This is a genomic window from Blautia sp. MSK20_18, assembly GCF_020553125.1.
Lineage (GTDB): Bacteria > Bacillota > Clostridia > Lachnospirales > Lachnospiraceae > Blautia_A > Blautia_A fusiformis.
The window spans coordinates 1-57,671 of sequence record NZ_JAJCGR010000014.1 but is presented as its reverse complement, the minus strand read 5'-3'; the positions used below and the strand labels follow the sequence as shown (position 1 = coordinate 57,671).

The window sequence follows — 57,671 nt, the reverse complement described above, 5'->3', positions numbered from 1 at the left end:
AGTGGACAGACTGATCCATTTCCAGCAGCGCCCGGTCAGTGAACTCCGCCATTCCAAACCCTTTGGTTTTATCGTGACAAATCCGCCATATGGTGAGCGGATCGAAGAAAAATCCAATCTCCCTGCACTGTACCGTGAGATCGGTGAAAGCTATAAGGGGCTGGATCGCTGGTCCATGTATCTGATCACTGCCTATGACAAGGCAGAGAATGACATCGGCCGAAAGGCAGATAAAAACCGTAAGATCTATAACGGAATGATGAAAACCTATTATTACCAGTTTCTTGGACCACGTCCGCCGAAGAAAGGAAGTATTAAAGAATGAAAAAGATCATTTTTGCTACCGGAAATGAGGATAAAATGAAGGAGATCCGAAGGATACTTGCGGATCCTTCTCTGGAGATCCTTTCCCTGAAGGATGCCGGGATCCATGCGGATATTGATGAAAATGGAAAAAGCTTTGAAGAAAATGCCATGATCAAGGCAGAAGCAATCAGTAAAATGACCGGCGAGATCGTTCTGGCAGATGATTCCGGTCTGGAGATCGACTATCTGAACAAAGAGCCGGGAATCTATTCCGCACGCTATATGGGTGAGGATACTTCTTATCATATTAAAAACGCAAACCTGATCCAGCGTCTGGAAGGTATACCCGATGAGAAACGTACTGCACGTTTTGTATGTGCTATTGCGGCAGCTTTCCCGGATGGCAGAAGAAAGACAGTCCGTGCTGCCATGGAAGGCCGCATCGGCTACGAGGAAAAAGGGGAGAATGGCTTTGGCTATGACCCGATCTTTTATCTTCCGGAATATGGATGTACTTCCGCAGAGCTTTCCATGGAAGAAAAGAACAGGATCAGCCATCGTGGAAAAGCTCTTTGCCTTATAAAGGAAGAGCTTGTATGAAGGTGCTGATCGTAAGCGATACTCACGGAAGAGATGAAAACCTGGAGATCGCGATAAATCGGGAGGCTCCTTTTGACAGGCTGGTACATTGTGGAGATGTGGAAGGCAGAGAATTTTATATCGAAGCCCTTGCAGAATGTCCCTGCAGTATTGTGTCCGGAAATAATGATTTTTTCTCGGATCTTCCGAGAGAAGATGTGATCGAGGTCGAGGGAAATAAGATCCTGGTAACTCACGGTCATTACTACGGTGTATCCATGGCCTTTGATCAGCTGGCAGAAGCTGCCCGCTCAAGGGGATGCAATGCGGCTTTTTTCGGACATATCCACGTACCGGTTGTTGAAAAGGAAGCAGGTGTGCTTCTAGTAAATCCCGGAAGTCTGGCTTTTCCCAGACAACGGGGACGCCGTCCAAGCTATGCAGTAATGGAGACAGATGGAAAGGGCGAAATGCACGTAGAGATCCGTTACCTCTGATTCCGGCAGAAAAAACAAATAAACTGTCATAATTGATAAAATTTGTGCCAATATTCAGCATATATTAGTCAAAAACGATTGCGAAAGTCAGCTATGTGCTATATAATGAACAAGTAGCTGTTTTCTAGTAATATAGAGCATTCTTTAGGGTACTGACCATGAATGGGTCTCGTTCCTGAGAATGCAGCAGAGCGGAATGAGAAGGTCCGCTTTACATAAATGAAGGGGGAAAATACGCATGACTGCGGTTATTATAGGAAGTATCGGCTTTTTATGCTGCTTCCTGTATGATCATAACAGTATCCGACTGAAAAAAAGCTTTCTCCACCCGTTTTTTAGCATAGGATGTTTCCTGATCGCAGTGTCAACAGGTCTGGTGATCCGGAACTGCTGGCCGCGGCGGGGAAGTTCTTTTTTTATTTCTGCTGTTTTTCTGGCAGCAGCGCTCCTGTTTCTGGGACTGTTGATCTATACATTGTTTTTTGCGCTGCCCTTTGATGAGACATATGTCAAAGAAAATCATGAAAGGCTGGCTTATACAGAGGGTGTTTATGCACTCTGCCGACATCCTGGCGTTCTGTGGTTCGCCGGATTTTATTTTTGCCTGGCCGGATTTCTGGGATCCGGGAAGGCGCTGGGGGCTTTTGTGGTCCTTATCGTGTGGAACATATTGTACATTTTTTACCAGGACAGGATCGTGTTTCCGGAAACATTCAGTAATTACGGAGCGTATCAGCAGACAACTCCCTTTCTGATCCCAGACCGAAACAGTACAGCTGCCTGCATAAAAACATGGCGAAAAGGGGGGAAAAGGCGGTGAGTCTTGGCGAAAAGCTTCGAAAACAGCAGTATGATGCTATCTGGAAAGAATATTGCGGATTTCTTGATCTGACAATGCAGGATTACATGAAGATCCAGAATCGTCTGATGGAAGAGCAGATCCAGCTCTGGTCAGACTGTGAACTGGGCAAAAGCATTCTGAAGGGCAGGAGACCGTCCGGGATCGACGAGTTCCGTCGGCTGGTACCTCTTACCACTTATGAGGATTATGCGGATATGCTCCTCCAGAAGAGAAGTGAAACTCTTCCGGGGAATCCGATCATCTGGATACAGACGACCTGGGAAGGCGGACGCCATCCGATAAAGGTAGCACCATACACAAGAAGTATGCTGGATACCTACAGGAACAATGTAGTTGCCTGCCTCATATTAGCTACAAGCCGTGAAAAGGGCAAATTTGATGTGGAGGAAACGGACAAGATCCTTTACGGACTGGCACCGTTGCCTTTTGCTACCGGCCTTTTTCCACTGGCGCTGAAAGAAGATATCGACATCCGTTTTCTTCCGGAAGTGGAAGATGCGGTAAATATGAGCTTTGGTGAGCGGAACAAAGAGGGCTTCAAGATGGCCATGAAACAGGACGTGGAATTTTTCTTCGGACTTGGAAGTGTGGCCTATGCAGTAAGCCAGAGCCTCACCGGAAGCGTATCATCAGGAAAAAGCAAAACCTCCTTTTCGGAACTTCTGCAGTATAAACCAAAGATGCTGAAAAGGATCCTGAATGCCAAAAAGATCTGTAAGAAGGAGAAACGGGAGCTTCTTCCGAAAGACCTTTTTCACCTGAAGGGATTTATGGTGGCAGGAACCGACAACCAGTGCTATAAGGATGATCTGGAGGAAATGTGGGGAGTTCGGCCCATGGAGCTTTTTGCAGGAACGGAACCTTCCATTATAGGAACCGAGACCTGGACCAGGAACGGAATGTACTTTTTCCCGGATACCTGCTTTTATGAATTTATCACCGAAAAGGATATGCTCCATAATTATGAGGATCCCACGTTCACTCCTCCGACCTATCTTATGGATGAGGTTGTTCCCGGGGAGAAATATGAGCTTGTGATCACTGTGTTGAAGGGCGGAGCCTTTGCCAGGTACCGTGTGGGAGATATGTATCGATGCGTGGGTCTTACCAACCAGGAGGATCGGACACAGATCCCAAGATTTGAGTACATAGACCGTGTTCCGTGGATCATTGATATCGCAGGCTTTACCAGGATTTCGGAAAATGGTATCAAAAGTGTGATCCAGCTGTCCGGGCAGCCGGTTACGGATTGGATCGCAGTGAAAGAATATAATGAGAAAAAACGCCCATATCTGCATCTTTATATAGAAGTAAAAAAAGAAGCGCTGATGTATCAGGCTATGAGCACGGATATTCTGAAAGAACTTCTGACCACGTATTTCAAATATATCGATCAGGATTACCGGGATCTGAAGAAAATCCTGGGAATGGATCCCCTTGTGGTGACCATCCTGCGCTGTGGTACCTTTCATCTGTATGAGTCCAGAAAAGGACGGAAACCACGGCATATGAGCACTCCTTATTATGAGGTGGCGGAACTTTTGAGACTGCAGGATGAGATCGGATTCGGGAATATGAGGAAGTAACTATGGAAAGCTATATATCATTTTCAATCATTTCAGTTTTTTTCTATACATTTATGATACTGACTCTTCTGGCTGGTAAGCGCAGCCGGATCATCAACAGTTTCATGTGTGTGCTGGGAGGAATGCTCTGCTGGACGTTGGGCTCTTTTCTGATGCGTATGGAGGCAGGACCCTCTTACATCCTGTGGTATTATGTGTCTCTGGCCGGAATCCTGTTTCTGCCATATTTTTACTATGTGTTCATCAGTGAATTCATGGGAGTGCGTATGGGCAGAAAAAGCAAGATCCCATTGCTTTTGATGCTGCTGCTTTTTGCAATCAACATCCCGGGCGGGATCATCCTGCGCTGGCCGGATCTGATCCGTAAAAACGGTGGTGCGCATTTTGTTTATAAGATCACACCCTGGTTCCTTCTGTTCTTTGTGGTGGCAGGAATCACCATTATCCAGATCTTTATCACCATGTACCGCGGATGCCGGAGACATCCCGGATACCGCAAACAGATCGAACCGATCCTTGTGGGGATACTGATCATTTTTGTGGGAAACCTTGCGCTGGCAGTGCCGGTATTTTCCGGATTCCCCATCGATATTGTCAGCGGTCTGATCAATGCTGTCCTGATGCTTTATGCACTGACCAGAAGACGGCTGTTCCAGATGCGCCGTCTTGCGTCAGATGGGGTTTGCTTTGGTGTGGGCGTGGTCCTGACGGTAGTACTGTTTATCAATCTTTCACCGTACCTGATGAGTTATATCCGAATGCTGCTCCCTGCAGCCAGTGAGTATCATGTGCTGATCTTTTCTTTCGTTTTTCTTATATCTGCATGGCTGGTCACAGTGCTGTGGAAATGTCTGATGAACAATGTTTTTATCAAAAAAGAGATCCAGCAGTCTCAGGAGCTGAAAGATTTTAGCCAGTCAGTATCCAGGACACTCCGGGTAGGAGAGATCCTGCGCAATACGGTAAATGTGTTGAAGGAAACTACCAATGCAGGACGGATCTATATTTGTCTGAGAGACAAAAAATCAGGGGAATATCAGGCTGTTTACAGCAACCGTCCGTTGAACGATCTGACCTTTTCACTGAAAGCGGATAATCCGGTGGTCACCTGGCTTACCAGAAATGAGGACTGTGTGGTGATCCGGGATTTTCGTTCTTCCACAGCCTACAAATCCATGTGGGAGTCGGAAAAACATATGTTTTCAGAGCTGGGTATCGAATACTGTGCAGGTCTTCGACAAAATGATGATCTGGCCGGGATCATTGCGATTTCCGGTGACGGACACAGGAATCTGAACCATAATGACCTTGCCATGCTGTCTTCGGTCAGCTCAGTAGCTTCCATTGCCATCAAAAATGCCAGACTTTATGAGGCGGCATGGACTGAGGCAAGGACCGATGAACTGACGGGCCTTCTGAACCGGAAATATTTTTATGAGATCCTGGATGAGGAATACGAAAAAAATAAAGAGGGTTCGCTTGCACTGATCCTGTTCAATATTGATGATTTCAAGCTGTACAATCAGCTGTACGGAAATCAGCAGGGAGATGTTGCACTTCGAAAGGTGGCAGATATCATCCAGGCAAGTGTGGGAGAACAGGGATATGTGGCACGTCACAGTGCCAAGGAATTTGCGGTCCTGATGCCAAATTACGATATTTTTTCCGCCAGAAATCTGGCAGAATCCATACAGAAGCAGATCCTGCATATGCGCAACGATTCTGCAGACTACAAGCTGAAGATCCTTACGGTAAGCGTGGGAATCAGTGCGGCGCCTTATGCGGCACGCTCAGCAAAGGAGCTCCTGGATAATGCGGACCTGGCAGTATATCATGTAAAGCGCAGCGGTAAAAATGGCATCGAGATTTTTGACACCATGCTGAAGGAAAGCCTGGATGAAGAAAATGCGGGTAAGAAATCCGATCATGAACATATTTATCAGTCCTATGAATCCACGATCTATGCGCTGACTGCAGCCATTGATACCAAAGATCATTATACCTTCGGACATTCCAACAATGTGGCTTATTACGCAACAAGTCTTGCGAAGGCGCTGAACTATACAACGGAAATGGTGGAGATCATCCGTCAGGCGGCGCTTCTTCATGATGTTGGAAAGATCGGGATCCCGGAGCATATCCTGAATAAAGAAGGCAAGCTTACGGATGAAGAGTATGAGATCATGAAAGGTCATGTGGAAGCGTCCATCGGGATCATCCGTCACCTTCCGTCGCTGGATTATGTTATCCCTGCGGTTATCGGTCATCACGAACGTTATGACGGAAACGGCTATCCAAGGAGGATCGCGGGAGAAGATATCCCGGCATCTGCAAGGATCCTCTGCATCGCAGATTCCTTTGATGCCATGACATCCAAACGTTGTTATAAAGAACTGATGCCAGTGGAAAAAGCTCTTCGGATCATAAGAGAAGAGGAAGGAAAACAGTTCGATCCGGATATGGCGGAGGTATTTATCCACATATTTCGGGAAGGAAAGATCCATCTGGCAGAACCGGCGGAGCTGAAACGGGAAGAAAAAGCATAAAGAATATTAAGATTACGGGTCTGACAAGCTATGTCAGACCCGTTTTTGTGAAGAATATGAAGAAAGCTTTATTTATCATCTCCAGTAAGGCGAAGTACATCCCGGATCTCATCCACATTCATATCCAGGATCACGGCAAGCTCATCAATGGTGAATTTGGTGGCGTCATCATCGTCTGTGAGTTCTTTAACCGCAGCCTCCAGGTTTTCTACCTTGGATACCAGATAGTCGTCACGGAATTTCTGTTGTGTCTGTTCCTCAATGGCATGAAGGATCCCACTGCGGATACGACCACGCATCCAGGTGTCGTTTTTCTCCTGTGGGGCAGTTTCTTTGAGAGACGCCAGAAGGGCCAGATTTGCCTCCTGAATGAGATCGGCCAGGTGGATTTCCTCACAGTTCAGTTCAGCGGCCATCTGGGCTGCCTGAGCCATGTAGAACTGTGTCAGTGCACCTTCGGCAGCAGTGTCACCCTTTGCAAAGGCATGAAAGAGGGACGCAAGATCATCCGGATCAAGTCCTTCCGGGGAAAAGCTTTCCATATAGTCACTGAGATAAGCCTGTTCTTCGGCAGTAAGAGCAGCACGGGTACCCGGAAGCTCGTCCTTGTCGCTGGATTCGGATGAAACAGCATCTGCTCTGGCAGCGCCGGCAGCTTCATCGGCGCCTTCGATGGTGATCCCCTTTAATTTGAGATACTGCAGGATCTTTACAAGCTGTGAAGTGCTCAGATCCGATTCATCGAAATGATCACGGATCTGCTGCTGGGAGAGCTGCTTATTGTTTTCCTCAGCGATGGCACAGATGTCATTAAGCTTCTGCTGAAATAATTTTATATCCATGTAAAAACATCTCCTTATTATTTGCTTTTTTTCTTGACTTTAATTATGGTTTCATGATACCATAAGCCAGTCGCAAATGACAAGAAAACCTTTAAATAGGCGGAAAAAACGTGAAAAAAAGTTTTTTTAAAAAAATTCAAAAAAGGTGTTGACATTTGTAGATTGCTATAATATAATATCACTTGTCGTCAGGCAGGAAACGAAAACGAAACACAAACGAAGACGACAACAACTTAATAAAAACCATAAGTAAATGGTACATCGGGGTGTGGCTCAGCTTGGCTAGAGCGCCTGGTTTGGGACCAGGAGGCCGCAGGTTCGAATCCTGTCACCCCGACTGCTGTAAACTTATTACCGCAAGCATGCGGGTGTAGTTCAATGGTAGAACACCAGCCTTCCAAGCTGGATACGTGGGTTCGATTCCCATCACCCGCTTCTCTGAGAAGAGAGCATGTGTCTGTAGCTCAGCTGGATAGAGCAACGGCCTTCTAAGCCGTGGGTCGGGGGTTCGAATCCCTTCAGGCACGTTGTGGTGGGTATAGCGCAGTTGGTTAGCGCGCCAGATTGTGGCTCTGGAGGCCCAGGGTTCGAATCCCTGTATCCACCCTTCGCCCATTGGGCTATCGCCAAGCGGTAAGGCACAGCACTTTGACTGCTGCATTCGCTGGTTCGAATCCAGCTAGCCCAGTCCTTTTTATGGGGTATTAGCTCAGTCGGTAGAGCACTTGACTTTTAATCAAGTTGTCCGGGGTTCGAATCCCCGATGCCTCATTAGCGGAAAGCATTTGCTTTCCGTTATTTTTTTATCATCAGACAGGATGAAAATATAATTGAATATGCGGATATGGCGGAATTGGCAGACGCGCTGGTTTTAGGTACCAGTGGGCAACCGTGCAGGTTCAAGTCCTGTTATCCGCAGTGCTTAAGAGGCTTTCTATAAATCTGATTTATGGAAAGTCTTTTAATTTTTAGAATTATATTCACAGAAAAATGCCACATATGCATAATGATATGTGGCATTTTGACTCTATCGAATTTCTTAAATGACGTTACAGTTTCTCCCCTTCATTCACTTCCTCAATAAACACCTTCCCTTCCGCCTGCTGTTCCACAAAATGAAATCGAAGTACAGCCTGAGGCCAGTTGAGTGTGATGATGGCTTTTTTGTCCCGTGTCTTTCCTGCGGCCTGGATCTGATCTACAAGGTCTGCGAGGACTTCACGGGTGAGATATCCGCCTCGCCAGTGGAAGGTGAATTCGCGGCCTTTTTTTGCGGCCTGGAGGGCACGTTTGTATACGTCTTCCAATTTGGTGAAGGATAGCTTTTTCTCACGGTAATAAAAGTGGTTTCCATCCGGGCAGGGAGGTGCCGGAGCGATCAGTGGTTCATGGTCACGGAAGATGTTTTTGTCATCCAGATTAAAATAATCGTAACGGATACTGGTTAAGCCGTCTTCGTTTTTGCCCAGAGTATTATCGAAGGTGGCATCCAGATGATAGTACTGTCCGTTGATCCGGACGATGTTCCAGGTATGACGGTATTTGATCCCTTTTTCCGGATTGTTCCCGCAGATGGCGATAATACACCATACACCAAGGGCATCACAGAGGACCTTTACGGATTTGGCGATTCCCTCGCAGACACCGACACCATGGCCCAGAGGCCCGATGATCTCGTGGGAATATGGCTTTTTCAGCTTGTCGTAGCGGATATTTTCGCAGATGAAGTCATGGACATATTTTTCCTTATCCCACTCGGAAAACTTCATGGCGGTGCGCACAAGCTTGTCTACGCGGGCTCCCAGGGCTTTCTGATGCTCCCGGATTTTATTTTTGTCGAAGATATATTCAGGGATCAGTATCAGATTTGGCGAGTTCTTGTAATAACGGTATTTAAACCCCACAGCCCAGAAAATCTCCGGGTGATCCAGACGAAGCTGGAAAAATACATCATAGAGCCAGTTTCCATCGGTGGTTGGTACCTGCGGGATCAGGAACTCGTCGGAAAGCTCCATAAGCCCGTGAAGCATTGCACGGTACACGTTTTGTTTATCTTTCGGCATTCTGCCGTAGTAATATTCTTCAGTTTGTTTCATATATAAAAATACGGAGACTCCTTTCCGGAAAAATAGATTTCAATCAAAGATTATAGCATAAAAAAACATGCAGGACTATCGTGAAAGATACAACCTGCATGTTTTTGTATTGAATAGTTACTGTTCACTGGTAATGTCCCGCGAGGTGTTTTTTGTGAGCGAAGGTCACAGAAAACCCGAGACATACCGCGCGAATTTATGCGATCAGCATAAATTCTGTGCATCGCGAAGCGTGTTACTGAGAACGGAGTGAACAGTAACATTGAATATTTTAGATTGAAAATAACTGTGAGCCTGGATCAGCCGTTATACAGCTGATAATACCGGCCCTTCTGTGCAAGCAGCTCCTCGTGGGAACCACGCTCGATGATGTGTCCCTGCTCCAGGACCATGATGCAGTCACTGTTGCGTACTGTGGAAAGTCTGTGGGCGATCACAAAGGTCGTCCTGCCTTCCATCAGCTTATCCATACCATCCTGTACAAGCTTTTCGGTACGGGTATCAATGGAGCTGGTGGCCTCGTCCAGGATCAGGACGGGCGGGTCTGCAACGGCTGCACGGGCAATGGAGAGAAGCTGTCGCTGGCCCTGACTTAAGTTTGCACCGTTTCCGCGGAGAAGGGTATTATAACCCTGCGGAAGCCTGCGGATGAAACCGTCGGCGTTAGCAAGCTTTGCTGCTGCGATAACCTCCTCATCTGTGGCATCCAGCTTTCCGTAGCGGATATTTTCCATAACGGTTGCTGTGAACAGGTTGGTATCCTGAAGAACGATGCCCATGGAGCGTCTGAGATCATCTTTTTTGATCTTGGTGATGTTGATGCCGTCATAACGGATCTTACCCTTCTGAATGTCGTAAAAACGGTTCAGAAGATTGGTAATGGTGGTTTTTCCGGCGCCGGTGGAGCCTACAAAAGCGATCTTCTGGCCTGGCTGTGCATACATGTTGATGTCATGGAGAACGATCTTGTTGGAATTATAACCAAAGTCTACATCCTCCAGGACCATATCACCCTTCAGCTCGATATAATCAGTGGTACCCTCAGCTTTGTGGAAATGCTTCCATGCCCAGCGGCCGGTACGTTTGTCGGATTCGGTAAGAACACCGTTTTCCTCTTTTGCATTGACGAGAGTAACGTAGCCTTCATCCACTTCCGGTTTTTCATCCAGAAGATCAAAGATACGTTTTGCACCTGCAAGAGCCATAACAATACTGTTGAACTGCTGGCTGACCTGGTTGATAGGCATGTTGAAGCTCTTATTGAAGGTCAGGAAGCTGGCAAGCCCGCCAAGTGTGAAGCTGCCGATGCCGTTGATAGCAAGGATACCGCCCACCATGGCGCAGATCACATAGCTGCCATTTCCAAGCTGTGCGACCACAGGCATCAGGATGTTGGCAAAACGGTTTGCATTGTCTGCGCTGGTGAAAAGCTGGTCGTTCAGTTCATCGAATTTCCGGATGCTTTCGTCCTCATGGCAGAAGACCTTGACAACCTTCTGACCCTCCATCATCTCTTCGATATAACCATTGACAATACCAAGGTTGGTCTGCTGCTCCAGGAAATATTTTCCGCTTAAGCCCGCAAGCTTCCGGCTGGCAGTCATCATAATGGCAACCATAAGCAGGGTAACTACAGTAAGCGGAACATTCAGGATCAGCATACTTACAAGAACACTGACGATGGTGATCACACTGGAAAGCAGCTGCGGAAAGCTCTGGCTGATCATCTGGCGCAGGGTATCAATGTCGTTGGTGTAGATGGACATGATATCGCCGTGTGCGTGAGTGTCAAAATATTTGATGGGAAGCGTTTCCATCGTTGCAAACATATCGTTTCGGAGGTTACGTAAGGTTCCCTGGGAAACATTGATCATGATACGGTTATAAGTATAGGTGGCAATAACACCAATGGCGTAAAAGCATGCCACACGTGCGATGGCTGCAGCCAGAGGCCCGAAATCCGGTGTATCTGCTGAGAGAAGCGGTGTGATATACTGGTCGATCAGGGTTTTCATGAACATAGTTCCCTGTACATTGGCAAGAACACTGACAAAAATGCAGATCACCACGATCACGATATGGATACTGTAGTTTTTAAAGATATAACGGGCAAGGCGTCCCAGAAGCTTTCCCGGCTGCTCCGGTGTTCCCATACCCCTTGGGCCAGGACCGCCCGGGCCTTTCATGTTCTGTTTTTTCAAGCCGGTTCACCTCCCTCGTCAAAATCACCGGCGCCGCCGGTCTGTGAATGAAATACTTCCTGATAAATGGCGTTAGTCTTAAGAAGCTCCTCGTGGGTACCAAAACCGTTGATCTCACCGTTATCCATAACGATGATCCGGTCCGCGTTCTGGATGCTGGAAACACGCTGTGCGATGATCAGCTTGGTGGTATCCGGGATCTCCTCGGCAAAGGCACGGCGGATCCTTGCGTCTGTGGCAGTATCTACCGCACTGGTGGAGTCATCCAGGATCAGTATCTTCGGCTTCTTCAGAAGAGCGCGGGCAATACAGAGACGTTGCTTCTGGCCTCCGGAAACATTGGAGCCGCCCTGTTCAATGAAGGTATTGTATTTGTCCGGCATTTTTTCGATGAAATCATCGGCACAGGCAAGCTGGCATGCGCGGCAGCATTCCTCCTCAGTGGCATTTTTGTCACCCCATCGGAGGTTTTCCAGAATGGTTCCTGAGAAGAGCACATTCTTCTGAAGAACAACGGAAACCTGATTTCTGAGAGATTCCAGATGGTATTTACGGACATCGATGCCTCCTACGGAAACAGAACCATCCGTTACGTCATAAAGACGGCTGATCAGGTTGACAAGGCTGGATTTTGCACTTCCGGTACCGCCGATGATCCCTATGGTCTCGCCGGAGCGGATCGAGAGATTGATATCCTTCAGAACGGGTTCCTGACTGTCTTTCTTATAGCTGAAATTTACATGATCGAAGACGATACTTCCGTCTGGGACATCTGTTACCGGATCCTCCGGATCTGTGATGTCAGCAGTATCATTGATGACTTCCGTAACACGCTCTGCGCTGGCAATACTCATTGTCACCATAACAAAAACCATGGAAAGCATCATAAGGCTCATGAGAATGTTCATGCAGTAGGTGAGAAGGCTCATAAGCTCACCGGTAGTAAGGGAGCTGCCTACGATCATTTTGGCGCCGAGCCAGCTGATCCCCAGGATACAGGCATAAACGGTAAACTGCATCAGGGGCATGTTCATGACAACGATCTTCTCAGCACTTAAGAACATTTCGTATACTTTGTTGCAGGCTTTCTGGAATTTGCTGATCTCGTAGTCTTCGCGGACATAGGCCTTGACAACGCGTACAGCGCCGATGTTTTCCTGGACACTTGCGTTCAGGTCGTCGTATTTACGGAATACGGCCTGGAAGTATACAGTGGCCTTCTGCATGATAAAGATCAGACAGCCTCCCAGGAAGATAACAGCGACAAGGTAGATGCTTGCAAGCTTTGCGTTGATAAGAAATGCCATGACCATGGCACAGATCAGACTGGCCGGTGCACGGGTACACATACGAAGGATCATCTGATAGGCGTTCTGCAGGTTGGTCACATCTGTGGTAAGACGGGTGATCAGGCCGGCAGTGCTGTATTTGTCGATGTTGGAAAAAGAAAAGGTCTGGATGTTGGTGTACATGGCTTTTCGGAGGTTTCTGGCAAAGCCTGTGGAGGCCAGTGCTCCGTATTTTCCTCCCATGACGCCGGACCAGAGTCCGCACAGGGCAAGAGCTACCATAACTGCACCCATCCGATAGATATGGCCGATATTTCCGGCTTCCACACCCTTATCAATGATGGAAGCCATGGCCAGGGGGATCAGAGTCTCAAAGAGAACTTCCAGGATCATGAAAAAAGGCGTGAGAAACGATGCCTTTTTAAACTCCCTGACCTGGGCCAGAAGGGTTTTGAGCATAAAAAATCTCCTTTCTTTACTGTTCAAAAGACAGCACTACTGGAAAGGATTCCGGGCTGCTATAGAACAGATATATTGTTCAGCTACTATTATCGGGGAAATTATTTTTAATGTCAAGATAAACATGTGCGAAATGCTTGACACAACATCCTTTAAGCGGTATATTAAAAGTTAATATTCGCCTGTAGAACAGGGAAAGAATGGGCTTCAGGTCCCTTTAGAGGGTCTATATAGAGTTAAATTTTTGCAGGGAGGATTTTATATGGAGATCAGACAGTCAGCGGAGGATTATCTTGAATCAATTCTGGTTTTATCCAAAAAAGGAGGAGGAGTTCGTTCCATTGATATTGCGACCAGACTTGGTGTTTCCAAGCCAAGCGTCAGTCACGCAATGAAGCTTCTTCGTGAGGATGGTTATATTGCTATGGACCGTTACGGTACCGTGACACTTCTGGAGAAGGGGGCGGAGATCGCCAATCAGATTTATGAGCGTCACATTGTTCTTGCCAGGATGCTGGAGGGACTTGGGGTTCCGGCAGAGATCGCAATGGAGGATGCCTGCAAGATGGAGCACGACATCAGCCAGGAGAGCTTTGAGAAGATCAAGGCACATTATAATAATTTCATTAAGAAGGAAGAAACAGCAGAATAAGAAACATGCAGACAGGCAGCCGGAAGGTAAAATACCAAACCGGCTGCCTGTTTTTTATTTATTTTCTTTTTCTTTTTCCGGCAGCTGGGCCAGGATGATGGATGCAAACATGATGACACATCCAAGGAGCTCTTTTATGGAAAGCTTCTGATCCAGGAGCACCCAGCCTGCAAGCACGGAGATGCAGGATTCAAGAGAAAGAATCAGAGAAGCAACGGTGGGATTCACATTTTTCTGGCCTACGACCTGCAGGGTGTAGGCAATACCGCAGGACATCACACCAGCATACAGGATCGGCAGCCAGGCAGTGAGAATGGAAGAAATCTGCGGATGTTCCAGAATAAGTGCCGGGATCATGGACAGGATCCCGCAGACAAGAAACTGGATACAGGAAAGCTTTACACCGTCTGCCTTCGGGGAAAAATAGTCAATCACCAGAATGTGCAGGGAAAAGAGAAAAGCACATACCAGCACCAGAATATCTCCGAGGCCAATGGAAAATCCGTCTGTGATGCAGAGAAGATAAAGTCCGACCAGTGCCATGACAACGGCTGCCCATATAAAGGGACTGCATTTCTTTTTCAGGAAAATTCCGATGATCGGGACGATGACAATGTAACAGGCGGTGATGAAGCCGGCTTTTCCTACTGTTGTGTACTGGATACCAAACTGCTGGAAGCTGCTGGCAGCAAAAAGAGCAAATCCGCAGGCAATGCCGCCCAGCCACAGGTCACGGCTGTTATATGGCGTGGGGGATACCGCTTTTTCTGAAGGTGTTGATGAGGATTCCGGTATTGCGGAGTCTGTGGCAGCAGAGGATTTATTTCCGGAACGGTTCAGGATAAAGAGCACCGGAACCAGGACAGCGGCGCCGATCAGGGAACGGACGCCGTTGAAGGTGAAGGGGCCAACATATTCCATGCCCACACTCTGGGCAACAAAGGCGATTCCCCAGATCGTTGCGGCCAGAAGCAGACAGAGAGAATTTTTCAGAGGCATTTTCTGTGAGTTCATGATAAAAAATCCTTTCGTTTATTAGGTATTATGTGATCAAAGCAGTATATAACAAAAGACCCCGGGGAACTTATATAGCTTCCCGGGGCATTCTTATGATCTGTCGGAACAATGTCCAACAAAATTAGTTCTGATTCTGGTTATTCTTAACTTCTGCAAGCTTCATGGCACGAACCTTCAGCGGCAGACCGAACAGAGTGATGAATCCGTCTGCATCATGATGATCATACATATCACCGGTTGTGAAGGAAGCAAGAGACTCATTGTAAAGGCTGTACGGAGAGGTTGTACCATTCTTGATGATGTTTCCTTTGTAAAGCTTGAATTTAACCTCACCGGTAACATATTTCTGAGTGGACTCAACAAATGCCTGGATAGCCTCACGGAGAGGTGTGTACCATTTTCCTTCGTAAACAACCTGTGCAAACTGGCTGCCAAGCTTTTTCTTGGCTTCCATTGTCTCACGGTCAAGGATCAGCTCCTCAAGCTGGTCATGTGCTGCCATCAGGATCGTTCCGCCAGGAGTTTCATAAACGCCACGGGATTTCATACCAACAACACGGTTCTCAACAATATCAACGATACCGATGCCGTTCTCACCGCCAAGCTTGTTCAGCTCTGTGATGATCTCGGAAACCTTCATTGCTTTTCCGTTGAGTGTTTTCGGAACACCCTGCTCGAATGTCATGGTGATCTCGGTTTCTTTATCCGGAGCCTTCTCCGGTGTTACACTTAATACAAGCATGTCATCATAGTTCGGAGCCTGGGATGGATCCTCAAGCTCAAGTCCCTCATGGCTGATGTGCCAGAGGTTTCTGTCACGGCTGTAGCTGTGGCTTGCATCAAATGGAAGAGTGATGCCATGAGCCTTACAGAACTCGATCTCATCTTCACGGGACTGCATGGTCCACAGATCGGTCATACGCCATGGAGCAATGATCTTGATGTCCGGAGCGAGAGCCTTGATGCCAAGCTCGAAACGGATCTGGTCATTTCCTTTACCGGTAGCACCGTGGCAGATAGCAACGGCACCCTCTTTACGTGCGATCTCAACCAGCTTCTTGGCAATGACCGGACGAGCCATGGAAGTTCCGAGAAGATAGGAATGCTCGTATACAGCACCAGCCTCTACACACGGCATGATGAAGTCATCGCAGAACTCATCGACGATATCCTCGATATATAATTTGGAAGCACCGGACATTTTTGCTCTCTCTTCAAGACCGTCCAGCTCGTTTCCCTGTCCGCAGTTTACACAGCAGCAAACAACGTCATAATCAAAGGTTTCTTTCAGCCACGGGATCAGGGCTGTGGTATCAAGACCACCGGAATACGCTAAAACAACTTTTTCTTTCATAATATATGTCCTCCTGGGATTTTTTTGATTTTGTATCGCTCCGGACATTTCCGGGACGGTGAATTTTTTTACGTTATCTGGAAAAAAATTATGCTGTTTTATAACTTTACCAGAGTGAATAAATATTCATGTACAACAAAACAAAATTTTCGGCTGTCCTGTCGACATGGCTTAATATACACCAGATTTTATAAATATGCAAGAGATAATTTGAAAAATATGAAAAAAAATTTGCATAAAAATACATCTAAAAGTAGGCGGTATTATAAGAAAATACAGGAAAAACAGAAAAGACCGTGAAAAATCAAAGAAAATGACTATTGCATAATATGCAGAGAAGATGTATAATCTATCCATTGATAAGATGGACATACGAGCTGGCAGTACAGACTGGTTTAAGATGTCCGTCTGACCTGTGCAGAAGGTTCAGATATCAGAAGACATAAAAAAGAGGCATAAATAAGAATAGCAAGCGCTTCTGCAGTGTGTATTAAGCCGTAGGAAAACGGCAGAGGAGGAATGTGAAAGATGATTAAAGCAGGAATTATCGGTGCGACAGGATACGCAGGAAATGAGATCGTAAGACTTCTTCTTGGACACAAGGACGTTGAGATCAAATGGTTCGGCTCCCGAAGCTACATAGATCAGCAGTATGCAGATATTTATCAGAATTTTTTCAGGCTGGTGGATGCCAAATGTATGGATGACAACATGGCTGCACTTGCAGATGAGGTGGATGTGATCTTTACCGCAACACCACAGGGCCTTTGTGCATCCCTTATTAATGAAGAAATCCTTTCCAAATGTAAGGTGATCGACTTAAGCGCAGATTTCCGTATTAAAGATGTGAAAAAATATGAGAAGTGGTACGGAATCGAGCATAAGGCTCCGCAGTTTATCGAGGAAGCTGTTTATGGCCTCTGCGAGATTAACCGTGAGGATATTAAGAATGCAAGGCTGATCGCCAACCCGGGATGCTATCCGACATGCTCCACACTGTCTATTTATCCGCTGTTAAAGGAAGGCCTCATTGATCCGAATACCATTATCATTGATGCCAAGTCCGGAACCTCCGGAGCAGGAAGAGGAGCCAAGGTTCCGAATCTCTACTGTGAGGTAAACGAGAGCATCAAAGCTTACGGTGTTGCCACACACAGACATACACCGGAAATCGAGGATCAGCTTGGATATGCATGCGGACAGGAAGTGATGATCAACTTTACCCCGCATCTTGTTCCGATGAACCGTGGAATCCTGGTAACAGCATATGCCTCCCTGACCAAGGATGTTACCTATGAGGAAGTAAAAGCAGCCTATGACAAATATTATAAAGACGAGTTCTTTGTACGTGTCCTGAACAAGGATGTATGCCCGCAGACAAGAAATGTAGAAGGCAGCAATTTTGTGGACGTGAACTTCAAGATCGATCCGAGAACAAAGAGAGTCATCATGATGGGCGCTATCGACAACCTGGTAAAGGGTGCAGCAGGACAGGCTGTTCAGAACATGAACCTGATGTTTGGATTTGACGAGAACGAAGGACTGAAACAGATTCCGATGTGTCCGTAAAACAGGCAGATCACAAATAAAATATGGGGGATGCCGAAGGACTTTAAACGAATGAACTGCGATATTCGATCCGGCATCACCATTGAGAGGAGATATATAATATGAAGATCATCGACGGCGGCGTTACAGCCGCAAAAGGTTTTAAGGCAGCGTCAACTGCAGCAGAGATCAAATATAAAGGCCGTACCGATATGGCCATGGTATTCAGTGAGGTTCCCTGTGTGGCTGCAGGAACCTTCACGACCAATGTGGTAAAAGCAGCTCCTGTAAGATGGGATCAGGACATTGTATACAACCACCCGGGTGCAAGAGCTGTGATCTGCAACAGCGGAATCGCCAACGCATGTACCGGCGAGGAAGGATTCGGCTATTGCAGGGAAACAGCCAAGGCAGCATCCGAAAGCCTTGGGATCCCGGAAGACAGCGTACTGGTAGCATCCACAGGTGTCATCGGAATGCAGCTTCCCATCGACCGTATCGCAAACGGAGTAAAAGCCATGGCACCGAAGCTTGAGGGAAGCCGCGAGGCAGGCCTTGAGGCAGCAAAAGCCATCATGACAACAGATACCGAGAAGAAAGAGGCAGCGGTAGAGATCGAGATCGGTGGAAAAACTGTAACGGTAGGCGGTATGTGCAAGGGCTCCGGAATGATCCACCCCAACATGTGCACGATGCTTGGATTTATCACCAGTGATGTGGATATCTCAAAGGAACTTCTTCAGGAAGCACTCAGCGAGGATATCAAGGACACCTACAACATGGTATCCGTTGACGGAGATACCTCCACAAACGACACCGTCCTCCTCCTTGCAAACGGCCAGGCCGGCAATCCGAAGATCACAGAGAAAAACACAGATTATGAAGAGTTCAAAAAGGCTCTTAACTACGTAAACACAACCCTTGCCAAAAAGATCGCAGGTGACGGAGAAGGCGCAACTGCACTCTTCGAGGTCAAGGTCATCGGCGCAGCCACCAAGGCAGAAGCCGTAACCTTAAGTAAATCCGTAGTAACCTCTTCCTTAACAAAGGCAGCCATCTACGGCCACGACGCAAACTGGGGAAGAATCCTCTGCGCCCTCGGCTACTCCGGCGTCCAGTTCGATCCGGAAAAGGTAGATCTCTACTTTGAGAGCAAAGCAGGAAAGATCAAGATCATTGAAAATGGAGTTTCTACAGGCTACAGCGAAGAGGAAGCAACTAAGATCCTCTCAGAAGAGGCAGTGACAGCCATCGCGGATATGAAGATGGGAGATGCATCCGCAACTGCGTGGGGATGCGACCTCACCTATGATTACATAAAGATCAATGCGGATTATCGTTCTTGATGTAAGAGCTTTGTAGAATGTTTTTTATGGTGGATTTTAGTTGTAGTTTTGTTTCAGTTTGTAAGCTGAGAAAACCCTTAGGGGGAGCGAGCTCAAAGTTGCGAAGCCCGCACGCTCCCCCTAAGAACCCCCTCCGTTGGGCACGCTTGGCTGTGGCATGTAGAACTTCAGTCGACGAAAACTGAGTGACGAACGTGAGAATCCGTAGTGCGGGAGCCCGGAAGTTGAGGCGTGTTGAGGTGTAGTCGACGAAGACTGAGTGACGAACGTGAGAACCCGCAGTGCGGGAGCCTGGAAGTTGAGGCGTGTAGAACTTCAGTTGATGAAAACTGAGTGACGAACGTGAGGAACCTCAGAGCGGGAGCCCGGAAGTTATGTCGGGTTAAACGTCAGTCGCCGAAGGCAGACTGACGAGCTATTCGCCTTCGGCGAAAGCGCGTCGGAGGCGGTTGCCTACAGCAGCCTGTCCGCAGCAAGCGCTTTGCCCGCAACGCGGGCAATAGCCCGTTCCCCGTGGCCGGAGGGGAGGAGCGCGAGGAGGGGAAACGGCCTTCGGAACTCCGAGTGCTTCCCCTCCTCGCAAATCCACAGCTGTCAGCTGAGACAAAATTATAATAAAAAAGAAATCCCTCCAACATACAACAACAAAACCTTTTTCAATCCATATCATTTTTCAAAAAAAGGAGACACCCACATGGTAAATCAGAAATATCTTGACAAAGCAGAGGTTCTCATAGAAGCCCTGCCATACATCCAGCGGTTCAACCGCAAGATCGTAGTCATCAAATACGGCGGAAGCGCCATGCTTGATGAAGAATTAAAGCGTAACGTCATCAAGGACGCAGTCCTTCTGAAATTAGTCGGTTTCAAACCGATCATTGTTCACGGCGGCGGCAAGGAAATCAGCCGCTGGGTCGGTAAAGTCGGCATGGAGCCGCATTTTGTAAACGGTCTCCGTGTAACGGACAAAGACACTATGGAGATCGCAGAGATGGTTCTTGCAAAAGTAAACAAGGAGCTTGTTACTCTGGTAGAATCTCTCGGCGTACAGGCTGTAGGTGTCAGCGGTAAGGACGGCGGTCTTCTCCAGTGCAAAAAGAAGCTTTCCAAAGGCGAAGACATCGGCTACGTAGGTGAGGTTACAAAGGTTAATCCGAAGATCCTTCATGACCTTCTGGAAAGAGATTTCCTTCCGATCGTATTCCCGATCGGCTTTGACGAAAATTTTGATTCCTACAATATCAATGCGGACGATGCAGCCTGCGCCATTGCAGAGGCAGTTGAGGCAGAGAAGCTTGCCTTCCTGTCCGATATTGAGGGCGTTTACAGGGATGCAGATGATCCCTCCACTCTGATCTCCGAGCTTCGTGTAGATGAGGCTGAGAATCTGATCTCAGATGGTACTGTGGGCGGCGGTATGATCCCGAAGCTGAAAAACTGTATCGACGCTATCGAGCATGGTGTAAACAGAGTTCATATCCTGGATGGAAGGATCCCGCACAGCTTACTGCTTGAGATCTTTACAAACAAAGGTATTGGTACTGCAATTTTAAAAGATGATGGGGAGAAATATTACAATGAGCATGAATGAACAGATGGAAGAATCTGAAGCCAGTATTCTTCATACATATAACCGTTTTCCGGTAGTTTTTGAAAAAGGCGATGGTTGTTACCTCTATGATTCCGAAGGAAAGGAATATCTGGATTTTGCGGCAGGTATCGCAGTAAATGCCCTGGGCTATCATTATCCGGGCTATGACGAAGCACTGAAATCCCAGATCGACAAGCTGATGCATATTTCCAACATGTACTACAATGAGCCGATCATTGAGGCGGGTGCCAAACTTGTACAGGCAAGCCATATGGAAAAGGCCTTCTTCACAAACAGTGGTACAGAGGCCATTGAGGGTGCTCTGAAGGCTGCCAAGAAATATGCCTACGAAAGAGATGGCCATGCAGACCATGAGATCATTGCCATGAACCATTCCTTCCACGGCCGCAGCATCGGCGCTCTTTCCGTGACAGGCAATGCACATTACAGAGAACCCTTTGAGCCTCTGATGGGTGGGGTGAAATTTGCAGATTTCAATGATCTTGAGAGTGTAAAGGCTCAGATCACAGATAAGACCTGTGCCATCATCACCGAGACCGTACAGGGAGAAGGAGGTATTTATCCGGCTACAAAAGAGTTCCTGGAAGGCTTACGTAAGCTTTGTGATGAGAAGGATATCATTCTGATCCTGGACGAGATCCAGTGCGGTATGGGACGTACCGGACATTATTTTGCATGGCAGGCATATGGAGTACAGCCGGATATCATGACCTGTGCCAAAGCACTTGGCTGTGGAGTTCCGGTAGGTGCTTTTGTGCTGAACAAAAAAGCAGCTGCAGCCTCCCTGAAGCCAGGCGACCACGGAACCACTTACGGTGGAAATCCCTTCGTATGTGCAGCCGTCAGCAAGGTATTTGACATTTTTGAAAAAGATCAGATCCTTTCCCATGTGCAGGGACTTACTCCGTATTTTGAGGAGAAGCTGGACGAACTGGTTGCAAAGCATGACTGTGCAGAAACAAGAAGAGGCAAAGGCTTCATGCAGGGTATCGTGATCAAGGGACGTCCGGTAGGAGACGTGGTGAAAAAAGCTCTTGCAAAGGGTCTTCTGGTGATCTCAGCAGGAAGTGATGTTCTCCGCCTTGTTCCTCCTCTTGTGATCACAAAAGAGGATATCGACAAGATGGCAGAGATCCTTGACGAGTGTATGGAATAATAAAAAAATAACAGATACAAAAGCAGCAGTATTTTCCGGAATGGGCAGTGTGCCGATAGAGAATACGGCTGCTTTTTTGTCAGAGAGACAATGTATATAAATTATATAACAGATATAGAAAACAGTATCCGAAAATCTGGTCGTGTGTTTGAAAACAAACAAAAACTGCTATGATACACCGACAAAATGCACAAAAAAGAGAGAGGGTTCGAGTATAAATTGCACATCTACACAGTTGATTTTAGAACGCCATATGTTATAATTTCACTGGTAAAAAAATTTATGTGAGGGGTGAAAATTTTGAAAAAATTATTAACCGTCATGTGTACTTTTCTGACAGTATTTCTGGCATGTCCTGTGGGTGTATGGGCAGCCGGAAACGGTGGGACAGGATCTGGTGTGCCGGTGTGGCTTTGTATCCCTTTTGCGGGCCTTCTTCTGTGTGTTGCAGTGATGCCGCTGGTAAAGGGTGAGTGGTGGGAGTCACATCAGCCCGTTGTGGTTGCATTCTGGATCGTTCTTATGATCATTCCGTTTGCAGTTGTTTACGGTGCCGGAAAAACTGCGGAAACAGTACTTGAGTGCGTGATCAATGACTATCTTACATTTATCATCCTGTTATTCGGACTGTTCTGTGTATCCGGTAACATTACAGTTGAGGGTGATTTTGCGGGCTCACCAAGAGTAAATGTAGGACTTCTTGCACTGGGAACCCTGCTTTCCAGCTGTATCGGAACTACCGGAGCCAGCATGCTGATGGTCCGTCCGGTGATCAAAATGAATTCCTGGAGAAAGAGAAAGGGTCATATTATGATTTTTTTCATCTTTATGGTATCCAACATGGGTGGCTGCCTGACACCGATCGGTGATCCGCCGCTTCTGATGGGCTTCATGCGAGGAGTTCCGTTTTTCTGGAGCCTGCATCTTTTTCCGGTACTGATCTTTAATATGGTGATCCTTCTGTTTGTGTTCTATCATCTGGATATGCGCTCTTACAAGAAGGATATCTCAGAGGGACGTAAACCGGATATCAGCAAACCGGGTACCGAGTTTAAGATCGAGGGTCTTCATAATATCATCTTTCTTGTGATGATCGTTGTGGGTGTTATCTTAAGCGGAATGCTTCCCGGTATGCCTGCATTCCAGGATGCGGCCGGAAATGTAAAGGGGATTCATATTTTCGGTGAGGTTACTTTAAGCTTCCCGTCGATCATTGAGATCGTCCTGATCCTGGCAGCTGCATTTCTGTCCTTTAAAACAACGGATAAAAGGATCCGTGTGCGGAACCATTTTACCTGGGGTGCGATCAAGGAGGTTGCAGTACTTTTCATCGGTATTTTTATCACCATGCAGCCGGCCCTGATGCTTCTGAAAGCAGTAGGACCGAAGCTCGGTATCACCGAGCCGTACCAGATGTTCTGGGCGACCGGAGCTTTGTCCAGCTTCCTGGATAATACACCGACCTATCTGGTATTTCTGACAACAGCGGGAACTCTCGGATTTACAAACGGAATCGCAACAACGCTGGGAACGGTTCCTGTAAAGCTTCTTTCTGCGATTTCCTGCGGTGCTGTATTTATGGGCGCCAATACATATATCGGCAATGCTCCGAACTTTATGGTCAAGACACTTTCTGACGAAAATGGTATCAACATGCCGTCCTTCTTCGGATATATGGCATGGTCCATTTGTTTCCTGGTACCGGTGTTCATCATCGATATGCTGGTATTCTTTTTATAAGGGAGGAGGATCAATATGCAGGATAATAACATTCGAGAGAAATGCAGAGAGCTTGCCACCAGACTTTATGAACTGGATGGCGAGGTTTATGAAAGCGTAGGATCTTCCCTTGGACGTACCTTCACCGGTGACAGAGAAGGCACTATCCGGAACTTAAGTGCTCTGATGTATACCAAACCGGACGGACATCTTCTTCGAAGCGAGATGGCACTGATCAGCAACATGGCCAGGACCATCAAGGATAAAGAAGAAAAAAGCCGTCTCATGAAGAAATATGATGAGATCTTTCAGGAGATCCTGACGCTGCCGGAGACTTTTGTTGCTACGGATATCATGGATAAGGAACGTGTGGCGCTGAATCATATGATCAAGCGCAGGGAAAAAATCTCTGAGAATGACCATCTGGTCATCTGCATCAGCCGTACACAGGGAAGTGCCGGTAATGATATCGGTTTCGGACTGGCAGACAAGCTTCGGATCAACTATTATGATGTGGAGATCTTTGATCAGGTATTAAGGCGCCTTGAGGCGGAAAAGGGCGCGGTCAACGATGCGGAATATTTTGCGGATTTCAATAAATATGAGAAGAAGCATAAATTTGATCCCAAGGGCTGGTTCCGGGAATTCAACCGTTACCATGGTCTTCCGAAACAGGATGCGGTATTCTTTAACATGAGTGACCTGATCTGCGATCTGGCCTCAAAAGAGGACTGCATCATTATGGGAAGGTGTGCGGATGCGATCCTCAAGAACAACCACATTCCGCATATCAGTCTGTTTATCACAGCTCCTTTTGCTATCCGTGTGCAGCATGTTATGGATGTACGGAAGATGAATATGAAGCAGGCCGTCCGTTTCCTGAAGAAGATGGACAGCCAGCACAGACGGTATTACAATTTTTACGGCGGAGCTCAGTGGGGCAAGCCGGATAACTACGATCTTTGTATCAACAGTGCAAGCTACGGAATCAATGAAACGGAGAATCTGATCCTGAAGCTTTTGAATGATCAGATCCACTAAGAGATAAAAATATGAGCAGCACGGAAGAAAGAAAAAGTTCCGGAAGGGGTTTTTAGCTTAACAGGCTGCAAACAGAAAAAGAATCAGAACAGAGTTCCTGCATTCTGAGGTAACCTTCTGCCAGACAGAAATACCTCAGAATGCAGGAACTTTTTTTATATGTTGTTTATAAAAACTTAATCTTGATTAACTTTTTTCATTTAGGGGATTGACATTCGAAAAAACTTAGTATAAACTAACCTATGAGTTAGGGCTGACTAATTAGACTGAGTTAATTAATAGAAAGAAACGGAGGGATTCCATGCAGCCGATTTTATTTTTACAGTCAGGTGATACTGGCACGATCAAGCGTATTTCCGGAGCGGAGGATACAAGAAGATTTCTTGCAGGCCTTGGTTTTGTTGAGAATGCGGAAGTGACAGTTATTTCTCAGTTTGACGGCAATCTGATCGTAAATGTCAAGGATTCCAGAGTAGCAGTCAATAAGGAAATGGCCAGACACATTATGGTGTGACCGGACTGTGCGGCAGTGACCGGTAGTGGATTTGCCCCAAACTGCGGAAGGCGCAGTTGAGGATAGATTAGGAATTGGAATATGAACAGGGAGGAAAAGAGAAATGACTTTACGTGATGCAGCAGTAGGTTCTACAGTAGTTGTTTCCAAGATCACCGGCGACCCGGCTTACAAGCGCCGTATCATGGATATGGGAATCACAAAAGGCAGCGAGGTTTATATCCGAAAGGTAGCTCCTCTTGGAGATCCGGTTGAGATCACCATCAGAGGTTATGAGCTTTCCCTGCGTAAGCATGACGCAGCATGTGTGGAAGTAAAGTAAATAAGCTTCGAAAAATGACAGAGCGTCAGGCTCTGACCTGAAAAAAGGAGGATGCAAAATGTCTGTAACAATAGCTCTTGCCGGAAACCCGAACTGTGGTAAGACTACAATGTTCAATGCTCTTACAGGCGCAAACCAGTACGTTGGTAACTGGCCAGGTGTTACTGTAGAGAAAAAAGAGGGTAAGCTGAAAAACCAGAAGGATGTAACGGTAACAGACCTTCCGGGTATCTATTCACTTTCCCCGTATACACTTGAGGAGGTTGTCAGCCGTGATTACCTTCTGAAAGAGAAACCGGATGTGATCATCGATCTTGTGGATGCAACAAACATCGAGAGAAACCTGTATCTTGCAACCCAGCTTCTTGAGATCGGTATCCCGGTTGTTATCGCTCTTAATATGGTGGATCTTCTGAAAAAGAACAACATCCATATCAATGTAAAAGGCTTAAGCGCCGCGCTTGGATGCCCGATCGTTGAGACCTCTGCTCTTAAAGGAACAGGCCTTAAAGAGGTTGTTGATGAGGCGATCAAATGTGCGAACCAGCACAGAGTACCATCGAAGCAGATGGAATTTCCGAAAGCAGTAGAAAAAGCTGTAAATGAGATCGAGGGATTTGTTCCTGCAAACATCGCTGAGGAGAACAAGAGATGGTATGCAGTAAAGCTTCTTGAGAGAGACAGCAAGGTAAAAGAAGGTCTGAACCTTCCGGCTTCTGCACAGTCCAGAATCGAGGAGATTGCTTCTGAGCTTGAGAAGGCAGAGGATGATGATACAGAGAGTATCGTAACGGATGGAAGATATCAGTACATCCAGAAGGTTGTTTCTGCAAACGTTAAGAGAAGCGGAAATAAGATGACAGTTTCCGATAAGATCGACCGTATCGTAACAAACCGTATTCTCGGTCTTCCGATCTTTATCCTTACCATGTTTATCGTTTATTATGTATCGGTAACAACAGTTGGTACCATGGTAACAGACTGGACAAACGACAGCTTTGTGGGAACCATCCAGAGTGTTGTATCGGATGGACTCGGCAATGCCGGTGTTGCTGACTGGCTGGTAAGCCTTGTATCAGATGGTATCATCGGTGGTCTTGGTGCAGTGCTTGGATTCGTTCCGCAGATGGCGATCCTGTTCCTGTTCCTTTCCATCCTTGAGGATTGCGGTTACATGGTTCGTATCGCGTTCGTCATGGACCGTGTATTCCGTCATTTCGGACTTTCCGGAAAGAGCTTTATCCCGCTTCTTATCTCCTCCGGCTGTGGAATCCCTGGAATCATGGCTTCCAAAACGATCGAGGCAGATAATGACCGTCGTCTGACGATCATGACAGCAACATTTATCCCATGTGGTGCCAAGCTTCCTGTTATCGCCCTTATGGGTGGTATCATGACCGCTTATGCAACCGGTGACTATGTAGCTGCTGGTTTCATCACACCACTGATGTACTTCATCGGTGTTGTAGCAGTTCTTGTAGCTGCGATCATCCTGAAGAAAACAAAACCTTTCTCCGGTAAACCTGCTCCGTTCGTAATGGAGCTTCCACAGTATCACATTCCGTCTGTAAAGACAGTTCTGCTTCATGTTTGGGAGAGACTGAAAGGCTTCATCATCAAAGCCGGTACCATTCTTTTCCTTGCAACCGTTATCATGTGGATCCTTTCCAGTATCGGAAATACAGGAAGCGGAATCGGATTTGTTGAGGACAGCAATGACAGTATCATGGCTATCCTTGGCGGTATCCTTGCTCCGATCTTTGCTCCTCTTGGATTTGGCAAATGGCAGCCGGTTGCAGCCTCCATCTCCGGATTCTCCGCAAAAGAGTCCATCGTAAGTACAATGGGTGTTCTTGCAAACGTAGCTGGTGATGATGCAGAGGATACCATGATCGTTGGTGCAGCGATCAAAGCATGGTTCCCGACAGCAGTAGCAGCATTTTCTTTCCTGCTGTTCAACCTGCTTGATTCTCCGTGCCTTGCAGCTATTTCTACAATGGCACATGAGATGCAGTCCAGAAAATGGTTCTGGTTTGCAATTTTCTTCCAGAACATTTTTGCTTATGTTGTAACACTTTGTGTATACCAGATCGGTCTTGTTGTCACAGGTGCCGGTTCCTTCGGAATTGGAACGATCGTAGCGCTGATCCTTGTAGCGATCCTGCTCTTCCTTCTGTTCAGACCAGATCCGTACAAGAACCAGAACGACGTTACAAAGAGATCTGTACAGGCAGCAGAGTAATTGAAAACCGGTCATACAGTAACGATCCGGTACATATGATAGCTTTGAAATGATGCTGTAAGAACAGCTGAAATGATAAGAAATGCAGGAGACCGGGGATGTAAATACCTGGTCTTCTGTGCTATAATAAGCCTGAAGAAATATGGAAGTTTTTTTACAAAAGTATTCATCAGAGGCTGGCAGCAGTTCACAGGCTGTACAGCGAAAGAAAGGGTGACAGATATGAGTATGATAGCGGATATTATTGTACTGGCACTGGTGATCGCATATGGCGTATTTGTGGTCAGTTATCTCTATTCAAGAAAGAAACAGGGGCTCAGCTGTGTCGGCTGTGCCGGTAACACACGTACAGGTGGCTGTGGCGGCAGCTGCTCCGGTCATTGTTCCGGCTGCTCCGGCTGCAGTGGAATGCATAAGTAACCAGGAGGGAAAGAAATCATGGCAAATACAATTGTTGTCATCGTTGTTATCATCATTATGCTGTTTGCCGGAAAAGGCGCATATAAACATCTGAAGGGCGAAGGCGCCTGCTGCGGAGGCGGCAGCAAGCCGGAGATCCCGAAGAAGAGGCTGGATGGAACCAAGCTGGGTGAGAAAACCATGAAGATCACAGGCATGCACTGTGAGAACTGTGTGGCCAGCGTCACAAGAGCGATCAACCGCATTGACGGTGCGGCAGCAAAAGTAAGCCTGAAAAAAGGTGAGGCAGTGGTTTCCTACGACAGAGAGATCTCCAACGAAGAGCTTAAGAAGGTAGTGGAAGACAGAGGATATCACGTAGTTTCTATCCAGTAAAGCTTTATCATAAGAATAACTTTGCCGCGGCTTCTGAGCCGGCAGATCAGAGAAGAGACTTCTCGGCGAAATGCTTAAAAATATTTCGCCTTGGGGTCTTTTTTTTGTATAAAAAGTCAGAGTTGCAATTGACTCACTAATGTACACCATTGTATAATAAAAATAGAAAAATTCAGACGGAACGAAATATTTTCTTTCTATCCGGATGAGGCATTAAAACAAAATACAGCAGGAAACAGACTTTGACGGCAAGGAATATCCGAGCAGGAATCGTTGTTCATCCGGCACAGCTTAACCGAATCAGCTGCGAAGCAGTTATTCGGTTATGAACAAGCAGCAAATGCGGATCGCGAATATCCGCTTGACTTTGTTTTGTGAGCGGAATACGGGACTCTTTCACCTTGTACGTGAAAGAGCTTTTTTTATGAAAAATATCTGCGGGAGCGGACAGAATGAATTAGGGAGGATTTTATGCTGAAGGTAGCAGTATACGGAAAGGGCGGTATCGGAAAGTCTACAGTGACGTCCAACCTGGCGGCGGCTTTTGCAGCCATGGGGAAGAGAGTGATCCAGATCGGTTGTGATCCCAAGGCGGATTCCACCATCAATCTTCTTGGGGGAGAACCTCTGCGGCCGGTAATGAATTATATGCGGGAAGAGGATGAGGAGCCGGAAAAGCTGGAGGATATTTCAAAGGAGGGCTTTGGTGGAGTCCTCTGCATTGAGACCGGCGGCCCCACGCCGGGACTTGGCTGTGCAGGCAGAGGTATCATCGCAACCTTTCAGCTTCTGGAGGATCTGAAGCTTTTTGAGACCTGGAAGCCGGATGTAGTGCTTTACGATGTTCTTGGAGATGTAGTATGCGGCGGTTTTGCGGCACCGATCCGGGAGGGCTATGCGGAAAAAGTACTCATTGTCACATCCGGAGAGAAAATGGCACTCTATGCAGCCAATAATATTTCCAGTGCTGTGCGGAATTTTGAGGATCGAAGCTATGCGAGAATCTTCGGAATCGTGCTGAATCACAGGAATGTGGAGAATGAAACGGAAAAAGTAAATGCTTTTGCAAAAAAAAATAATATCCCGGTCGTGGGTGAGATCCCGAGAAGTGACGAGATCATCCGATGGGAGGATCAGGGCAAAACGGTGATCGAGGGAGATGAGAATTCTGAGATCAGTGAGAAATTTTTTGCACTGGCGAGGAAGCTATTGGAAAGTGAAGAAGCGGAGAAGGAGGATATATGAAAAAGGAAGCATATTTTGCAACTGCAGAAGAACTGGCCCGGGGCGGGCTGGAAGCGATCCCTCCGCAGATGATCTCCGGGAAGCATCTGATCTACAGCTCTCCGGCAACTCTGGCATTTAACTCTCCGGGAGCGGAGGGCTTTGGCGTAAAGCGGGCCGGGCTTGCAGTGCCGGATTCCATTATGCTGATCGTGGCACCGGGATGCTGCGGAAGAAATACTTCTCTTATCAGCTCCATGCCGGAGTACAATGATCGATTTTTTTATCTGATGATGGACGAGACGGATATTGTTACAGGCCGTCACCTGAAAAAGATCCCGAAAGCGGTAAAAGAGATCTGCGACTGCTGTGAGAAGAAGCCGTCTGTGGTGATGATCTGTATCACCTGTGTGGATGCACTTCTGGGAACGGATATGGAACGTGTCTGCCGGAAGGCAGAGGAAAAGGTGGATATTCCGGTGCGCCCCTGTTACATGTACGCACTGACACGTGAGGGCAGAAAGCCGCCTATGGTCCATGTGCGCCAGTCCTTATACTCCCTCCTTGAGCCACAGAAGAAAAAGGGAAATGTGGTCAATCTTCTGGGCTTTTTTTCGCCGCTGGTTGATGACTGCGAGATGTATGAGCTGCTGCAGCAGGCAGGCGTAAAGACCATCCATGAAATCTCAAGATGTAAGGATTATGAAGAATATCAGACCATGTCACAGGCCAATTTTAATCTGGTGCTTCATCCGGAAGCAAGGTTTGCAGCGGAGGATTTTCATGCCCGGCTGAAGATTCCTTTTATTGAGCTTCGGAGGCTCTACCAGACAGATAAGATCGAAAATCAGTATCGTGCCTTGGGACAGGTTCTTGGAGTCTCTTTTGATCAGGAAGTGTATAAAAAAGCAGCAGAAGAGGCAGTGGAGCGATTCCGGGAGGTCTGTCCGGATGCGTCCTTTGCAGTAGGGGAGTGCATGAACGGAGATTCCTTTGAGTTGGCCCTGGCCCTGGTGCGGTATGGTTTCCGGGTGCCGGAGATCTACGGAACTATCACAGCCGAGAATTTTGTATACATACGGCATCTTGCGGAATTGAGTCCGGATACAAAGGTTTTTTCCAATATGGAACCCACCATGCTGTATTACGATCCGTCCGGGAGCGGAGTGAACCTTACTATAGGAAAGGATGCAGGATATTATCACCGGGATCAGCCAAATGCCGTGTGGAATCAGGACCGGCAGCCCTATGGCTATGCAGGGGTACGCAGGCTGTTTGAGACACTGACAGAGAAAGTTTTGCAGAAGGGAGAAAAGGTATGAGAGGACTTCGGAAATATCTGACACCTTTTGCACCGGATCAGTCCGGAGCTGTGTCAGTGCTGTATGAGCTTGGCGGTATCATCGTGATCTGTGATGCAGGAGGATGTGCGGGAAATGTCTGCGGCTTTGATGAACCAAGATGGTTTGAACAGAAAAGCGCGGTATTCAGTGCAGGACTTCGGGATATGGATGCCATCCTGGGACGGGATGACCGCCTGGTTGCCAAGCTTGTGGATGCAGCAGTAAAGGTGGAGGCAGGCTTTGCAGCCATTATCGGAACACCGGTACCTGCTGTGATCGGAACGGATCATCAGGCACTGCGGCGGATGTGCGAGAAGAAAACAGATCTTCCGGTGCTTGCAGTAAATACCAACGGAATGGAGCTTTATGATGCGGGAGAGCGGAAGGCTTATCTGGAGCTTTTTAAAGCCTTTGCCCGGGAAAAGCTGCCTGTGGAGGCTGGTAAGACAGGAGTTCTCGGAATGACACCTCAGGATGTCAGTGACCTGAAAGCAGCAGACAAGATCCGTGAAAAATTCCGTGCCAGAGGACAGAGAGCAGTCTGCTACGGAATGGGAGACGGGCTTGATGAGGTAAAAAAAGCCTCCTCTGTGGAAAAAAATATCGTGGTTTCTCCTGCGGCACTGGAATGTGCCAGATATCTGGAGAAAACCTTCGGAACACCTTATGAGGTGGGATATCCTCTGGCGGAAGAGCTGGTTCCTGATATGGATTATACAGGAAAAAAGATTCTCATCGTGCAGCAGCAGGTGATGGCCGGTTCCATAAGAGAGGAGCTACGGAAACGTGGTGCGGACGGAGAGCTCACCGTGGCAAGCTGGTTTTCCATGGAAAAAGATCTCCTGGAGGAGGGCGATGTGTCATTAAGGGATGAGGAAGATTACATGGAACTGGCAGAGAAGGGCGGATATGACGTGATCTTTGCAGACCCATGTATGAAGCGGATGACAAAGGCTTTTTCAGGAGTGTTTGTGGATACAGTGCATTTTGCGGTATCCGGAAAATGCAGGTAGACCATAAGGGCAGGACATAAAGTTACATGCATGCTGCAGCCGGATCAGTGGAAATAGCTGCAGGGAATGGAGAAACATATGGAGCGGGAAATTACGAAAATGATCCGTGTTTACGGGATCGTACAGGGAGTGGGATTTCGCCCTACGGTGAGCCGTCATGCTATGGCAAGAGGAATCCGTGGCAGTGTGTCCAATAAAGGACCCTATGTGGAGATTTTTGCTCAGGGTAAGCAGCAGGATGTGGATGCCTTTATCGCAGATATCGGGAATAAGCCACCGAAGCGTGCCGCTATCCTGAAGCTTCTTGAAGAACCGGTGGAGGATCCGGAGAAATTTACACAGTTTGATATCATCGAAAGTGAGAAGACAAAGGGGGAAATCTTTGTTTCCCCGGATATCGCGATCTGCGATGAATGTAAGGCGGAGATGTTTGATCCGGAAAACAGGCGGTATCTGCATCCCTTTATCAACTGTACCTGCTGCGGTCCGAGACTGACGATCCTGGATTCGCTTCCTTATGACCGTGAACGGACCAGTATGAAGGAATTTCCCATGTGTCCCTCCTGTGCGGATGAGTACCATAACCCGGATACCAGACGCTATGATGCCCAGCCGGTGTGCTGTAATGACTGTGGCCCTGAGGTATACCTGGCGGGAAGAAAGGAACGGGGACGGGAGGCTATCACTTATACAAGGAAGATCATTGCTTCCGGCGGAATCGTGGCCATCAAAGGGATCGGTGGTTTTCACCTTTGCTGTGATGCTACCAGTGAGGAGGCTGTACAGCGGCTGCGGCAGCGGAAACGGCGTCCGGTGAAGCCTTTTGCAGTGATGGCACAGGATATGGAAGCTGTGAAGAAGATTTGTAAGGTCAGCGGGGAACAGGAGAAGATCCTTACCGGTCATCAAAAGCCGATCCTGCTGTTGGATAAGCTGCCGGGAGAAACGAGGCTTTGTGAGAGCATTGCACCCGGGAATCCCAAGGTGGGTGTCATGCTTCCCTATGCACCGGTTCAGCTGCTTCTTTTTCATTACGATGATGGGATCCGGATGCCCGGGCTTCTGGTAATGACCAGCGGAAATACTTCCGGGGCGCCGATCTGCAGAGATGATGAGGAGGCGGCAGAGGAGCTTTCCCATCTCTGTGACTGCATTCTTTCCCACAACAGGAAGATACGTATCCGGGCCGACGATTCGGTGATGGATTTCTATAAGGGTGAACCCTATATGATCCGCCGTTCCCGCGGGTATGCGCCTCTTCCGTTTATGGTCTCCACACCCTGGAAGGGCCAGGTGATCGCAGCAGGTGGAGAACTTAAGAACACCTTCTGCATTGGTGTGGATAACCGTTTTTATCCTTCCCCTTATGTGGGAGATCTTGAGGATCTTCGAACGGTAAAAGCCCTGAAGGAAACGATCGGGCGGTTGGAAACACTTCTGGAGGTGCAGCCGGAGGTAGTGGTCTGTGATCTTCACCCTAAATATAATTCCACAGTGGTGGCAGAGGAGCTAGGGCTTCCGGTTCTGAGGGTGCAGCATCATTATGCACACATTTTATCCTGCATGGCAGAAAATGACTGCGAAGAAAAGGTGATAGGGGTTTCCTTTGACGGAACAGGCTATGGAACCGATGGAACCATCTGGGGTGGAGAGCTCCTGGTTGCAGACTGTCAAGGATTTACAAGGCTTGGAAGTATAGAACCCTTTGTCCAGGTTGGCGGAGATATTTCCGCAAAAGAAGGCTGGCGGATCGCCGTTTCCCTGATCTGGCAGAATATGGGAAATCTGGAAAAAACCCTGGATACTGTCCGTAAACTGGGACTTTGCACAGATCAGGAAGCAAAGGTACTGGTGACTATGGCACAGCGGAAGATCAATGCCGTGACTTCCACCAGTGCAGGAAGACTTTTTGACGGAGTCAGTGCGATCCTGGGGATCCGGAGAGCGTCCACCTTTGAGGGAGAAGCGTCCACAGCACTGGAATTTGCGGCGGAGGCCTGGAGAAAGCAGCGGGAGATGCAGAAGAAAAATCCGGAAGAAAATCTGAAGATACGGATGTCAGAAAAGGAAGACATTCCGGAAAGTACAGGCATCTCAGAAGCGTCTGAAGATGAACGAAAATTTATTTTAAATACAGGTGAGATCGTTGCATATCTGGTCCGGGCAAGGCTTGCAGGAGAGGATCCCGGGAAGCTGGCTTATGGATTTCACCGGGCACTGGCAGATGAGATCCTTGCAGCCTGTGAGGAAGCAGAGCGGCAGACCGGAATCCGGAAAGTGGCATTAAGTGGCGGTGTCTTTCAGAACCGGCTGCTTCTGGAGCTGGTAGATGACGGCCTTACGGAAATGGGGTTTAAAGTTCTGAAGCACAGCCTGATCCCACCGAATGACGGAGGGATCGCACTGGGACAGGCGGTGTATGGGATGGCTTATGTGCAGCGATACAGATAAATATAGATGAGATCATGCAGATACGGATCAAAAATGTTTTATGATAATGCATGGAGCATACAGCAGAAATGCAGGATGGGAGGCACAGATATGTGTGTAGGATTATCAGCAAAAGTAGTAAAGATCAGTGACGGAACAGCAGTGGTGGATGCAGGCGGCGCAAAGAGAGAGGTTTCTGCCCAGCTCCTGGGAGACCTGGAGCCGGGGGATTATGTGATGGTGCATGCAGGTGTTGCCATTGCAAAGATCACCGATGATGACGAGGAAGAGACAGACCAGCTGATGGAGGAACTGCTGTGATGGAAGAGAGGAAAAAAACAGCAAGAGAAATCATAGAAGGATATCAGGGGCCGCCGGTGCGGATCATGGAGGTCTGCGGAACACATACCCACGAGATCTTCCGTCTGGGGATCCGCAAGCTTCTGCCGCCGCAGGTGGAGCTGATCTCAGGACCGGGATGTCCGGTCTGTGTAACACCGGTAGGGTTTATTGACGAGGCCGTTTATCTTGCTCTGGAAAAACAGGTGACGATCTGCACATTCGGTGATCTTGTCCGCGTACCGGGAACAAAGAAAAGCCTTGCAGATGCCAGGGCAGAAGGAGCCAGGATACGGATCGTCTATTCACCGGCAGATGCAGAAAAATATGCGAAAGAGCATCCAAAAGAGCAGGTGGTATTTCTTTCCGTTGGCTTTGAGACCACCACGCCTGCCGGCTGTCTTTCCGTGAAAAAGGCCGGAGAGGACGGACTTTCCAATTATTCGCTCCTTGTGGCAAACAAGACCATGCCCCAGGCTTATCAGGCATTAAAGGGCAGTGCGGATGTGTTCCTTTATCCGGGACATGTCAATGCGATCACAGGAACTGCGCTCTGTGAGCAGCTGGCAGAGGAAGGTATCAGTGGTGTGGTGGCAGGCTTTACAGCGAAGGAGCTGCTTACGGCACTGGCTGTTGCACTGGTACGTTTTCAGGAAGGAAAACCGTTCTTTGTGAACTGCTATCCCCGTGTGGTAAAAAGTGAGGGAAGCCCGGAGGCACAGAAGCTGATCGATGAACTGATGGAGCCCTGCGATTCTGAATGGCGCGGTCTGGGTGTGATCCCGGGGTCCGGGCTGGTGCTCCGGAAGGAGTGGGAAGCCTTTGATGCCAGAAAAAAATATGCAGTGCCGCCGATCCAGGGCAGGCCAAATCCGGCCTGTCGCTGTGGGGATGTGCTTCAGGGAAAATGCAGGCCATCAGATTGTAAGGTATTCGGAAAGGTCTGTACCCCGCAGCATCCGGTAGGTGCCTGTATGGTATCCAATGAAGGAGCATGTTCCGCATATTTTATGTACGGAAACTGATGTCCGCTTTAATGGACTGCAAAATATGATACATTACATATAGTACAAACGAAGGATCGTATCCGGAAGATCTGACAGGATGAAACCGATATGAAATTCCTTTGACCCAGCATAGAAAGAAGATAATATTATGGAAAATAAAACAGTGACCATGGCACACGGTGCCGGAGGCCGTCAGACCTCAGAACTGATCGATGAAGTATTCAAAGCGCATTTTGCAAACCCGGATCTCACAGCCGATGATGCGGCCGTGCTGGTTCCGCCTGCAGGAAAAATGGCAGTATCCACCGATGGATTTATTGTTTCTCCGGCATTTTTTCCGGGGGGAAATATCGGCAAGCTTTCCATCTGCGGAACCGTTAATGACCTTGCCTGTATGGGAGCAAAACCGATGTATCTTACCTGCGCTTTTGTCATTGAGGAGGGTTTTCCAATGGAGAAGCTGGAGGAGATCGCCGCAGCCATGGAAAAAACAGCAAAAGAAGCCGGAGTGCGTATTGTTTCCGGAGATACTAAGGTGGCAGGAAAAGGTCAGGTTGACGGTGTTTTTATCACAACAACCGGAATGGGTGAGATCCAGGAGGGCGTTCAGGTAGGCGGTGAGCTGGCAAAACCGGGAGATGCCATTATTGTAACCGGTGATGTGGGAAGACATGGATGCACCATTCTTCTGGCAAGAGAGGATTTCGGCATTGACGCAGATGTGACAAGTGATTGCGCACCGCTGTGGGGAGCTGTAAAAGAGGTGCTGGATGCTACCCATAACATTCATGTGATCCGTGATGCCACAAGAGGTGGTGTCGGAACGGTTCTTTACGAGATCGCAGGACAGAGTAACGTAGGGATCCGCCTGGATGCAGCAGCTGTTCCGGTAGCTCCGGAGGTAAAGGGTGTCTGCGGCATGCTTGGCCTGGAGTCGCTTTATCTGGCATGTGAGGGACGAATGGTGATCATGGCACCAAAGGAAGAGGCAGGAAGGATCGTGGAAGCACTGCGTAAATGTCCTTATTCCAGGGACGCAGCCATTATCGGTGAAGTTACGGAAGACCAGCCGGGAAAGGTTGTCATGACTACGGAGATCGGAACGCAGGCACTTCTTCCGCAGCCGGGAGGAGAGCTTCTGCCGAGGATCTGCTGATAATATCGGAAAGGAGAGTCAGATCTTATGGAGACAAGAGTGGCATTGATCTCGATCATTGTGGAAAACAATGACGTGATCGATGATATCAACCGTTTTCTTCATGAAGCGGGAAAATATATTATCGGGAGAATGGGGATCCCTTACCGGGAAAAAGGCATCAATATCATCAGTATTGCCATTGACGCACCACAGGATGTGATCAGCTCCTTATCCGGAAAGATCGGCCACCTCAGTGGAGTTTCCGCCAAAACGGCATATTCCAATGTGATCACAAAAGCGGAGGACAGAAAATGATAAAAGTTGCGGTATACGGAAAGGGCGGCATCGGAAAATCTACTACGGTTTCCAATGTGGCAGTAGCCCTTGCGGAAAAAGGAATGAAGGTGATGCAGATCGGCTGTGATCCCAAGGCAGATTCCACGATCCTTCTCAGGCATGGAAAAAAGGTTCCCACAGTGCTGGAACTGTATAACGAAAAACGCCAGGAGCTGAAGCTTACAGATATGGTGCAGATCGGATATGGGGGTGTAGTCTGTGTGGAAGCCGGCGGTCCTGCACCGGGGCTTGGATGTGCGGGAAGAGGTATCATTACTGCTCTTGAGAAGCTTAAGGAAAATGGAGCCTATGAGACCTATAAACCGGACATTGTTTTTTATGACGTACTGGGAGATGTTGTCTGCGGTGGATTTTCCATGCCCATGCGAAAGGGGTATGCAGATAAGGTATTTATCATCACTTCCGGAGAAAACATGGCCATCCATGCAGGGGCAAATATTGCCATGGCAGTGGATAATTTCAGAAACAGAGGATATGCATCTCTTGGCGGCGTGATCCTGAACCGGCGGAACGTGCCGGGAGAGGAAGAAAAAGTCCGGGAGCTGGCAGAGGATTTTCATACGCGGGTAGTGGGAACGCTTTCCAGAAGTGAACTGGTCCTGGAAGCAGAGAATCGAGGAAAAACTCTTCTGGAAGCTTATCCGGATTGTGAGATGGCAGAGGAGTACCGGACACTGGCCGAGCAGATCCTGAGTGCATGCAGGGAGGAAGGCTCATGTTAAAAAGAGTTGGTAACAGAGAGCTTTCGGGAAAAACAGAAATATTTATAAAGGAAGCCTCTTTTCCGGTTCCCTTTCAGTCGGGGCTGGAATTTAATTCACCAGTCCATGGAAACTGGAATATCGTACATACGGGAATGCTGGTTCCGGAAGCAAGGCAGATCTACGTCTGTGCGGATAACTGCATGCGTGGCGTTGTGCTGACTGCCGCAGAGATGAATGCGGCAGACCGTTTTTCCTTTGTGATCGTGGAGGAAAAGGATCTTCTGGGCGGAAATCTGGAGGATGTGACCATTGAAGGAGTGACGGACATTCTGAACCGGCTGGATGAGAAGCCAAAGGCAGTATTGCTTTTTACCGTGTGTCTTCATCATTTTCTGGGAAGTGATCTGGACCGCATCTACGGCGAACTGGAAGAAAGATTTCCGGAGATCTTTTTTATGCGATGCTTTATGGATCCTGTCATGCAGAAAACAGGTCCGACTCCGGATCAGAAGCTGCGCCGTGCCATGTATGATGCAGTACCGGAGAGGAAAGCAGATCCGGAATGTGTCACAGTCCTGGGCAGTGATTTTGTGCTGGATGAGAGTGCAGATATCTGCCGGATCCTGAAAAAGAACGGAATCCGTCTCCGGGAAGCACCGGCCTGTAAGACCTGGGAGGATTATCAGAGTCTGGGAGAGGGAAGCCTGATCCTTAACTGTTATCCGGCAGGAAAATTCGGAGTACAGCAGCAGGCGGAGAGACTTGGAAGGCCGTTTTTATACCTGCCCGGAAGCTTTGACTATGAGGAGATAGAGACGCAGGAAAAGTATTTGCTGGAGCTGCTGGAGCAGCAAAGTGGCGGTAAAAATGGCCTGGATATCGAAACGGAGATCCGAAAATGCGAGGAAGCTCTTTTCCATGCACACCAGATCATCGGTGACACTCCCGTAGCTGTGGATTATCTTTTTCATCCAAGACCTCTGGGACTTGCAAAGCTTCTCCTTACCCATGGATTTCAGGTACAGTCCGTTTTTCTGGACAGTATCAGCCCGGAAGAAAAAGAAGTATTTTTCTGGCTGAAGGAGAATTATCCGGAACTCAGGCTGATTTCGACTGTTCGCCCGGAGATGAGAGTGCGGCCACGGCAGCATTCCGGAAAACTCCTTGCCGTCGGACAAAAAGCAGCCTGGTTTACCGGAAGCCGGAATTTTGTCAATATGGTACAGGGCGGCGGGCTCTGGGGCTTTGACGGGATCAGACGTACTGCACAGCTGATGCTGGAGGCATTTAATGAGGAAAAAGCTCCGGAGGATCTGATCGTTCGAAAGGGATGGGGGTGCGAAAGCTGCATATGAGACAGGCATATCGGATCATACCGATCTACACGGCAGATGTGTCCGGCGTCTGCTCCGCATTGTATGAGCTTGGAGGAATGACAGTGATGCATGATCCCTCCGGCTGTAATTCTACCTATAATACCCATGATGAGATCCGGTGGTACGATCAGGACAGTCTGATCTTTATCTCAGGTCTTACGGATATCGATGCTATTATGGGAAATGATGAGAAATTTCTTCAAGATATCGAAGAGGCGGCAAAGGAGCTGAAACCGAAATTTATTGCACTTGCAAGCTCTCCGATCCCTTTTATGAATGGAACGGATTTTCCGGGACTGGCCCGTGCACTTACAGCAAGAACCGGAATCCCGGCATTTTCGGTTCCGACCAGCGGCATGCATGACTATGTATACGGAGCAGGGCTGGCGCTGGCGGAAATCGCAGGACATTTCACAGGAGCAGCAGAGAAAACAGGAAGGTGTTTAGAAGTACCGACGGGATCTGCGGAAAAATCTACAGAGAAGAGAAGCAGGAAATTAAATCTTCTTGGAGCAACACCCCTTGATCTTGGCCCGCAGTCTGTTGTAGATGCCATGAAAAAACGTCTGAAAAACTATGGCTGGGAGATACTTTCCACCTGGGCTATGGGGGATACGCTGGAAGCTTTGTCCCGTGCCGGCGAAGCAGCGGTAAACCTTGTGGTATCCTCTGTGGGGATCCCGGCGGCCAATGTGCTGAAAGAAAAATTCGGTACGCCATTTCTCGTGGGGACTCCTGTGGAAGGCTATGAGGGACAGATTTCAGATGCACTTGAGCGGATCGCGGATAGATCCTGTGGAGAGTGGGTAAATAAAAAGGATGACTCCGCAGAGGAAAGCGGAGGGCAGATCTTAGGGAAACAGGAGGAACTGTGGAAAGTAACTCCGGAGCAGGTAATCTATTTTCAGGGAAGGAACAGTCTGTCAGCAGTATCTGACCCTTCAGGAGAAAGCAGGGAAATGCCCGACAAAGATGAGGTATTTTTTTCCGTACCGGACATTACCATCATCGGAGAACCGGTTACCATGGGCTCCCTGGCAGCAGTCATAGAGCAGAAATACGGAAAAAAGGTTCAGCTGCTCTGTCCGCTGGAGATCACAGAGGGACTTTTGCGCAAGGGAGATGAAGCCATCTGTGGCGAGGAAGCCATGGAAGAAAAGCTGAAAACAGCCAGGATCATTGTGGCAGACCCACTCTATCGTCCGATCTGTCCGAAAACAGCCATTTTTTATGAGATGCCGCATATTGCGTTTTCCGGAAGGATATATCTCAGAAAATATTTTCCGGAATAAAGAGCGTTTCGTGATCATGTATATAAATATTATGCGGATGAGAAAACAGGGCAGCAGTGTGTATAATTGCAGGAAAATCACATAAACTAAATTATAAGAAACCGTAAAGGCGTTGCAGAAATATGCAGCGCCTTTTTCCGGCAGTAATACCGGAAATGGAGTATATATGGAGGGATTTTTATGTGGGGATTTTTGTCAGCACTGATCTCAGGTGCACTGATGAGTATTCAAGGGGTATTTAACACAAATGTAACAAAACAGACCAGTCTGTGGGTTTCAACCGGCTGGGTACAGTTTTCTGCATTTCTGGTCTGTGTGGCAGCATGGTTTTTTACAGGCAGAGAAAGTATCGGCATGCTGTGGCAGGTAGAGGCTAAATATAATTTACTCGGAGGAGTGATCGGTGCATTTATCACTATCACAGTGATCCGGAGTATGGGAAGTCTGGGGCCTGCGCGGGCGGTTATGCTTATTGTCATTTCTCAGCTTGCGGTGGCTTATCTTATAGAATTGTTGGGGATTTTCGGTGTGGAAAGAGCAGATTTTCAGTGGAGAAAGCTGTTGGGAATGCTGATCTGTATTGCAGGTGTGGTTATTTTCAAATGGAAATAGAAATAAAAGTATTGTAATATTTGTAATACTTCGTTAAAATAAGGTATGGTTTTGCATGAGTAACGGGGCACCTGCCGCCACATCGGCGGAAAGGAGTGAACCGCCTACCTATGAAAATAAGATCACATATCAGAAGTGTTCGGTTTGTTTTTTCCATATTTTTGTTACAGATCCTGGCAGGGCTGACAGGCTGTAAGGATGACGGAACAGAATTTCTGGAGAAAGAACTGGTGCAGGAAGAAAGTACGGAAGCATCCGAAATGGATGCAGAGCAGGAAGAACCGAAGGATACGGAAAGTGAAGTATCCGGGAAGGCATCCGCAGGGGCTGCGGCAGATATATCACAGAAGAAACAGAATGAGTCTGCGGAGGAACCGGTTTCGGAGGTTGAAAAACAGCTGCCGGAGATCTCAGACACCCCTCAGACCATTTATGTAGATATATGTGGAGCAGTGACCAGCCCGGGAGTCTATGAGCTTCCATATGGCAGCCGTGTTTTTCAGGCTATCGAGCAGGCCGGAGGATATCTTCCGGAAGCTGCGGCAAGCTATCTCAACCGTGCTAAGGGACTTTCCGATGGACAGCAGGTTTATGTGCCTACCCAGGCGGAGGTGGACAGCCAGCGGATCGCAGCTACCCAAGATGGATCGGAAGTCACAGCAGAAAACAGTACCGAAACGGCGAGCGGACAGAAATCCGCCGGAGAGGATTCCGGTGAAGCTGAGACTGCATCTTCCACAGAGCAGAAGATCGATCTGAACACCGCTGATGTATCCCAGCTTACTACTCTCACAGGTGTAGGGGAGTCCAAGGCCCTGGCGATCATCGCTTACAGGGAAGAGAACGGTCCCTTTACTTCAGCAGAGGATATCATGAATGTACCAGGCATCAAAGAAGGAACCTATGAGAAGATAAAGGATAAAATAGCAATAAAGTAAGGAGCGCTAAATGAGCAGGAAAGTATTGGTAGTAGATGATGAGAAACTGATTGTCAAGGGACTTCGCTTCAGTCTGGAGCAGGACGGAATGGAAGTGGACTGTGCCTATGACGGAGAGGAAGCACTGGAAAAAGCAAAAGCAGGAGAGTACGATATCATCCTTCTTGACCTGATGCTTCCAAAAATGGACGGTCTTGAGGTATGCCAGCAGATCCGTGAATTTTCCAATGTTCCGATCATCATGCTTACAGCAAAAGGAGAAGATATGGATAAGATCCTGGGTCTGGAATACGGAGCTGATGATTATGTCACCAAGCCTTTCAACATCCTGGAAGTCAAAGCCCGCATCAAGGCGATCATCCGCCGTGCAGGCAGCAAACAGGACAAGCAGGAGAAGGCCAAGACTGTGGAAGTCGGAGAACTGAAGCTGGACTGCGAAGGACGCCGCGTATTTATCTCCGGAAAAGAGATCAACCTCACAGCCAAGGAATTTGATGTGCTGGAACTGCTGGTATTCAATCCGAACAAGGTATACAGCAGAGAAAATCTTCTGAATATCGTATGGGGCTATGAATATCCGGGAGATGTCCGTACCGTAGATGTACATATCCGCCGCCTGAGAGAAAAGATCGAGGCCAATCCCAGTGAGCCGAAATATGTACACACCAAATGGGGTGTGGGCTACTATTTCCAGGCATAACCTGTGAAGTTCAAAAAGAACGGCAAATTTTTCAAAAGTCTCCGCTTTCGTATTCTGATCATCCTGATCATACTGGGAATCGTACCGAGTGTCATCGTAACGGAAATGGTCATTGCCAACTATGAAGATCGTGCCATTGCCAACCGTGTGCAGAGCATGGAGAACATCTGTGACATCATGTGCGACCTGCTGATCAAGGAGAATTATCTGAATGACACCAGCTCTCAGACGGTGAACAGCAAGCTGGAATTACTGTCCAACAGCTATGGTGGCAGGATTCTCATTGTAGACAGGGATTTCAGGATCATCAAGGATACCTATGGCGTGGATGAGGGCAGGACTCTGGTTTCCCAGAAAGTATTGAACTGTTTTAAAGGAGAAGATGCCTACCAATATGATTCTGACAGCCAGAAGCTGATCCTGGCAGTTCCGGTAAAAAGTCCGGATGTAAAACAGGTGCAGGGTGCCATGATGATCATGGCATCTTCCAGTGAGGTGACAGCAACCATCCATGAACTGGAGCAGAAAGGGATTCTGATCATCGGTATCATTGTAGTGCTGGCCATTTTTCTGGGTTATATTCTTTCCACGATCCTGGTGAAGCCATTTGCTAGGGTAACGAAAGCAATCGAGGACCTTACAGACGGATATCAGAATGAGGAGATCTCGGTACCGGATTATACAGAGACAGCTTTGATCACAGATGCATTTAACAAGATGCTTTCTAGAATGAAGACGTTGGATGAATCCAGACAGGAGTTTGTATCCAATGTGTCTCATGAGTTGAAGACACCTATGACTTCAATGAAGGTTCTGGCGGATTCGCTGGTAGGACAGCAGGGGGTTCCGGAGGAACTGTATCAGGAATTTCTTTCTGATATCACAGAAGAGATTGACAGAGAGAACAAGATCATCACCGATCTGCTCTCCCTGGTAAAAATGGACAAAAAAGCAGCAGATATGAATATCAGTAATATGAATATCAATGAGCTGCTGGAGAATATTCTAAAGCGTCTCCGTCCTATTGCAGATCAGAGAAGGATTGACCTGATCCTGGATTCGTTCCGACCGGTAACCGCAGATGTGGATGAGGTGAAATTTACCCTTGCCATCAGTAACCTGGTCGAAAATGGTATCAAATACAATGTAGATGAGGGATGGGTCCGCGTAACACTGGATGCGGATCATAAGGATTTCTATGTGACAGTTGCAGATTCCGGCCTGGGAATACCGGAAGATTCCATTGAACGGATCTTTGAGCGTTTTTATCGTGTGGATAAATCCCATTCCAGAGAGATCGGCGGAACCGGTCTTGGACTTGCTATTACAAGAAGTTCTATAGCCATGCATCATGGGATCATCAAGGTATCCAGCAAAGAGGGCGAGGGAACCACATTTACCGTGAAGATCCCGCTGTCCTATATCCCGTCCTAGGAGGTACAGCATGAAAAAAACGATTTTGATCATCTGTGTGGCCGCTGCCTGCATCCTTTTTGGTCTGGTTGCTTTCATAGGATTGTCGGGAAGAAATAAAAACGAAGAGCAACAGTATAGATTTTATTATATCAACAGCGATGAAACGAGACTGAAAGAAGAAAAATATACTCCGGAGAAGGAAACAACAGAAGTGATGCTGCGCAATTTTTCCGAGAGTCTGAATAACCGTGAGACCCGGGAAGACGGAATCTCACTTTTTCCGGATGGGGTAAAGATTTCTTCTTATTCCATACAGGATGGAGTCCTGAACGTAGAATTCAATGAGGCCTATGATAAAATGTCACGTACCAGGGAACTTCTGGTGCGGGCAGGTATAGTGAAGATCTTTTTACAGGTTCCAGGAGTAGATTCTGTGGAAATCTATGTGGGTAAAAAGCCGCTGACAGATACCAGGGGTGAAGAAGTGGGAGCCATGAACAACGACACCTTTGTGGAGTTTTCCGGGTCCGATGGGGATGTGTACAGCTATGACACCTTTACTCTGTATTTCACAAATAAAAACGGAGATAAACTGGTAGCGGAACAGAGAAGTGTCCGCTACAGACGAAATCTTCCGAAGGCTACGGTGGTTTTGGAGCAGCTTGCAAGAGGTCCGCTGGAAAAAGGACATTATCCTACAATACCGGAGAATTCAGAGGTACTTTCCCTGACGAGAGCAAACGGAATCTGCTATGTGGATTATAATTCCGTATTTCAGGATTATGCGCTGGATGTTTCGGAACAGATTGCCGTGTATTCGGTGGTAAATACGCTGATCGCGGCAACGGATGTGGACAAAGTTGAGATTTCCATCGAAGGAAACAAGGAAGTGACCTTTGGCCAGAATATGCAGCTTTATAAGTTCTATGAATGGAACGACAGCTTGCTGGCACACACAAAGGCTAAAAAAGAATAGAAAAAATAAAACATTTCAAAATATCAGAAAACGGGAGAACATTTATGGCGAAAAGGCCGATGTGTCTTTTGTGTTTTCTTATGGTGCTGAGTCTTGGCGTACTGGAGCTTATGGGGATTCCTCTGATCAAGGGGAATCCCCTTCCGTTAAATGTGCAGGAGCAGATCGAAGCGCACCCTGGTTCCATGATCTGCGGGGAGGTGGAACAGTATGAAAACACAGAATTTTCCCAGTCTGTTTATCTGAAAAAAACATATCTTATCCATCAGTCAAAAAAATTTCCAATTGAAAATGTAAGAATATTTCTCAAAAAAGAAGAAGATCTGAAACCGGGAATGCGGATCCTGGTCAAGGGAACGCTGAAAAGAGTGGAAGGTCCTGCGAATCCGGGGGGCTTTGACAGCCAACACTTTTATGCCTGTCGTCATATTTATTATTTTATGAAGAACGCTGTGCTCCAAAAGAAAACAGCAGTGTATTCCGGCTACAGGCAGCTCCTTTTGGAGATAAAAGAAAGCTGCAGACAGATCCTGAAGGAAACTGCAGGAAAAGATGCGCCTGTTTTTTGTGCCATAACGCTTGGAGACAAACAGGAACTGGATCCGGAAACACAGATGCGATATCAGCTGGCCGGAATCATACATATCCTTGCCATCAGCGGACTTCATATCAGTATTCTGGGAATGGGGCTTTACAACCTTCTAAAGAAGATGGGACTGGGAATCTGGCCTGCCGGGATTTTTTCTCTGGGAGTGATGCTGCAGTATGGGATCATGACCGGAGGGAGTGTTTCCACCATGCGTGCAGTAACTATGTTTTTGATCGCCATGGGAGCCAGGATCACCGGACGGATCTATGATATGATGAGTGCTCTTTCCGTAACTGCCATGATGATCCTTGTGGAATCTCCGGCCTATCTCCTGGACAGTGGATTTCTTCTGTCCTTTGGCTGTGTTCTGGGAATGGGGCTCGCTGCGGAAAAGATCTGTGCTCTTGCAGGAGCGGAGAAAAAATGGACAAAGGCACTGGTAAGTCCTATAGCTCTTCAGCTTGTGACTCTGCCGGTGATGCTGAAGTTTTTCGGAGAAGTCTCTATTGCCGGATTTATCCTGAATCTGTTGGTGCTTCCAAGTGTGGGGGTAGTGCTGACTGGAGGAATGGCGGCGCTGCTGCTGGGAATTCTCAGTATTCCTGCGGCAAAACTGGTAATCCTGCCGGCAAGGGTACTGTTGCTTTTTTATGAATATCTCTGCAGTCTGGCAGGAAGATCAGGATGGAGTACCTGGATCGGAGGGGAGCCGGAAATATGGCAGATCCTGGTATATTATGGCTTTTTGATCACAGTTCTATTTATGGGACAGTATATAAAAGAACAGCTCCGGAAGAAAAAAGCAGTCTGTGAGGAAACGGAGCTAGCAGAGGAGCGGGCGGAAGCAGGTTGTTGGAAGCTATATGCTATCCGGATAACAGCCGGTATTTTTCTGGCAGTCGGAATCCTGATACTGGAATATCATCCAACAGGAAGTCTGAAGGTGATCTGCCTGGATGTAGGACAGGGGGACGGTATCCTTGTGGAGACCCCGGAAGATCACCATTTTCTGATCGACGGAGGAAGCAGCAGCCAGTCGGAGCTTGGAAGATACTGCCTTTTGCCGGCATTGAAAAGTCAGGGGATTTCCTGGCTGGATGGGATTTTTATTTCCCATACAGATCAGGATCACATCAACGGTGTGAAGGAGCTTCTGGAATATATGGGAAAAGGTCTTACAACCATCCGGGCCGGATATCTGATACTGCCTGCCTGGGCGGAAAGACCAGATGCGTGGAGGGAGCTTGCAGAGGCAGCAAAAACAGCCGGAGTTAAGGTCATGACAGCAGGAAAAGGGGATGAGCTGCCTTGCGGAAAAGTATCTTTTTCTGTTCTGTGGCCGGAGAAAAATGCCACAGGAAAAGATGTGAATGAGGAAGCTATGGTGATGGAGTTGTCTTTTGGAGATTTTCAGATGCTTTTTACCGGAGATATCGGTGCAGATACGGAGAAAAAGCTTCTGGCAGCCGGGGGGCTTGAGGATGTTGACTGTCTGAAGGTGGGACATCACGGTTCCCGTTATTCTACCACAGAAGCATTTCTTGAGAAAATAAAGCCGGAAGTGGCGATCATTTCCTGTTCGCTCACTAACACCTACGGACATCCGTCACCGGAAACCGTAGAGCGGCTTAAAGCGGCCGGAAGTCAGGTGGAATACACCATGAAAAACGGTGCTATTACCGTGGAAACAGATGGAAAAAAGCTTAAGATCGGAAGGTTCCGAAAAAAACGGTGACTTTTGAACACGTTTGTTGTAAAATAGACAGGGTTTGTGCAAAAACAAAATACTGAAAATGTGCAATACAAGATAAGGAGTTTTTATTTATGAAATATGATGTACTGATCGTAGGAGCAGGTCCCGGTGGAATCTTTGCGGCCTATGAACTGATGAATAATGATCCGGAGAAAAAGATCGCGGTTTTTGAAGCCGGTCATCCTCTGGAAAAAAGAAAATGTCCCATCGACGGAAAGAAAGTAAAATCCTGTATCCACTGCAAAACCTGTGCGATCATGAAGGGCTTTGGCGGTGCAGGCGCTTTCTCTGATGGAAAATATAATATCACCAATCAGTTTGGCGGAACTCTGTACCAGCATATCGGCAAGGATACAGCCACAGAGCTGATGGAATATGTAGATAAACTGAACCTGATGCATGGCGGTGAGGGAACCAAACTTTATTCTACCACAAACAGCGAGATCCGTAAGCTCTGCCTTCAGAACGGCCTGCATCTTTTGGATGCATCAGTCCGTCATCTGGGAACAGATATCAACTATGTGGTGCTTCAGAACCTCTATGAAAAAATGAAAGACCATGTGGACTTCTATTTTGACGCATCTGTTGACAAAGTAGAAAAAACTGAAGACGGTTATGCAGTTTTTGTAGGAGATGAGCGTTACGAGGGAACTTACTGTATCATCTCCGCAGGACGAAGCGGAAGTAAATGGATGGAGACGGTATGTACAGAGCTTAAGATCCCGACTCTTTCCAACCGTGTGGACATCGGAGTCCGTGTGGAGCTTCCGGCAGAGGTTTTCAGCCGTCTGACAGATGAGCTTTATGAGAGCAAGATCGTTTACAGAACTGAGAAGTTTGAGGATATGGTCCGTACCTTCTGCATGAACCCGCGAGGTGTTGTCGTGAATGAAAATACCAACGGTATCATCACAGTAAACGGTCACAGCTACGAAGATCCGGCAAAGCATACCAACAATACAAACTTTGCCCTTCTGGTATCCAAGCATTTCTCAGAGCCGTTCCATGACAGCAACGGATACGGTGAGAGCATTGCAAGACTTTCCAATATGCTTGGCGGTGGTGTTATGGTACAGCGGTTTGGAGATCTGATCCGCGGAAGACGAAGCACAAAAGCCCGTATTGAGGAAAGTTTCGTAACACCTACACTTTCTGCGACACCGGGAGATTTAAGCCTTGTTATGCCGAAACGTATCCTGGATGGCATCATCGAGATGATCTATGCCCTGGACAAGATCGCACCGGGAACCGCAGATGATGATACTTTGCTTTATGGCGTTGAGGTTAAATTCTACAACATGGAGGTCGAGATCGACGAAAATCTGGAAACCTGCCACAAGGGTCTCTTTGTTATCGGAGACTGTAGCGGCGTGACCCATTCTCTGTCCCATGCATCTGCCAGCGGAGTCTACGTAGCCAGATACCTGGAGCAGGAGTATTTTAACAGATAAACTGCAAAGCAGTTTATCTGTTATGAGCAAGTAGCAAAGCGGATTGCGAATATCTGATGTAAGACAGTCCTTTTCTGATATCAGGGTGATGACAGAAAGGGGCTGTTTTTTATGCAGGATATGCATGAATATTGGAGAAAGTATTCTGATAATAACTGACAGATACAGGGAGAAAACCGGTTACTGTTCACTGGTAATATTTCGCGAGGTGTTTTTTGTGAGCGAAGATCACAGAAAACCGTGAATCGTCTGACATCAATCTTGACAAATTTATGAGTTTGTGGTAAAAGTTAGATAACCAGGTAAAAGAAAATATGTGCAAATGTTATAATGATAAGGTTGCATCCAATCGGATGTGCAAAAGAGAATCCGGTGAGAATCCGGAACGATACCGTCACTGTGAAAGGGGAGCTGCTTTTATAACCACTGGGAGACCGGGAAGGGAAAGCAGCGTGGAACCAAGTCAGGAGAACTGCCTTATTGTGAGATTCAGGGATTCGCGGTTTACGAATCGGTATTCTCCATAACAATACAGAACTTCTTTTTATGTATTTGTATTGCGCAGAGAATCATGTGTGAGCAGGCGGCCGCAGAGAGCTGCTGCTTTTTTGTACATATCAGTATTCTGGAAATACATGAAAAGAGGACAATGAGAAATGAAAAGAAAAACAATGTTAGCTCTGATGCTCGCAGTTTCCATGACATGCTCTATGGGTGCGGCTACAACAGCAATGGCAGCAGAGGATTCTGCTACAGAAGAGAACGCTGAGGCAGCTGATACCACAGAGGCTTCTGATGCAGATCAGGAAGCAGCAGATAATGTAGCAGCTCTGATCGACAAGATCTATGTACAGGAAAGAAACGACACAACAGATGAGGACTGCAAGGCAGCCAAAGAAGCATGGGATGCTCTGACAGATGCTCAGAAAGAACTGGTAGAGGGTGAGAATGCAGATCCGGATTATTTCGGACGTGACACAGGAGATGCTTCCAAGGACGATCCGCGTAACCAGGATGAGATCGGTGAGAATGAACTTCTTGTTGTAAGCTTTGGTACTTCCTTCAATGACAGCCGTGCAGAGGATGTCAAGGGAATCGAGGATGCTCTTGCAGAAGCTTATCCGGACTGGTCTGTAAGAAGAGCATTTACAGCACAGATCATCATCAACCATGTAGAGGCAAGAGATGATGAAGTGATCGATAACATGCAGCAGGCTCTTGACCGTGCAGTAGAGAATGGTGTTAAGAATCTGGTTGTACAGCCTACCCATCTGATGCATGGTGCTGAGTACGATGAGATGACAGAAGCGATCAATGGCTATAAAGATAAATTCGAGTCTGTAGCTATCGCAGAGCCAATGCTCGGTGAGGTTGGAGACGATGCAACTGTGATCAATGATGACAAGAAAGCCGTTGCTCAGGCAATCACAGATACGGCTTGCAAAGAGGCCGGATTTGACAGCATGGATGCAGCAGCTGAGGCTGGCACAGCATTCGTATTCATGGGACATGGAACATCTCATACAGCTAACGTTACATACGATCAGATGCAGACACAGATGGAAAACCTTGGATTGAAGAACGCATTCATCGGTACTGTAGAGGGTAAGCCGGAAGATACAGCCTGCGACAAGGTTATCGAGAAGGTAAAAGAAGCAGGATACAAGAACGTTGTTCTTCGTCCGCTGATGGTTGTTGCCGGAGACCATGCAAATAACGATATGGCCGGTGATGAGGAGGATTCCTGGAAGAGCCAGTTTGTAGCATCCGGAAACTTCGATAAGGTTGACTGCCAGATCGAGGGTCTTGGAAGAATCGAAGCAGTTGAGAAGCTTTATGTAGAGCATACAAAGGCAGCCATCGATTCTCTGGGAAGCACTGAGGAGTCCGCAGATTCTGATGCAGCAGCAGATACAGAGGCTGATTCTGCTGAGGAGTCCGCAGAATAATAAATATAAAAATATCTGAGTGAGTTCAGATACCTATAAGAAATCAATGTAACTGCCCGGAAAGATCAGGAAGACTGTTTTCCGGGCAGATTGCTGTATCTATGGAAGGGAGAAGATTATCATGAAAAAACGCTATGTAAACTTAATTCTTGCAATGGCAAGTGCATCAGTCCTGGTGCTGGGCTCTGTGCCTGCGATGGCAAAAACAGATGAAACAAAAACAGAGTCCGGTGAGGAAGCAGAAGCTTCCGAAGAAAAGGATACAGATGCAGCCAAAGCAGATACCCTGGAAGATGGCGTTTATACAGCAGAGTTTGGTACAGACAGCAGCATGTTTCATGTAAATGAGGCCAATGACAAAAAAGGAGAGCTCACGGTCAAAGATGGTAAAATGACCATCCACGTAAGTCTGGTTTCCAAGAAGATCGTTAACCTGTTTGCGGGAACTGCCGAGGATGCCCAGAAGGACGGAGCAGAGATCATTGAGCCGACCACAGATACAGTGAAGTACAGCGATGGTTATACAGAGGAGGTTTACGGATTTGATATCCCGGTACCGGCCATTGGTGAGGAATTTAACGTGGCGATCCTGGGAGAAAAAGGCAAATGGTACGACCATAAAGTCAGCGTAAAGAATCCTGTAAAAACCTCTGACGACAAAAAATCCGAAGGGAAAAAACCGGAAGAGCTGAAGCTGGAGGACGGAACCTATGAGACGGATGTAACCCTTACAGGCGGAACAGGAAGAGCATCTGTAGAATCTCCAGCTAAAGTAGAGATCAAGGACAAAGAAGCTACGGCAACCATTATCTGGAGCAGTCCGAATTATGATTACATGATCGTGGACGGCGAAAAATATGAGCCGGTGAACAAAGACGGAAACTCCACATTTGAGATCCCGGTCACAGTCTTTGACGCAGAAATGGAAGTGACTGCAGATACTGTAGCCATGAGTACTCCTCACGAGATTGAGTATACCCTGAATTTTGATTCTTCGAGCATGAAAAAGGAAGAAAAATGAAAAAAATAATTTCATACATATTTCTGACGCTGACCCTGATCCTGGGGTGTGCTTTTGCAGTGCAGGCAGCAGAGACAGAACATAAGCCTGCGGATATTCCAGGCCTTACCTTTGACCACAGTATGGATCTTTCCTACGCAAAGGAATTTAATGTGGATTACTACAACGATGGCTATGCGCTGCTCACCATTGATCAGGAAGGACAGTTTCTTGTAGTTCCCGAAGGCAAGAAAGCACCGGAGGGGCTGGATCCTGACATTGCGGTTCTGCAGCAGCCCATAAACAATATCTATCTGGTAGCAACCTCGGCCATGGATCTTTTCCGCGCTATCGACGGGATTGACAGCATCAAGCTTTCCGGAACCAAGGAAGACGGATGGTATATCCAGGAAGCAAAGGACGCCATGGAACAGAAAAAGATGATCTATGCCGGCAAGTACAGTGCTCCGGATTACGAGCTGATCCTGAACGAGGGCTGTGACCTTGCCATTGAATCTACCATGATCCATCACAATCCGGAGGTACAGGAGAAACTGGAGCAGTTCGGGATTCCTGTAATGGTAGAGCGTTCCAGCTATGAGAGTCACCCTCTTGGAAGGACCGAATGGATGAAGCTTTACGCAGTTCTTCTGGGAAAAGAAGATGTGGCAGAAAAGGTTTTCAAAGAGCAGACGGACAAGCTGGATAAGGTTCTCACAGCAGATAAAACAGATAAGACCGTGGCGTTCTTTTATATCAACTCCGTAGGTGCGGTAAATATAAGAAAAAGCGGCGACTATGTTTCAGAAATGATCTCTCTCGCAGGAGGAAATTATGTTCCGGAGGATACGGGAGTAAATGACAATGCTCTTTCCACCATGAATATGCAGATGGAAGAGTTTTATGCCAAGGCGAAGGATGCAGACTATATCATCTATAACAGTACGATTGACGGGGAACTTAAGACCATTGATGAGCTTCTTTCCAAAAGTAAGCTTCTTGCAGATTTCAAGGCAGTGAAGAACGGAAATGTCTGGTGCACAGGCAAAAATCTCTTCCAGGAAACTACCGGACTTGGAACCATGATCGAGGATATCCACACCATGCTGACTACAGACGATGATTCTCTGGATGAGCTGACCTATATGCATAAACTGAAATAAATTCCAGTGTTCGCTTTAACTCCTTTGTCGGTTTCCACCTGTGAGCAGGAAACGAAAGGACAGGATAACAAAACAGAAGAGGAGTGTACCAGAAAAAATGAATGACAGAAAACGCGCAGTCCGATACGGGATCTCTTTTGTGATCCTTGCGGTACTTTTAATCTTTTTATTTATATGGAATGTAAATTCCGGAAGTATCCACCTCTCTGTGAAGGAGATCCTGAATATCATATTCCGGCATCAGGGAGATGAAACTTCTTATAATATCGTCTGGGAGATCCGTCTTCCCAGGATACTGGCAGTTATCATCCTTGGCGGAGCACTTTCTGTTTCCGGATTTTTGCTGCAGACCTTTTTTAACAATCCTATCGCGGGACCCTTTGTACTGGGAATCTCTTCCGGTGCCAAGCTGATCGTGGCGCTTCTGATGATCTTTTTTTTAAGCAGATCGGTGTCCATCGGTTCCGGTGCCATGATCCTGGCTGCTTTTGCAGGCTCAATGATTTCCATGGGCTTTGTGCTCCTTGTGGCAAAAAAAGTCCACAACATGTCCATGCTGGTCATCAGTGGTGTTATGATCGGCTATATCTGTTCGGCCATCACAGACTTTGTGGTGACCTTTGCAGATGATTCCAACATAGTCAATCTTCACAACTGGTCACTGGGAAGCTTTTCCGGTATGACCTGGGGGAATGTGCAGACTATGGCTGCTGTGGTACTTCTTACCATGGTGATCGTATTTTTTATGTCAAAACCGATCAGCGCCTATCAGCTGGGGGAGACTTACGCGCAGAATATGGGAGTTAATATCAAGGCTTTCCGGATACTTCTGATCCTGCTTTCCAGTATTCTTTCTGCCTGTGTGACCGCTTTTGCAGGGCCGATCTCCTTCGTGGGGATCGCTGTGCCTCATATTGCAAAAAGTCTCCTGAAGACTGCAAAACCCCTGCTTGTGATCCCGGCCTGTTTTCTGGGCGGTGCAGTGTTCTGCCTGTTCTGTGACCTGATCGCAAGAACTGTATTTGCACCGACGGAGCTGAGCATCAGTTCTGTGACAGCAGTTTTCGGAGCACCGGTAGTTATCTATATCATGATTCGCAGACAGCAGAGGATATAAACGATGAAATCATATTTTTTTTATACAGATCAGCTGACCGTAGGCTATGATGGAAAACCGCTGATCAAAGAGATCAATATTCAGCTGAATAAAGGAGAGATCCTGACACTGATCGGTCCCAACGGTGCCGGAAAATCTACTATTTTGAAGAGTATCACAAGACAGCTTTCCCTGATCAGCGGAACGGTATATCTGGAACAGGAACAGATGAGCCGGATGACCAACAGGGAAGTGTCAAAAAAACTGGCTGTAGTACTTACCGAGCGCATGCGACCGGAGCTTATGACCTGTGAGGATGTGGTATCCACCGGACGATATCCCTATACCGGAACTCTCGGGATCCTTTCCGCAGAGGACAAGGAAAAAGTTAAAAGTGCCATGGAGATGGTTCACGCCTGGGATCTGAAGGACCGGGATTTTACAGCTATCAGTGACGGACAGAGACAGCGTATCCTTCTGGCACGCGCCATCTGCCAGGAACCGGAGATCATTATCCTGGATGAACCGACCTCCTTCCTGGATATCCGGCATAAGCTGGAGCTTCTTGCCATTTTGAAGAAGATGGTATTGGAAAAACAGATGACGGTGATCATGTCCCTTCATGAGCTGGATCTTGCCCAGAAGATTTCTGACCAGGTGATCTGTGTTCATGGAGATCACATTGAGAAATATGGTGCACCGGAGGAAATCTTTACTTCCGATTATATTCGGAAGCTTTATGGCATCACCCGTGGAAGCTATAATGCAGAATTCGGCTGCGTGGAAATGGAACCTCCGGCCGGAAAACCGGAGGTGTTTGTGATCGGAGGAAATGGAAGTGGGATTCCGGTATATCGGAAGCTGCAGCGACAGGGGATTCCTTTTGTGACCGGAGTTCTCCATACCAATGATGCAGATTATCAGGTGGCAAAAGAACTGGCTGCAAAAGTGATCACGGAGAAGCCTTTTGAATGCATTTCGGAGTCTGCCTTTGAAGAAGCACTGGAGTTCATGGGAAAATGTGAAAAAGTGTACTGTCCGCTGAAGGATTTTGGTATCATGAATGAAAAAAACCGGGAATTGTTGAAAAAAGCAAAAGAAACCGGAAAATTAAACCAGATCAGATAAGTTCTTTGGGAAAATAAGAAAAGCAATAAAACGCTGTCAGAAATGAGTGATATAATTTCCGGCAGCGTTTTTTATATAATATAAATTACAAATATCTCAGCAGCTGTGTTATAATATGACAAGAACGACAGATCGTGAAGCGCTCGCATTCGTGGAGATGTAAGTAACGAAGAGGAATGTCCGCTTTACACCGCAAAAGTTAAGCAGATACAATCGATCCGAAAAAATATATGGAGGGAAGATCAATGAAAAAAAGAAACATGATCGCAGCTCTGCTCTGCAGTGCATGCCTTGTGGCAGGAAGTGTAAATCCCGTATTTGCAGATGCATCGAAGGTAGTAACACTTGGAGCAGATCTTACGGATGCTCAGAAGCAGACAATGATGAAATATTTTAATGTAAGTTCCGATCAGGTGCAGGTGATGACCATTACAAATGAGGATGAGCATAAACACCTGGATAATATCGCACCACAGTCCCAGATCGGTTCCAGAACTTTGAGCTGTGCCTATGTGAAGCCTACACAGTCCGGCGGGATCAAGGTCCGCACAGCAAATCTGAATTGGGTGACAGGTAATATGATCGCAACGACACTTTCCACATCCGGTGTGAAGAACTGTGAAGTAGTTGCTGCCTGCCCGATGGAAGTATCCGGAACAGGCGCACTTACCGGCATCCAGATGGCATATGAGAAGGCCAGTGGAGAGAAACTGGATGAGACCAAGACGAAGCTTGCCAACCAGGAGATCGTAACCACCGGTGAGCTTGCAGATAAGGTTGGTAAAAATGAGGCGACAACAGTTGTAAACCAGTCCAAGATGGATGTGATCCAGAACGGAGTACAGAATGCAGATGAGATTCAGAATATTGTAATCAATGTGGCTGAGCAGAACAATATTTCCGTAAGCCAGGACGATATTGACAGGATCGTGTCTCTTCTGAAGCAGATATCACAGCAGGATTACAATTATGATGATGTGAAGGAAACACTGGAGCAGGTAGATGCCAATACCACAGGCCAGACCTCTTCCTCTGATGATACTCTGGATGGCGAGAGCAGTGATGAAACCGTAGATGTGGATGCAGATTCTTCTGATGATATCGTCAACAATGTAAATGACAGCATTCTTGGTGACGATGTGATCCAGAGCTCCACAGAGGATCCGGGTCTTGAGGAAGAAACAGGAGCAGATTCTCAGGATACAAGCAATGAGACCGGAATCCCGGATGCTACCGACGACGGAACCTATAGCAATGAGGAAAGCTCGGATGAAAGCAGCACAGACGAAAGTACCTCTGATGAGAGCAGTACAGAGGATAGTGCATCCGACGAGAGCAGTACAGACGAAAGTGCTTCTGACGAGAACAGCACAGAGGATAGTGCATCTGACGAGAGCAGCACAGATGAAAGCGCTTCTGATGAGGCTGCATCCGATGAGACCGGAATCCCGGAGGCAACAGAAGATACAGAATCTTCAGAAAGTACAGAGGGCTCAGACCAGGCAGACAGTGCAGAAAACGATACTTCTGTGCTCAGTGAAGAAGCAAAGAACAATTATGACAAATTTGTCCTCTTTGTAAAAGGCGAGTATGAGGGAGATGCAGATTCCCTTCTCGCTGCAACGGAGGATACAGAGGCAGTGGCAACGGTAACACTGGATGAGCAGACAGCGAAGAGTGTGGCAGAAACTGTTGAGAAGGATTATTATGATATCCTGAAGGATGGTACAGAATCCTATGAGGCAGATGGTACAGAAAAATATCAGAGTACAGAGCTGAATATGATGGATCAGAAGCTGAAGAAGCTGTTCAGTATTGACAGTTCCCAGGAGGACACAGAGGCCACAGACGTGACAGCAGCTATTCTTGCAGATGTTCCCCAGGAAGATAAGCAGACACTTTATAAAGAAACCATGAAATATCTGGCAGGTCTTTACGGCGAGAACACGGACTCTTCTGAGGAATCCGCAGCAGAATAAAAGATTTACAGAAAAAGAGATAAAAAATACCGCAGCAGAGAAAACAACCTCTGCTGCGGTATTTTTTGTGTGCGCCCGGCGGCGCACGTTTCTAACGGGGGCAAGTCCCGAATCCGC

At 47.4% G+C, this 57,671-nt stretch carries 48 protein-coding genes, 7 tRNA genes and 1 riboswitch (1 of these 56 running past the window's edge); of the genes, 49 read left to right on the top strand and 6 right to left on the bottom strand.

What is annotated here, in order from left to right; all coding sequences use genetic code 11:
* The 6 genes from LI091_RS09660 to LI091_RS09635 form a co-directional block, all read left to right on the top strand.
* Positions 1-325, top strand: the end of a protein-coding gene (locus tag LI091_RS09660; protein WP_021650290.1) for a THUMP domain-containing class I SAM-dependent RNA methyltransferase. The gene continues 833 nt to the left of window position 1, outside the view; 325 of the gene's 1,158 nt are visible here — the last part of the coding sequence; its start codon lies beyond the left edge, outside the window; the stop codon is at positions 323-325.
* Entirely contained in the window at positions 322-906 is a 585-nt protein-coding gene (locus LI091_RS09655) for an XTP/dITP diphosphatase (protein ID WP_173734453.1), read from the top strand. The genes LI091_RS09660 and LI091_RS09655 overlap by 4 nt, the downstream gene beginning before the upstream one ends.
* Positions 903-1,382 carry a metallophosphoesterase family protein gene (locus LI091_RS09650; protein WP_173734452.1) on the top strand — a complete coding sequence of 160 codons (480 nt, stop codon included), beginning with the start codon at positions 903-905 and terminating at the stop codon, positions 1,380-1,382. Before LI091_RS09655 ends, LI091_RS09650 begins: the two co-directional genes overlap by 4 nt.
* A 238-nt stretch (positions 1,383-1,620) precedes the next feature.
* Positions 1,621-2,202: a hypothetical protein gene (locus LI091_RS09645; protein WP_092070197.1), complete on the top strand. Its 582-nt coding sequence runs from the start codon at positions 1,621-1,623 to the stop codon at positions 2,200-2,202.
* On the top strand, positions 2,199-3,830 hold the full coding sequence (locus LI091_RS09640) for a GH3 family domain-containing protein (RefSeq protein ID WP_114002198.1): 1,632 nt from the start codon (positions 2,199-2,201) through the stop codon (positions 3,828-3,830). Before LI091_RS09645 ends, LI091_RS09640 begins: the two co-directional genes overlap by 4 nt.
* Before the next feature lie 2 nt (positions 3,831-3,832).
* Positions 3,833-6,376 carry a histidine kinase N-terminal 7TM domain-containing diguanylate cyclase/phosphohydrolase gene (locus LI091_RS09635; RefSeq protein ID WP_114002197.1) on the top strand — a complete coding sequence of 848 codons (2,544 nt, stop codon included), beginning with the start codon at positions 3,833-3,835 and terminating at the stop codon, positions 6,374-6,376.
* A 68-nt stretch (positions 6,377-6,444) separates the two neighbouring features.
* Here the strand turns inward: LI091_RS09635 and LI091_RS09630 are convergent, their stop codons facing one another.
* On the bottom strand, positions 6,445-7,218 hold the full coding sequence (locus LI091_RS09630) for a hypothetical protein (protein ID WP_015526012.1): 774 nt from the start codon (positions 7,216-7,218) through the stop codon (positions 6,445-6,447).
* Positions 7,219-7,480: 262 nt separating this feature from the next.
* Here LI091_RS09630 and LI091_RS09625 point away from each other — a divergent pair.
* The 7 genes from LI091_RS09625 to LI091_RS09595 all read left to right on the top strand — a co-directional run bounded on the left by LI091_RS09625 (position 7,481) and on the right by LI091_RS09595 (position 8,136).
* A tRNA-Pro gene (locus tag LI091_RS09625) sits at positions 7,481-7,555 on the top strand.
* Positions 7,556-7,582: 27 nt separating this feature from the next.
* A tRNA-Gly gene (locus tag LI091_RS09620) sits at positions 7,583-7,653 on the top strand.
* 18 nt (positions 7,654-7,671) lie between these two features.
* A tRNA-Arg gene (locus LI091_RS09615) sits at positions 7,672-7,745 on the top strand.
* A gap of 5 nt (positions 7,746-7,750) precedes the next feature.
* A tRNA-His gene (locus LI091_RS09610) sits at positions 7,751-7,824 on the top strand.
* Positions 7,825-7,834: 10 nt separating this feature from the next.
* Positions 7,835-7,906, top strand: a tRNA-Gln gene (locus LI091_RS09605).
* Positions 7,907-7,916: 10 nt separating this feature from the next.
* Positions 7,917-7,989 (top strand) — tRNA-Lys (locus tag LI091_RS09600).
* Positions 7,990-8,056: 67 nt separating this feature from the next.
* Positions 8,057-8,136: transfer RNA gene (locus tag LI091_RS09595), tRNA-Leu, on the top strand.
* 131 nt (positions 8,137-8,267) lie between these two features.
* On the opposite strand, the gene LI091_RS09590 is transcribed toward LI091_RS09595, so the two are convergent.
* From LI091_RS09590 to LI091_RS09580, 3 genes are all read right to left on the bottom strand, one after another.
* Positions 8,268-9,314 (bottom strand): transglutaminase domain-containing protein, encoded by a 1,047-nt coding sequence (locus tag LI091_RS09590; protein WP_265191117.1) that lies wholly within the window; start codon positions 9,312-9,314, stop codon positions 8,268-8,270.
* A 299-nt stretch (positions 9,315-9,613) separates the two neighbouring features.
* Entirely contained in the window at positions 9,614-11,500 is a 1,887-nt protein-coding gene (locus LI091_RS09585) for an ABC transporter ATP-binding protein (protein ID WP_265191121.1), read from the bottom strand.
* 11 nt (positions 11,501-11,511) lie between these two features.
* Positions 11,512-13,263: an ABC transporter ATP-binding protein gene (locus LI091_RS09580; protein WP_265191116.1), complete on the bottom strand. Its 1,752-nt coding sequence runs from the start codon at positions 13,261-13,263 to the stop codon at positions 11,512-11,514.
* Between the two features lie 262 nt (positions 13,264-13,525).
* Here LI091_RS09580 and LI091_RS09575 point away from each other — a divergent pair, with 262 nt between their 5' ends.
* The gene (locus LI091_RS09575) at positions 13,526-13,915 is read left to right on the top strand and encodes a metal-dependent transcriptional regulator (RefSeq protein ID WP_161209400.1); all 390 of its coding nucleotides are present in this window, start codon (positions 13,526-13,528) and stop codon (positions 13,913-13,915) included.
* Between the two features lie 54 nt (positions 13,916-13,969).
* Here the strand turns inward: LI091_RS09575 and LI091_RS09570 are convergent, their stop codons facing one another.
* Together LI091_RS09570 and LI091_RS09565 are read right to left on the bottom strand one after the other, a co-directional pair.
* Complete coding sequence (locus LI091_RS09570; RefSeq protein WP_442860779.1) at positions 13,970-14,914, bottom strand: DMT family transporter; 945 nt, start codon at positions 14,912-14,914, stop codon at positions 13,970-13,972.
* Between the two features lie 139 nt (positions 14,915-15,053).
* Positions 15,054-16,286, bottom strand: a complete 1,233-nt coding sequence (locus LI091_RS09565; protein ID WP_015526007.1) for an argininosuccinate synthase — start codon at positions 16,284-16,286, stop codon at positions 15,054-15,056.
* Positions 16,287-16,814: 528 nt separating this feature from the next.
* Here LI091_RS09565 and argC point away from each other — a divergent pair.
* The 35 genes from argC to LI091_RS09390 all read left to right on the top strand — a co-directional run bounded on the left by argC (position 16,815) and on the right by LI091_RS09390 (position 57,554).
* Positions 16,815-17,855 carry an N-acetyl-gamma-glutamyl-phosphate reductase gene (gene argC, locus LI091_RS09560; RefSeq protein WP_015526006.1) on the top strand — a complete coding sequence of 347 codons (1,041 nt, stop codon included), beginning with the start codon at positions 16,815-16,817 and terminating at the stop codon, positions 17,853-17,855.
* Between the two features lie 101 nt (positions 17,856-17,956).
* The gene (gene argJ, locus LI091_RS09555; RefSeq protein ID WP_059086792.1) at positions 17,957-19,180 is read left to right on the top strand and encodes a bifunctional glutamate N-acetyltransferase/amino-acid acetyltransferase ArgJ; all 1,224 of its coding nucleotides are present in this window, start codon (positions 17,957-17,959) and stop codon (positions 19,178-19,180) included.
* 694 nt (positions 19,181-19,874) lie between these two features.
* Positions 19,875-20,771 carry an acetylglutamate kinase gene (gene argB / locus LI091_RS09550; protein WP_022426393.1) on the top strand — a complete coding sequence of 299 codons (897 nt, stop codon included), beginning with the start codon at positions 19,875-19,877 and terminating at the stop codon, positions 20,769-20,771.
* Complete coding sequence (locus tag LI091_RS09545) at positions 20,758-21,948, top strand: aspartate aminotransferase family protein (protein ID WP_265191114.1); 1,191 nt, start codon at positions 20,758-20,760, stop codon at positions 21,946-21,948. Before argB ends, LI091_RS09545 begins: the two co-directional genes overlap by 14 nt.
* A gap of 300 nt (positions 21,949-22,248) precedes the next feature.
* Positions 22,249-23,688, top strand: a complete 1,440-nt coding sequence (locus LI091_RS09540; protein WP_265191112.1) for a sodium:proton antiporter — start codon at positions 22,249-22,251, stop codon at positions 23,686-23,688.
* A 15-nt stretch (positions 23,689-23,703) separates the two neighbouring features.
* A complete protein-coding gene (locus LI091_RS09535) occupies positions 23,704-24,708 on the top strand; it encodes a cytidylate kinase-like family protein (RefSeq protein ID WP_022426396.1) in 1,005 nt (334 codons plus the stop codon).
* Positions 24,709-25,009: 301 nt separating this feature from the next.
* Complete coding sequence (locus LI091_RS09530; protein ID WP_015525999.1) at positions 25,010-25,222, top strand: FeoA family protein; 213 nt, start codon at positions 25,010-25,012, stop codon at positions 25,220-25,222.
* Positions 25,223-25,325: 103 nt separating this feature from the next.
* Entirely contained in the window at positions 25,326-25,544 is a 219-nt protein-coding gene (locus LI091_RS09525) for a FeoA family protein (protein ID WP_015525998.1), read from the top strand.
* A 58-nt stretch (positions 25,545-25,602) separates the two neighbouring features.
* Entirely contained in the window at positions 25,603-27,786 is a 2,184-nt protein-coding gene (gene feoB / locus LI091_RS09520; RefSeq protein ID WP_265191111.1) for a ferrous iron transport protein B, read from the top strand.
* A gap of 72 nt (positions 27,787-27,858) precedes the next feature.
* Entirely contained in the window at positions 27,859-28,206 is a 348-nt protein-coding gene (locus LI091_RS09515) for a FeoB-associated Cys-rich membrane protein (RefSeq protein ID WP_015525996.1), read from the top strand.
* A gap of 18 nt (positions 28,207-28,224) precedes the next feature.
* Positions 28,225-28,581: a heavy-metal-associated domain-containing protein gene (locus LI091_RS09510; RefSeq protein WP_265191109.1), complete on the top strand. Its 357-nt coding sequence runs from the start codon at positions 28,225-28,227 to the stop codon at positions 28,579-28,581.
* A 471-nt stretch (positions 28,582-29,052) separates the two neighbouring features.
* Positions 29,053-29,826 carry a nitrogenase iron protein NifH gene (locus LI091_RS09505; RefSeq protein WP_265191108.1) on the top strand — a complete coding sequence of 258 codons (774 nt, stop codon included), beginning with the start codon at positions 29,053-29,055 and terminating at the stop codon, positions 29,824-29,826.
* Positions 29,823-31,127 (top strand): nitrogenase component 1, encoded by a 1,305-nt coding sequence (locus LI091_RS09500; RefSeq protein WP_265191107.1) that lies wholly within the window; start codon positions 29,823-29,825, stop codon positions 31,125-31,127. Before LI091_RS09505 ends, LI091_RS09500 begins: the two co-directional genes overlap by 4 nt.
* Positions 31,124-32,161: a nitrogenase component 1 gene (locus LI091_RS09495; RefSeq protein WP_173739778.1), complete on the top strand. Its 1,038-nt coding sequence runs from the start codon at positions 31,124-31,126 to the stop codon at positions 32,159-32,161. The genes LI091_RS09500 and LI091_RS09495 overlap by 4 nt, the downstream gene beginning before the upstream one ends.
* 78 nt (positions 32,162-32,239) lie before the next feature.
* Positions 32,240-34,612 carry a carbamoyltransferase HypF gene (gene hypF, locus LI091_RS09490; protein WP_265191105.1) on the top strand — a complete coding sequence of 791 codons (2,373 nt, stop codon included), beginning with the start codon at positions 32,240-32,242 and terminating at the stop codon, positions 34,610-34,612.
* Between the two features lie 90 nt (positions 34,613-34,702).
* Positions 34,703-34,912 carry a HypC/HybG/HupF family hydrogenase formation chaperone gene (locus LI091_RS09485; RefSeq protein ID WP_022426401.1) on the top strand — a complete coding sequence of 70 codons (210 nt, stop codon included), beginning with the start codon at positions 34,703-34,705 and terminating at the stop codon, positions 34,910-34,912.
* Positions 34,912-35,955, top strand: coding sequence for a hydrogenase formation protein HypD (gene hypD, locus LI091_RS09480; protein WP_138277101.1), 1,044 nt, complete (start codon positions 34,912-34,914; stop codon positions 35,953-35,955). The genes LI091_RS09485 and hypD overlap by 1 nt, the downstream gene beginning before the upstream one ends.
* A 130-nt stretch (positions 35,956-36,085) precedes the next feature.
* Entirely contained in the window at positions 36,086-37,093 is a 1,008-nt protein-coding gene (gene hypE, locus LI091_RS09475; RefSeq protein WP_265191104.1) for a hydrogenase expression/formation protein HypE, read from the top strand.
* 27 nt (positions 37,094-37,120) lie between these two features.
* Positions 37,121-37,390, top strand: a complete 270-nt coding sequence (locus LI091_RS09470; protein WP_021651574.1) for a TM1266 family iron-only hydrogenase system putative regulator — start codon at positions 37,121-37,123, stop codon at positions 37,388-37,390.
* A complete protein-coding gene (locus LI091_RS09465; RefSeq protein WP_059086799.1) occupies positions 37,387-38,154 on the top strand; it encodes a nitrogenase iron protein NifH in 768 nt (255 codons plus the stop codon). The genes LI091_RS09470 and LI091_RS09465 overlap by 4 nt, the downstream gene beginning before the upstream one ends.
* On the top strand, positions 38,148-39,491 hold the full coding sequence (locus LI091_RS09460) for a nitrogenase component 1 (RefSeq protein ID WP_265191103.1): 1,344 nt from the start codon (positions 38,148-38,150) through the stop codon (positions 39,489-39,491). The genes LI091_RS09465 and LI091_RS09460 overlap by 7 nt, the downstream gene beginning before the upstream one ends.
* Positions 39,488-40,804: a nitrogenase component 1 gene (locus tag LI091_RS09455; protein WP_265191102.1), complete on the top strand. Its 1,317-nt coding sequence runs from the start codon at positions 39,488-39,490 to the stop codon at positions 40,802-40,804. The genes LI091_RS09460 and LI091_RS09455 overlap by 4 nt, the downstream gene beginning before the upstream one ends.
* Positions 40,805-40,984: 180 nt before the next feature.
* Entirely contained in the window at positions 40,985-41,416 is a 432-nt protein-coding gene (locus LI091_RS09450; RefSeq protein WP_021651570.1) for a DMT family transporter, read from the top strand.
* Between the two features lie 110 nt (positions 41,417-41,526).
* The gene (locus LI091_RS09445) at positions 41,527-42,354 is read left to right on the top strand and encodes a ComEA family DNA-binding protein (protein ID WP_265191101.1); all 828 of its coding nucleotides are present in this window, start codon (positions 41,527-41,529) and stop codon (positions 42,352-42,354) included.
* Positions 42,355-42,364: 10 nt separating this feature from the next.
* On the top strand, positions 42,365-43,054 hold the full coding sequence (locus tag LI091_RS09440) for a response regulator transcription factor (protein WP_015525979.1): 690 nt from the start codon (positions 42,365-42,367) through the stop codon (positions 43,052-43,054).
* A 3-nt stretch (positions 43,055-43,057) separates the two neighbouring features.
* On the top strand, positions 43,058-44,488 hold the full coding sequence (locus LI091_RS09435) for a sensor histidine kinase (protein ID WP_022426407.1): 1,431 nt from the start codon (positions 43,058-43,060) through the stop codon (positions 44,486-44,488).
* Positions 44,489-44,498: 10 nt separating this feature from the next.
* Positions 44,499-45,446 carry a GerMN domain-containing protein gene (locus LI091_RS09430; protein WP_021651566.1) on the top strand — a complete coding sequence of 316 codons (948 nt, stop codon included), beginning with the start codon at positions 44,499-44,501 and terminating at the stop codon, positions 45,444-45,446.
* Between the two features lie 44 nt (positions 45,447-45,490).
* Positions 45,491-47,770 carry a DNA internalization-related competence protein ComEC/Rec2 gene (locus LI091_RS09425; protein ID WP_265191099.1) on the top strand — a complete coding sequence of 760 codons (2,280 nt, stop codon included), beginning with the start codon at positions 45,491-45,493 and terminating at the stop codon, positions 47,768-47,770.
* A gap of 89 nt (positions 47,771-47,859) precedes the next feature.
* Entirely contained in the window at positions 47,860-49,239 is a 1,380-nt protein-coding gene (locus LI091_RS09420) for an NAD(P)/FAD-dependent oxidoreductase (RefSeq protein ID WP_015525975.1), read from the top strand.
* A 319-nt stretch (positions 49,240-49,558) separates the two neighbouring features.
* Positions 49,559-49,733: riboswitch (cobalamin riboswitch) on the top strand.
* A 162-nt stretch (positions 49,734-49,895) separates the two neighbouring features.
* Positions 49,896-51,188, top strand: a complete 1,293-nt coding sequence (locus tag LI091_RS09415; protein WP_015525974.1) for a sirohydrochlorin cobaltochelatase — start codon at positions 49,896-49,898, stop codon at positions 51,186-51,188.
* A gap of 121 nt (positions 51,189-51,309) precedes the next feature.
* Positions 51,310-52,209 carry a hypothetical protein gene (locus LI091_RS09410; protein WP_092070160.1) on the top strand — a complete coding sequence of 300 codons (900 nt, stop codon included), beginning with the start codon at positions 51,310-51,312 and terminating at the stop codon, positions 52,207-52,209.
* Positions 52,206-53,351, top strand: coding sequence for an ABC transporter substrate-binding protein (locus LI091_RS09405; protein ID WP_114002183.1), 1,146 nt, complete (start codon positions 52,206-52,208; stop codon positions 53,349-53,351). The genes LI091_RS09410 and LI091_RS09405 overlap by 4 nt, the downstream gene beginning before the upstream one ends.
* A 97-nt stretch (positions 53,352-53,448) precedes the next feature.
* Entirely contained in the window at positions 53,449-54,468 is a 1,020-nt protein-coding gene (locus LI091_RS09400) for a FecCD family ABC transporter permease (RefSeq protein WP_044961544.1), read from the top strand.
* 3 nt (positions 54,469-54,471) lie between these two features.
* Positions 54,472-55,575 carry an ABC transporter ATP-binding protein gene (locus LI091_RS09395; protein WP_059086806.1) on the top strand — a complete coding sequence of 368 codons (1,104 nt, stop codon included), beginning with the start codon at positions 54,472-54,474 and terminating at the stop codon, positions 55,573-55,575.
* A gap of 245 nt (positions 55,576-55,820) precedes the next feature.
* Positions 55,821-57,554 (top strand): DUF1002 domain-containing protein, encoded by a 1,734-nt coding sequence (locus tag LI091_RS09390; protein WP_265191097.1) that lies wholly within the window; start codon positions 55,821-55,823, stop codon positions 57,552-57,554.
* Positions 57,555-57,671 lie beyond the last annotated feature (117 nt).

What these genes read in the sequence shown, in the direction of transcription:
- LI091_RS09655 (WP_173734453.1), top strand. Translation starts at nt 322, where the DNA reads ATGAAAAAGATCATTTTTGCTACCGGAAATGAGGATAAAATGAAGGAG.
- LI091_RS09650 (WP_173734452.1), top strand. Translation starts at nt 903, where the DNA reads ATGAAGGTGCTGATCGTAAGCGATACTCACGGAAGAGATGAAAACCTG.
- LI091_RS09645 (WP_092070197.1), top strand. Translation starts at nt 1,621, where the DNA reads ATGACTGCGGTTATTATAGGAAGTATCGGCTTTTTATGCTGCTTCCTG.
- LI091_RS09635 (WP_114002197.1), top strand. Translation starts at nt 3,833, where the DNA reads ATGGAAAGCTATATATCATTTTCAATCATTTCAGTTTTTTTCTATACA.
- LI091_RS09630 (WP_015526012.1), bottom strand. Translation starts at nt 7,218, where the DNA reads ATGGATATAAAATTATTTCAGCAGAAGCTTAATGACATCTGTGCCATC.
- LI091_RS09590 (WP_265191117.1), bottom strand. Translation starts at nt 9,314, where the DNA reads ATGAAACAAACTGAAGAATATTACTACGGCAGAATGCCGAAAGATAAA.
- LI091_RS09585 (WP_265191121.1), bottom strand. Translation starts at nt 11,500, where the DNA reads ATGAAAGGCCCGGGCGGTCCTGGCCCAAGGGGTATGGGAACACCGGAG.
- LI091_RS09580 (WP_265191116.1), bottom strand. Translation starts at nt 13,263, where the DNA reads ATGCTCAAAACCCTTCTGGCCCAGGTCAGGGAGTTTAAAAAGGCATCG.
- LI091_RS09575 (WP_161209400.1), top strand. Translation starts at nt 13,526, where the DNA reads ATGGAGATCAGACAGTCAGCGGAGGATTATCTTGAATCAATTCTGGTT.
- LI091_RS09570 (WP_442860779.1), bottom strand. Translation starts at nt 14,914, where the DNA reads ATGCCTCTGAAAAATTCTCTCTGTCTGCTTCTGGCCGCAACGATCTGG.
- LI091_RS09565 (WP_015526007.1), bottom strand. Translation starts at nt 16,286, where the DNA reads ATGAAAGAAAAAGTTGTTTTAGCGTATTCCGGTGGTCTTGATACCACA.
- argC (WP_015526006.1), top strand. Translation starts at nt 16,815, where the DNA reads ATGATTAAAGCAGGAATTATCGGTGCGACAGGATACGCAGGAAATGAG.
- argJ (WP_059086792.1), top strand. Translation starts at nt 17,957, where the DNA reads ATGAAGATCATCGACGGCGGCGTTACAGCCGCAAAAGGTTTTAAGGCA.
- argB (WP_022426393.1), top strand. Translation starts at nt 19,875, where the DNA reads ATGGTAAATCAGAAATATCTTGACAAAGCAGAGGTTCTCATAGAAGCC.
- LI091_RS09545 (WP_265191114.1), top strand. Translation starts at nt 20,758, where the DNA reads ATGAGCATGAATGAACAGATGGAAGAATCTGAAGCCAGTATTCTTCAT.
- LI091_RS09535 (WP_022426396.1), top strand. Translation starts at nt 23,704, where the DNA reads ATGCAGGATAATAACATTCGAGAGAAATGCAGAGAGCTTGCCACCAGA.
- LI091_RS09530 (WP_015525999.1), top strand. Translation starts at nt 25,010, where the DNA reads ATGCAGCCGATTTTATTTTTACAGTCAGGTGATACTGGCACGATCAAG.
- LI091_RS09525 (WP_015525998.1), top strand. Translation starts at nt 25,326, where the DNA reads ATGACTTTACGTGATGCAGCAGTAGGTTCTACAGTAGTTGTTTCCAAG.
- feoB (WP_265191111.1), top strand. Translation starts at nt 25,603, where the DNA reads ATGTCTGTAACAATAGCTCTTGCCGGAAACCCGAACTGTGGTAAGACT.
- LI091_RS09515 (WP_015525996.1), top strand. Translation starts at nt 27,859, where the DNA reads ATGATAAGAAATGCAGGAGACCGGGGATGTAAATACCTGGTCTTCTGT.
- LI091_RS09510 (WP_265191109.1), top strand. Translation starts at nt 28,225, where the DNA reads ATGGCAAATACAATTGTTGTCATCGTTGTTATCATCATTATGCTGTTT.
- LI091_RS09505 (WP_265191108.1), top strand. Translation starts at nt 29,053, where the DNA reads ATGCTGAAGGTAGCAGTATACGGAAAGGGCGGTATCGGAAAGTCTACA.
- LI091_RS09500 (WP_265191107.1), top strand. Translation starts at nt 29,823, where the DNA reads ATGAAAAAGGAAGCATATTTTGCAACTGCAGAAGAACTGGCCCGGGGC.
- LI091_RS09495 (WP_173739778.1), top strand. Translation starts at nt 31,124, where the DNA reads ATGAGAGGACTTCGGAAATATCTGACACCTTTTGCACCGGATCAGTCC.
- hypF (WP_265191105.1), top strand. Translation starts at nt 32,240, where the DNA reads ATGGAGCGGGAAATTACGAAAATGATCCGTGTTTACGGGATCGTACAG.
- LI091_RS09485 (WP_022426401.1), top strand. Translation starts at nt 34,703, where the DNA reads ATGTGTGTAGGATTATCAGCAAAAGTAGTAAAGATCAGTGACGGAACA.
- hypD (WP_138277101.1), top strand. Translation starts at nt 34,912, where the DNA reads ATGGAAGAGAGGAAAAAAACAGCAAGAGAAATCATAGAAGGATATCAG.
- hypE (WP_265191104.1), top strand. Translation starts at nt 36,086, where the DNA reads ATGGAAAATAAAACAGTGACCATGGCACACGGTGCCGGAGGCCGTCAG.
- LI091_RS09470 (WP_021651574.1), top strand. Translation starts at nt 37,121, where the DNA reads ATGGAGACAAGAGTGGCATTGATCTCGATCATTGTGGAAAACAATGAC.
- LI091_RS09465 (WP_059086799.1), top strand. Translation starts at nt 37,387, where the DNA reads ATGATAAAAGTTGCGGTATACGGAAAGGGCGGCATCGGAAAATCTACT.
- LI091_RS09460 (WP_265191103.1), top strand. Translation starts at nt 38,148, where the DNA reads ATGTTAAAAAGAGTTGGTAACAGAGAGCTTTCGGGAAAAACAGAAATA.
- LI091_RS09455 (WP_265191102.1), top strand. Translation starts at nt 39,488, where the DNA reads ATGAGACAGGCATATCGGATCATACCGATCTACACGGCAGATGTGTCC.
- LI091_RS09450 (WP_021651570.1), top strand. Translation starts at nt 40,985, where the DNA reads ATGTGGGGATTTTTGTCAGCACTGATCTCAGGTGCACTGATGAGTATT.
- LI091_RS09445 (WP_265191101.1), top strand. Translation starts at nt 41,527, where the DNA reads ATGAAAATAAGATCACATATCAGAAGTGTTCGGTTTGTTTTTTCCATA.
- LI091_RS09440 (WP_015525979.1), top strand. Translation starts at nt 42,365, where the DNA reads ATGAGCAGGAAAGTATTGGTAGTAGATGATGAGAAACTGATTGTCAAG.
- LI091_RS09430 (WP_021651566.1), top strand. Translation starts at nt 44,499, where the DNA reads ATGAAAAAAACGATTTTGATCATCTGTGTGGCCGCTGCCTGCATCCTT.
- LI091_RS09425 (WP_265191099.1), top strand. Translation starts at nt 45,491, where the DNA reads ATGGCGAAAAGGCCGATGTGTCTTTTGTGTTTTCTTATGGTGCTGAGT.
- LI091_RS09420 (WP_015525975.1), top strand. Translation starts at nt 47,860, where the DNA reads ATGAAATATGATGTACTGATCGTAGGAGCAGGTCCCGGTGGAATCTTT.
- LI091_RS09415 (WP_015525974.1), top strand. Translation starts at nt 49,896, where the DNA reads ATGAAAAGAAAAACAATGTTAGCTCTGATGCTCGCAGTTTCCATGACA.
- LI091_RS09410 (WP_092070160.1), top strand. Translation starts at nt 51,310, where the DNA reads ATGAAAAAACGCTATGTAAACTTAATTCTTGCAATGGCAAGTGCATCA.
- LI091_RS09405 (WP_114002183.1), top strand. Translation starts at nt 52,206, where the DNA reads ATGAAAAAAATAATTTCATACATATTTCTGACGCTGACCCTGATCCTG.
- LI091_RS09400 (WP_044961544.1), top strand. Translation starts at nt 53,449, where the DNA reads ATGAATGACAGAAAACGCGCAGTCCGATACGGGATCTCTTTTGTGATC.
- LI091_RS09395 (WP_059086806.1), top strand. Translation starts at nt 54,472, where the DNA reads ATGAAATCATATTTTTTTTATACAGATCAGCTGACCGTAGGCTATGAT.
- LI091_RS09390 (WP_265191097.1), top strand. Translation starts at nt 55,821, where the DNA reads ATGAAAAAAAGAAACATGATCGCAGCTCTGCTCTGCAGTGCATGCCTT.